Here is a 49,646-nt window from a genome sequence, read left to right on the forward strand (position 1 = left end):
CCTTGGCCTGGCCGTAGAGATTTTGCACCGCGCCGGCCGCTTCGCGCGCACGGCCCTCGGCTTGCGTCTTCGCGTCGCCGGCCATGTCGCCGACGGTGCTTTCGACCTTACCCGCAAAATCCTTGGCCGATCCGGCAATCCGATCCTTGTCCATCGCGGTTGCTCCTGTTTTTCCAGTTTTTCTTGGGAGCTAACCGGCGAGCCCCGTTCGGGTTCCTGCCGCTCGGAATGCCTCAGTCAATACGCTTGGCTCACAGGATAAGCCCGCCATCGACCACAATGGTCTGGCCGATAATGTAGGACGAAAGCGGCGAGGCCAGGAACAGCGCCGCGCCCGCCATGTCGGCGGGCGTGCCGAGCCGCTTCAACGGGATCCGCTCGAGCGCGCCCTCGAGCCGTTTCGGATTTGATGTCGTCGCCTTGGTCATCTTGGTGTCGACCAGGCCGGGCGCGATGCCGTTGCCGGCCCACGCCTCGCCGAGCGTGCGCGTCAGCCCGACCGCGCCGGTCTTCGAGGCGTTATAGGCCGGGTTGCCCATCGTGGAATGATAGGCGGCGGTCGAACTGACGATGATCAGCGAACCCTTGCTGGCGCTCAGCATCGCTTGAAATCTGGTGGCGCACGCCATCAGGCTCATCAGGTTGACTTCCACGACCTTGCGAAAGCCATCCATCTCGAATTCGCCGCGGCGGTAGATCACCGCGCCCTGCGCCAGCACCAGCACGTCGAGTTTTTCGAACGGCGGTTGCAGTGCCTCGATCGCCTCCGCCTTGCTGATGTCGAGCTGGAAATAGTCGAGCCCTTCGAGATGCGATCCTTCGTCAGGCGAATAGTCCGCGGCGCTGGCGCGGGTGCCACAGACCGCGACGCGCGCCCCTTTGGCGCGGAAAGCCTGCGCGATACCGTTGCCGATGCCACTGGAGCCGCCGACCACCAGCACCTGCTTGCCGCTAAAATCCAGTTCGTTCATCCCTGCGATCCCTCTTGTTGTTTCTAATTCAAGCCTTCGTCGAGGAATTTGACCATCAGAACCTCGTCGTAATATCGGCCGTCGTGCTTGAGCGCTCGCTTTTCATAGCCGTACGCGACAAAGCCCATGGTGTCGTAAAGCCGGCGCGCCGCTTCGTTCTCGCTCACCACGGACAACTGGACCATCTCCACGCGCCCGCGCGCATGATCGAGAACGGCCGCGACAAGCATTTTCCCAAGCCCCGATTTTCGCGCAGCGCTTCGAACATACATGGCCCAAAGCAATCCCTTATGGCCGTGCTTCGTACCTTCCTGTGCGGCAAATCCGGCTATTCCCGCGAGCGTCCCATCAAGGAATCCGCCGAAAATATCCGCGCGGGAAATGGCCGCTTCGAACCACGATAGCGGTTGCGCGTTTTCTCTCTCAAACGTGCTGCCGAAAGCCTCGGGATTTCTCTGCAGAGCTTCGAGCCGTATCTCTCGATACAGGGCAGCGTCAGCAGGCTCCAGGCGACGAATCCGCAGGCCGCTAATGTTGGTCACGGTTACACCTCGCTCGGCTTCGTTTGACCTGTCTGCGGATCGGTGCCAGCCTTGTCAATCCTGCAACGCGACAGCATTCCCGCCGGGATCCCGCCATGTCAGATTTCAAAGAGCTCAGCCGTTCGGTCAAAGGCCTGACCGTTCTCGTCACCGGCGCCGCCAGCGGCATGGGCCGCGCCACGGCGCTGGTGTTCGCGGCCGAGGGCGCCAATGTCGCGGTTACCGATCTGGATGCCAAGGTTACCCAAGCGGTTGCCGGCGAGATCGCAGCGAATGGCGGCGCGGCAAAAGCGTGGACGCTCGACGTTGCCAATCCTGACGACATCATCACGGTCGTCAACGACGTCGCCGCACATTTCGGCTCCCTCGATATCGTTATTAATAACGCCGGCATCTCCGTTCGCGTGGCGATCGACGATGACGGTTATGAAGCCGCCTGGGACAAGGCGCTAGCTGTGATGCTGACCGCGCATCCGCGCATCATCCGGGCTGCGCTGCCGCATTTGCGTCGGTCGAAGAGCCCGCGCATCGTCAATATCGCATCGACCGAGGCGCTCGGCGCGACCGCGTTGCACAGCCCCTATTCGGCAGCGAAAGCCGGCGTCATCGGCTTGACGCGTTCGCTCGCCGTCGAACTCGGCCGCGAGGGCATCACCGTGAACTGCATCTGCCCCGGCCCGATCCGCACCGCGATCACCGAGCGGATTTCCGAAGAGCACAAGACGATCTACGCCAAGCGTCGCACTGCACTCGGCCGCTACGGCTATCCCGAAGAGGTGGCGCACATGACGCTGAGCCTGTGCCTGCCGGCGGCCTCCTTCCTGACCGGCGCGGTGATCCCCGTCGACGGCGGCCTGATGGCGCGAAACGCGTAGCGGGCATGCGTCCGCAGCGTTGACTTGGAGACGTCGGGGAGTAATTTTTCTCGCAAAGAGAGCGGGACGAACCGCCCGCCGCATACTGGAGAGACGCCATGACGGTCACGATCCGGCAGCTTCATCCGCATTTTTTCGGCGAGGTTTCGGGCGTCGATCTGCGAAAGCCCCTGACGCCGCAGGAAGCGGCCGACATCGAAGCCGGCATGGACAAATATGCCGTGCTGCTGTTTCGCAACCAGGACATCACGGACGAACAGCAACTGGCCTTTGCGCTGAATTTCGGCGAGCGCGAGAAGGCGCGGGGCGGCACCATCACCAAGAAGGAAGACTACCGGCTGACCACCGGGCTGAACGACGTCTCCAATCTCGGCAAGGACGGCAAGCCGCTGCCGCGCGACAGCCGCACCCATCTGTTCAATCTCGGAAACTGCCTGTGGCATTCCGACAGCTCGTTCCGCCCGATCCCGGCAAAATTTTCGCTGCTGTCGGCGCGGGTGGTGAACCCCAAGGGTGGCAACACCGAGTTCGCCGACATGCGCGCGGCCTATGACGCGCTCGACGACGAGACCAAGGCCGAGATCGAGGACCTGATCTGCGAGCATTCGCTGATGTATTCGCGTGGCTCGCTCGGCTTCCTGGATTATACCGACGAAGAGAAGGCGATGTTCAAGCCGGTGCTGCAGCGGCTGGTGCGGACCCATCCGGTGCATCGCCGCAAGTCGCTGTACCTGTCATCGCATGCGGGCGCCATCAAAGGCATGAGCGTGCCCGAGGCGCGGCTGTTGCTTCGCGACCTCACCGAGCACGCCACGCAGCCGGAATTCGTCTACGTCCATAAATGGACCGTGCATGATCTCGTGATGTGGGACAACCGCCAGACCATGCATCGCGTGCGGCGTTATGACCAGTCGCAGCCCCGCGACATGCGCCGCGCCACGGTTGCCGGTACCGAGCCGACGGTGCAGCAGCAAGCGGCGGAGTAAGTTGCCACAAAATCGGTGTCGTCCCTGCGAACGCAGGGACCCATAACCACCGGCTTCGGTTGTTTGAGCTTCGGTTGTTTGAACGGTAGCTGCCCCATCGCTTCACGGATGGGCCGCGGCGTATGGGTCCCTGCGTTCGCAGGGACGACGCGGCGAACGTCCCGAAAACACTCCTACGCGTGCCCGGCCTCGTTCGACAGCATGCCGGGGTCGATACCGATCTTGCGCAGCGCGCGCTGGTACTTGTCGTCGACGTCGTCGCCGAAGATCAGGTCCGGGTCGGCGTCGCAATGCAGCCAGCCATTGTGCTGGATCTCGTCCTCGAGCTGGCCCGGCGCCCAGCCGGCATAGCCCAGCGCCAGGATCGCGTGCTTCGGTCCGGTGCCCTTGGCGATCGCCTTGAGGATGTCGACCGTGGCGGTCAGGCAGATGTCGTCGTCGATGTTCAGCGTCGCGTCCTGGATGAAGAAGTCGCTCGAATGCAGCACGAAGCCGCGGCCGGTATCGACCGGGCCACCCTTGAGCACCTGCATGGACTCGGCGTTTTCCGGCAGCTTGATCTGGTCGGCCTTCTCGATGATGTCGAGCTGCACCAGCAATCCCGGAAAGTCGATGCTGCCGGCCGGACGGTTGACGATGATGCCCATCGCCCCTTCCGAGGAATGCGCGCACATGTAGATGACGGAGCGCTCGAAGCGCGGATCGCCCATGACCGGCATGGCAATCAGCAGCCGGCCGTCCATGTAACCGCCGCCGGACGAATTATCGCCAAAGCCGGCGGCTTTGCGGCGAACGGGCTTCGGTGTCTTGCCTTCAGGGCTCATCCGCAAAGGCCTCTCTTGCTGGCTCATATCCTGATATCGGGTTCGGTTTCTGTCAATCAAGCTTCCGGCGTCATTCGGCGGCCGATCACACGCAATTCAATGGTTTGCTGCGAAACTTGGCTGTAAAGACGTTCCATGATTGCGATAGTTCCCCTGCGCGCCGCGGTCGGCGTCGCCGCCTTATGTGTAGCGTGTGCGACGTCGGAAGTTCGCGCCGAGGATGCGTCGCCGTGGCAACGTGACGCCCATTCCGCGGTCCGGTTGCTGGCGGGATCACGCAGCGGCACGGTGCTGCTCGGCGGCGTAGCCATCCAGTTGCAGCCGGGGTGGAAGACTTATTGGCGAACGCCCGGCGATTCCGGCGTCCCGCCACGCTTCGATTTCTCCAAGTCGGATAATGTCGAGGCCGTGACCGTGCTGTGGCCGGCGCCGATGAAATTTGACGATGGCGCGGGCGGCACCGCGCTGGGATACAAGCACCAAGTCGTGCTGCCGTTGCGGATCGTCGCCAAAAATGCCGACAAGCCGGTGACGTTGCGCGCTCACATCAATTACGCCGTCTGCGACAAGATCTGCATTCCCGTCGAAGCCGATGCCGAGCTCGCTTTTGCCAGCGTGGCCAGCACCGAGGACGGCAACCTGTCCGATGCGCTCAATGCGGTGCCGAAGCCCGCCAATGTGGGCGACCCCAATCCACTGACCATCCGCGACGTCAAGCGCGAGGGAAAGAACGTGCTGGTCGACGTGACCGCGCCTGAGGCCAGGGAGGTCAACCTGTTCGCCGAGGGGCCGACGCCCGACTGGGCGTTACCGGTTCCCAAGCTCGTGGAGCAAGGCCCGCCCGGCGTCAAACGCTTTGCCTTCGAACTCGACGGCCTGCCGCCCGGCGCCAGTCCCGAAGGCGCCGCACTGAAACTGACGCTGGTCGGCGGCGACCGGGCCTACGAGTTCAACGTCAGTTTGAATTGACTCGACCTGCCGTTCCTGCGGACGTGCTCAGCCGCGCCACGATGCCGCAAGGTGTTTCCACCGGTGCAGCGACGCTTCCAGTCAGAGGAGAGCCGCTTGGCAGCTCTCCTCTTCAGCAACGTGTATCCTCCCTAGCTCTTCTGGCCGCTCATCTGCTGAGCGCGCATATAGCTCTTGCAGGCGCTACGCATGTCGCCCTTTGACATGGCGGTATTCGCCGCGCCCATCTCTTTCATCATCGCAAATTTGCCGGGGGTATCAGGCATAGCGTTACCGGACGCGACGAGCTTGGCCATGTTTTCGCTTGTGCAACCCGTCTTCTGGGCAGAAGCCTTCTGGGCAGAAGCCTTCTGGGCAGAAGCCGGGCTGACAGCCAGCGCGGTGGTGATCGTTACAGCGGTGACGAGCAGTAGTTTCATATTTATCCTCCCCGGCCGCACCATGCGGCCAGGGCTAAAAGTTGGAAAAGGTCGGAAAAGTTCCAGCGCGCTGGGTTGCGTGGGCCTGCTTGGGTTCGCGGAAGCACAGTCGCAGAGTTCAGTTGCAGGGCGCCACCTGCCGTGATGGAGCTATCTCGCCCTGAAACGTGACGTTACGTCGCGGCCCAAAGCCGCCGGATACGCCGCGCGGGAACGGCGCGTCGCTAGCCCGCAATCCAACCTAATCTTAACGAATGGTTGATACATCCGACCATCGCCGCCGCCTCGCGGCGCGTTTCGGGGATGCACCCTTGTGGCCGTGATGGATACGCAATCCGCAACCGCCTCGCCCGCCGGCGTGATCGCGCGCCTGCGCGCGCTGCTTGGCGGCTCCAATGAAGCCTCCGTCACGAGGCGGCTGGCCGGCACGATCTTCATCATCCGCGTCTTCAGCGCAGCCCTCGCCTATTTCTCGCAGATCCTGCTGGCGCGCTGGATGGGCGGCTCGGATTACGGCGTCTATGTCTATGTCTGGACCTGGGTGCTGCTACTCGGCAGCATGATGGATTTCGGCATCTCGGCGTCGGCGCAGAAGATCATTCCTGAGTATCGAACCCGCGGCGAACATGCCCTGCTGCGCGGCTTCCTCTCCGGCAGCCGCTGGATCACCTTCGCCGTCTCCTCCATCGTCTCGCTGCTGCTGGCGGGCGTGGTGAAGGGATTGTCGCCGTGGATCGACGCCAACGCGATCGTTCCCCTCTATATCGGCTGCCTGACGCTGCCGGCGTTTGTCGTCGCCAACACCCAGGACGGCATCGCCCGCTCGCATGACTGGATGCAGCTCGGCCTGATGCCGCAATTCATTGTGCGGCAGTCGCTGATCATCGGCCTCACCGCCGGCGCCTTCGTGCTCGGCTTCAATCTCGGCGCTACCGCCGCGATGTGGGCGAGCGCCGCGGCGGTCTGGATCGCGATGATCGGCCAGATGATCGTGCTGAACCGTCGGCTCGGCGGCCATATCGAGCCCGGTCCGAAGGCCTATGATTTCCGCGGCTGGCTCGCGGTCTCACTGCCGATCCTGATGGTCGAAGGATTTTACCTGCTGCTGTCCTACACCGACGTGCTGGTGCTGCAGCAATTCCGCTCGTCGGAAGAAGTCGGCGTCTATTTCGCTGTCATAAAGACGTTGGCGCTGGTCTCATTCATTCACTACGCGATGGCGGCGACAACGGCGCACCGCTTTGCCGAGTATCATGCGCAGGGCGACAAGCCGCGGCTTTCAGCCTATGTGGCGCACGCGATCCAGTGGACGTTCTGGCCGTCGCTCGCGGCGACCGTCCTGCTGCTGGCGCTCGGCAAGCCGCTGTTGTGGCTGTTCGGACCGCAATTCGTGGTGGGCTACGACATCATGTTCATTGCCGCAGTTGGACTCGTGGTGCGTTCCGCCATCGGCCCGGTCGAGCGGCTGCTCAACATGCTCGGCCACCAGCACATCTGCGCGCTGGCCTATGCGCTCGCCTTCGTCATGAACCTCGTGCTGTGCGTGATGCTGGTGCCGCGCTTTGGCGGCCACGGCGCAGCGGCCGCGACCTCGATCTCGCTGGCGTTCGAGACGGTGCTTCTATTCTGGATCGTGCGCCGGCGGCTCGGCCTGCACGTGCTGGCGTTCGGCAAACGCTGATCCGGAAGATCAATGAGACAGCAAGTGCGGCTGATCTGTTCGCCCTGAATTAGTTAGCAATCGGCTTTTTCCGTTTCCCCCCGCTCGGCCTACGCCTTGTATCTGCCTCATTTGAACCTGCAGGACGCAGCTATCGTCGATTGCCGGCATAATGGGGAAAATATCCAACGAACTCCCCTGTTCGCATGAAACATTCTTATTTCCTTCGATCCTTTGCGATCGATGGAACGGCTGTACCGACGTTGATATATAGTTGAGCATTGGAACCGAGATCTGATCCTGGAAATGATTGATCCACTGTACGTCGCATCGGGATTCGGCGTCGGCCTGCTGGTCGGGATGACGGGTGTCGGTGGCGGCTCCCTGATGACGCCGTTGCTGATCCTGCTGTTCGGCATTCATCCAGCAACCGCCGTCGGCACTGATCTGCTATACGCTGCGGCTACCAAGGCCGGCGGCAGCGTGGTGCATGGCTGGGCCCGCAGCATTCACTGGCCGGCCGTAATGCGCCTCGCCAGCGGTAGCATCCCGGCGAGCATGGTGACGCTGCTCGTGCTGTGGCAGCTCGACCTCAACGGGGCATCCGCGCGCAGCCTGATCAATCTGGTGCTGTGCTTTGCGCTCATCCTCACCGCGACATCGTTGATCTTCCGCAAGGCGATCATGGATCGATACCGCCGGCGTATGGAACGGCTCGATGCCTCGACGACCGGCAGCGCGACCGTGATGGTCGGCGTAGCGCTGGGCGTGCTGGTCTCGATCTCGTCGGTGGGTGCCGGCGCAGTTGGGGTAACCGCGCTGCTGCTGCTTTATCCGCGCCTGCCGATGGCAAGCATCGTCGGCTCCGACATTGCGCACGCGGTACCGCTGACGCTGGTGGCGGGCATCGGCCACTGGGCACTGGGTTCGGTCGATTGGGCGCTCATGGGTGTGCTGCTGATAGGCTCATTGCCTGGCATCGTTATCGGCAGTTACTGTGCGGTTCGGGTGCCGGAGACCGTGTTGAGGCTGGTACTGGCCTCGGTTCTGGTTCTGGTCGCCGGCAAGCTTGTCGTCAACGAGCTGCATTTCTCGACGGAGAGCGTCGCAGCCGTTACCGGGAGCACCGCCCGTTAGGGCGTGCTCCCGGCATGCATCTTCCCTATGCCGCGGTCCAACCGCCGTCGATCGAGAGATTGGCGCCGGTGATCTGGGCGGCATCGTCGCTGCACAGGAAAAGCGCCAATGCTGCGACCTGCTCCGAGGTCACGAACTCCTTGGTCGGCTGCGCCTCCAGCAACACGTCGTTGATGACCTGCTCCTTGGTCAGGTTGCGCGCCTTCATGGTGTCGGGAATCTGCTTCTCGACCAGCGGCGTCCAGACATAGCCCGGGCTGATGCAGTTGCAGGTGATCTTGAAGGTCGCAAGCTCCAGCGCCACCGTCTTGGTGAGACCGGCAATGCCGTGCTTGGCCGAGACATAGGCCGACTTGAACGGCGAAGCCACCAGCGAGTGGGCGGAAGCCGTATTGATGATGCGGCCCCAGCCGCGCTTCTTCATGCCCGGCACTGCGGCGCGGATGCTGTAAAACGCCGACGACAGGTTGATGCCGATGATGGCTTCCCACTTCTCGGGCGGGAATTCCTCGATCGGCGATACGAACTGGATGCCGGCATTATTGACGAGGATATCGACCGCGCCAAAAGTCTTCTCGCCAAGCGCGATCATTTCGGCGATCTCGGCGGGCTTGGTCATGTCGGCGGGCGAATGCACGGCCCGGACCTTGAAATCGGTCTCGATGCCGGAGCGCTCGCGCTCGATATCGGCCGGCACGCCCATGCCGTTGAGGACGACATTGGCGCCGGCGGCTGCGAAAGCGCGCGCGTAAGCCAATCCGATGCCGCTGGTCGAGCCGGTAACGACAGCGGTCTTGCCTTTTAAGGTACCCATTCCATTCACTCCTGCTTGGCTCCGGGGGCCCTCGAAACATCCCCCGTCATATCGTAAGCCGCCATGGTCTCGCCTGGTTGCGGACGCTCCAGCACATCCTTGTGACGCATCGAAAGATGAACGTCGCGGACGCCCGCGTTCCAGTGCTCGACCATCGCGACACGCGAAAAGTCGTAATCCTTGGATGAGGTTTCGTAGTTCTTGCTCTTGTAGATCAGGTGCACCACGGTGACGGTGTTTTCCCTGGCCGCGCTGCAAAGGACTGCCACCGATGGATCGCTCTTGAGGTGATCGGGCAGTTTTCCAAGCAGCTCGCGCAGCGCCTTTCGCGCGTTGTGCACCTGCTTGTTCTTGTCGGTGGTCATGCGAGTGCGGCTGGAATAACGGATGTCCTTTTCGCGCTCGGCGGCTTCGAGCAGCGATGTCGGCACTTCGCCGCGCGCGCTGAACAGGTCGACCTGAAAGATCAGAAGATCGCGGTTGTTTTCTCCAGCCAGCACATAGTCGAGCGGCGTGTTGGAGGCGATGCCGCCGTCCCAATAGTGCTCGCCTTCGATGATGATGGATGGAAAGCCCGGCGGCAGCGCGCCGGAGGCCATGATGTGCTCCGGCTCAATCTTCTTGCCGAGTTTTCTGAATTCGAAATTGTCGAAATATCTGAGATTGCCCGAGGCCACGCCGACTGCGCCCACGCTGAGCCGCATCTTCAGATCGTTGATGCGATCGAAGTCGACCAGCCGTTCCAGCGTCTTCTTCAACGGCGCGGTGTCGTAATAGCTCTGCGACTGCGGGCTGCCCGGCGGCCACAACGGCGCCGGGGGAATCCGCGGCGTGAAAAAGCCGGGCACGCCAAAGGTGGCGATCAGGGCGGCGCTGGTTTCGTTGAACAGCGAGCGCGCCCGATCGCCCGACGCGACGGGATTCCACGGAACCGGAGATGACACCATCTCCCAGAATTCCTTGAGGCGATCGACGCGTGTTTCAGGGCCGTTGCCGGCAATGATCGCGGCGTTGACGGCGCCAATCGAAATGCCTGCGACCCATTCCGGTTCGAAGCCCGAGCGGCACAGCGCTTGAAAGGCACCCGCTTGATAGGAGCCGAGCGCGCCGCCACCTTGCAGCACCAGCACGCGCTGCGCCATGGCGGGTGTCGTGGCTGGCGCAGGGTCGGAAAGATCCATCGTGACCGTCGGCGAGTAGATAATGACAGCAGCACCGTGGCGGCAGTTCGCGACGGCGTCAATCAGCGAGATCGGAAGCAAGGATCACGCCGAGTTTATCGCCTCGTGAGGCGTCGAAGCCCGTGTCCGGATCTGCTTCAGGTTGATGCAAGGATGAGCGTCCAGAACACCTTGTATTTGGTGCCTGGAGCATAAGTCGCAGCGATGCCCAATTTTGTGACACCGTTCTTGAGCATATTGGCCTTGTGCGGCGGCGAGTCGCGCCAGCCGGAGAAGGCCTCCGCCAGGGTATGGTATCCGGCCGAGACATTTTCGACCGCGAGCGTCGCCGGATAGCCGGAAGCGCCGAGCCGCTTCTCCAGCGGGCCCTTCACATTGTGGTCCATCTTGTTGCGTGCCGCCATCGCCCGGGACTGCTGCTCGGCGAGCTTGATCAGCTCGGGATCGACCACCACGGCGCCGAGGCCGTTGTTCTGGCGGTATTGCGAGATCATGATCGCCGCGGCGGCCGGATCGAGCGTGGCACCGGGTTGCGCCATGTCGAGATACATGGCCGGCTGATCCGGGATTTTGACGTCTGCCGAGCAGCCGGCAAGCAGCAAGAGCCCGATAATCGCGGTGGTCGCCCGTTTCACTGAAAGAATCCCCCAAAGCTGGACGGCCGTTGTTGCATACCAACCGTGGCTGAATGGTGAACGGGGCGCTGATTTTGGCCACCTACCGCTGTCATCGTCCGCGAAGGCGGACGATCCAGTACCCCGCGCCGTCACGCCTACGACGGACAGCGGCGATTACTGGATATCCGCCTTCGCGGGTATGACGGCGGCGGTTGTGGGCGTCATCCGGCCAAAAAATTATTCCTGGACCGCAAAAATCCGGTAGCGGCGGGGCTGCAGGCTGATGATCTCGCCGGCCTGGAGTTCCCGGTCCCGCGGGGCGTCGATCTCGATCACAGTCTTGCCCTCACCGCCCGAGAGCGCGATCTCCGCCCGCTGGATCGGGCCGAACGAGCGGACATGGCGCACCGCGCCCTCCAGCGAGCCGGTTCCGGCCGGCCCAATCTGCATGTCATGGCGGCGAACGAACAGCTTTGAGGCGCCGGAGGCCGCGCCATCGGCGGCGATATTGAGCGGCCGGCCGCCGAGCCGCACCGAGCCGCCGGCAACCTCCACAGGCAGCACAATGGATTCACCGATAAAGCCGTGGACGAAGGCGGTGGCGGGATTGTCATAGACATCGCCGGGCGTGCCGATCTGCTCGATGCGGCCCTTGTCCATCACCACGACGCGGTTGGCGACTTCGAGCGCTTCTTCCTGGTCGTGGGTGACGAAGATCGAGGTGACGTGGATTTCGGAATGCAGCGAGCGCAGCCATTGCCGCAGCTCTTTGCGCACCTTGGCATCGAGCGCGCCAAAAGGCTCGTCGAGCAGCAGGATGCGCGGCTCGATCGCGAGCGCGCGCGCCAGCGCAATGCGCTGCCGCTGGCCGCCGGACAATTGGCTGGGATAGCGGTTGGCCAGCCAGTCGAGCTGCACCAGGTCCAACAGCTCTTTCACGCGTGCGCGGATCGTGGCTTCGTCCTTGCGCACGGCGCGCGGCTGCACGCGCAGGCCGAAGGCGACATTCTCGAACACCGTCATGTGGCGGAACAGCGCGTAGTGCTGGAACACGAATCCGACATGGCGCTCGCTCGCGCCATGGCCGAGCGCGTCCTCGCCGTCGATCGTGACCTCGCCGGCATCCGGCCAGTCGAGCCCGGCAATGATGCGGAGCAGCGTCGTCTTGCCGGAACCGGACGGGCCGAGCAGCGCCAGCAATTCGCCCTTGCCGACTTTCAGATCGACATTGTCGAGCGCGGCAAACGAGCCGAATTTCTTGACGATGTTTTTGACTTCAATTGTCACTCAGATCGTCCTTCTGGGGTTTGTCCTTCGTCCAGACGCTGTTCGAGAACGGTCTTCACGACCAGCGTGATCAGGGCCAGCATCGCCAGGAGCGAGGCAATCGCAAACGACGCCACGAATTGATACTCATTATAGAGGATTTCGACCAGCAGTGGCATGGTGTTGGTCTCGCCGCGGATATGGCCCGAGACGACCGACACCGCGCCGAACTCGCCCATGGCGCGCGCGTTGCACAGCAGTACGCCATATAGCAGGCCCCATTTGATATTGGGCAGAGTGACGCGGAAGAAGGTCTGCAGGCCTGACGCTCCGAGCGAAATCGCGGCCTCTTCCTCCTGCGTGCCCTGCTCCTGCATCAGCGGAATGAGCGAGCGGGCGACGAACGGGAACGTCACGAAGATCGTCGCCAGCGCAATGCCCGGCACGGCGAACAGGATGTGGATGTTGTTTGCCTGCAGCCATGTGCCCCAATAGCCCTGCGCGCCGAACAAGAGCACGAAGACGAGGCCCGAAATGACGGGACTGACGGAGAACGGCAGGTCGATCAGCGTGATCAGAAAGGTCTTGCCGGTGAAATCGAACTTCGCGATGGCCCAGGCTGCGATCACGCCGAACACCAGATTGAGGCTGACAGAGATCGCCGCCACCAGCAAAGTAAGCTTGATCGCCGACAGGGCCTCCGGCTCGGCAAGCGCCGCGAAATAGGCGTTGATGCCCTTGGAAAAGGCCGATGCGAACACCACCACCAGCGGCAGCACGACGAAAATCGTGAGAAAGGACAGCGCGAGCGCAATGATGATGAACCGGATCGGCCCGGGCTCGCTTCGCAGATCCCTGGAGGCAGCAGCCTGGCGGACGCGGTCGCTTGCCTTGCGGGCGGATGGTGGGGAAACGGCGAGATCCGCCGTAGAGGCGTAAGCCTGCAGCCGGGCCGCCGGAGTCACAAAGCTCGTTTGCGTCGACATCGACCGGCCCTCAGTGCGCGGGAATGCGGGTTTGCGCCCAGCGTTGCAGGCGATTGACGGCGAAGATGATCACGAACGAAGCCAGCAGCATGACGACGGCGATCGCCGTCGCATCGGCATAGCGAAATTCGGACAACCGGATCACGATCAGGAGCGGCGCGATCTCCGACACGTTCGGCAGATTGCCGGCGATGAAGATCACCGAACCGTATTCACCGACCGCGCGGGCAAACGCCAGCGCAAAGCCGGTCAATAGCGCCGGAATCAGGCTTGGCATGATCACCCGGAACACGGTGTGCCAGCGGTTGGCGCCAAGACTCGCGGCCGCTTCCTCGATTTCGGGATCGAGATCGATCAACACGGGCTGCACCGTGCGCACCACGAAGGGGATGCCGATGAAGACCATCGCAATGAAAATGCCGATCGGCGTGAACGCAACCTTGATGCCGAGCTCAGCCAGCGGCGCACCTAGCCAGCCCTTCTGCGCGAACAATTGCGTCAGCGCCACGCCGGCAACCGCAGTCGGCAGCGCAAAGGGAATATCGACGATGGCGTCGAACAGCCGCCGGCCGGGAAAGCGATACCGCACCAGCGCCCAAACGATAATCGTGCCCATCACCAAATTGACGCAGGCCGCCGCAAAGGAAAGGCCAAACGAAATCTTCAGTGCATTCAGGGTGCGGCGGCTGGTGAGAATTTCCCAGAATTGTATTGGCGAGAGCTCGAGCGTCTTGAGAAAGAGACCGGCGAGCGGAATGAGGATAATAACGGAAAGCCATGTCAGGGTCAGTCCCATGGTGAGACCAAACCCTGGCAGGCTGCTTCGCCGCGCGACCGCTGTGCTCACAAATCCCCCTTCGCTACGGCTGGCCGTTGGCCAGATCAATTCTTGTAAATCTGGTCGAAAATGCCGCCTTCGCCGAAGTGATCTTTCTGCGCCTTGGTCCAACCACCAAAAACGTCGTCGATCGTGAAAAGTTCGACCTTCGCGAAGGATTTTTCGTACTCCCTCGCGATTTCCGAATCACGCGGACGGTAGGAATTGCGTGCGGCAATTTCCTGACCCTCCTTGGTATACCAATGCTTCAGATAGGCCTCGGCTACGGCGCGGGTGCCTTTTTTGTCAGCAACCTTGTCGACGACAGCCACCGGCGGCTCGGCGAGAATCGACAGCGGCGGAGCCACAATCTCGAACTTGTCCTTGCCGAACTCGCGCTGCGCCAGGAACGCCTCGTTCTCCCACGCCAGCAGCACGTCGCCCACCCCGCGCTCGACAAACGTCACCGTCGAGCCGCGCGCGCCGGTATCGAGCACCGGGACGTTCTTGAAGAGATCGGCGACGAACTTCTTCGCCTTGTCGGCGGAGCCGAATTTCTTTTCAGCAAAGCCCCACGCCGCCAGGTAGTTCCAGCGCGCGCCGCCCGAGGTCTTCGGGTTCGGCGTAATCACCTGCACGCCGGGCTTGATCAGATCGTCCCAGTCCTTGATGGCCTTGGGGTTACCCTTGCGCACCAGGAACACGATCGTCGAGGTGTAGGGCGAGGCATTGAGCGACAAACGTTTCTGCCATTCGGGAGCCACCAGGCCCTTGGCGGCGATGGCGTCGATGTCATAGGCCAGCGCCAACGTGACGACATCCGCTTGCAGGCCGTCGATCACGGCACGCGCCTGCGAGCCCGAGCCGCCATGCGACTGCTTGATCTCGACGCTCTTGCCGGTCTCCTTGCTGTAGGCCGCCACAAACGCCTTGTTGAAATCGGCATAGAGCTCACGCGTCGGGTCGTAGGACACGTTGAGCAGGGTGTAATCGGCAGCGAAGGCCGAGCTCGCCCAGAGCAACCCAGCAACGAGCGGCAGAATGCGACGGATCATCGTTGATCTCCATTCGGCTTGATGAAGCATACCATCAAGGCACGCAGGCATAAGTCGCGACGAAAGGTCGCTTAGTCAACGAAACCGCATTTCATTGTTTGCGGTTCCGCAGCCTCGTTGTCCTATGAAGGCCGAATTCTAGGAAGTTTTCATCGTGTGGATGCCGCATTCCGTCTTGGCTCTGCCGCGCCAGCGGCCAGCGCGAGCCTCCTCGTCCGGCGAGGTCCGGCTGGAGCACGGCATGCACCCGACCGACAGGTAGCCCGAGGCGACCAGCGGATGCGGCGGCAATTTGGCAAGCTTGTAGATCGCCTCGATCTCTTCGCGCGACACGTTGGCGAAGGGATTGAATTTCAGCTTCGCGCCGTCTTCCTCGACGACGGGAATCCCGGCGCGCGCGCCGCCCTGAAAACGCTTGCGCCCGTTGATCCAGGCCGAGAACGGCTTCAGCGCCCGCGCCAGCGGCTCCACCTTGCGGATACGGCAACAGGCGTCGGGATCGGAAAACCACAATTCGCGATCGGGATCCTGGCGTGAAAGCGCTTCTTCCAGCGGCTTGATCGAGCGGACGTCGCGAAGGCCGAGTGTCGCGATCAGCGTGTCGCGATAGGCGAGCGTCTCCTCGAACAGCCATCCGGTATCGAGGAAGATCACGGGAATCGCAGGATCGACGTCCGCCATTACCTTGAGCAGCGCCGCCGATTCCGTACCGAACGACGACACCAGCGCGAGCTGTTCGCGGCCGACGGTCCGGAGCGCCGTTTCAATGACATGCGCCGGCGACGCGTCGCGCAAGGTATGGTCGAGCGTCTGCGCCGAATGCAGGATCGCCGCATCCGCGCTGAGGGCGTTCTGTAAGATCATGGTCACTGGCCGGCACTCTCCGAATGACGCAACTGCATCCGCCGATTGAGCGCGGTGACGCGGCCGTCGCCTGTCGGCTGGTAAAACACCGAATAGCGTTTCATGGTCTCGGCGAAGGCGTCGGCATCGGCGTCCTTCTTCACCTCGAAGGCGTCGAAGCCGGCGCGCGACATGAATACGAACTGGTCGCGCAGCACCTGGCCGGTGGCGCGCAGCTCGCCGTCATAGCCATGCCGTTCGCGCAGCAGGCGTGCCTGGCTGTAGGCGCGGCCGTCGCGGAAGGTCGGAAACACCAGCGCGACAGCGGCAAGGCGTTCAAGATGGGGCACGAGATCGTCGACGGCGCGATTGTTCGGCCAGACCACGCCGGTTTTGCCCGGACGGCGCGACAAGATATCGGGATCGGCGAGAAAGCGTTCCGCCGAAATCAGGATGTCGCCGTCGCCAGGCAATTCCGCGCCGTCGGCGACATGGACGAACAAATCGGTGGTGATTCTTCCGTTCTTAACGAGTGGCATAGACCCGCTCCTTGAAAGGCTCGACGCCCAGACGCTTCACCGTATCGACGAACAGTTCCTCGGGACGGTCGCGCAGCGCCAGATAGGCTTCGACAATGTCTTCGATCACGTCGGCAACTTCCGCATAGGGAACGGCCGGACCGATCAGCGCGCCCATCTGCGCGTTCTCGTCGGCACGGCCGCCGATCGTGATCTGATAGAATTCCTCGCCGTTCTTCTCGACGCCGAGAATACCGATATGGCCGACATGGTGATGCCCGCAGGCATTGATGCAGCCGGAGATGTTGATGTGCAGACGGCCGATCATTTCGGCGGTGTCGTGATTGGCGAAGCGCCGGGTCAATTCCTGCGCGATCGGAATCGAGCGCGCATTGGCCAGCGAGCAGTAATCCAGCCCCGGGCAGGCGATGATGTCGGTGACCAGATTGACATTCGGCGTGGCGAGCCCAATGCGGTCGAGCGCCTTCCACAACTGCGGCAAGTCGCGCTTGGCGACATGCGGCAGCGCCAGGTTCTGCTCATGGCCGACGCGGATTTCGCCGAACGAGTACCTGTCGGCGAGATCGGCGACCGCATCCATCTGGTCGGCGGTAGCGTCGCCGGGCGGACCGCCCACCGGCTTCAGCGACAGCGTCACGATCGAATAGCCCTGAACCTTGTGCGGAGCCACCGAGTTCTTGCGCCAGCGCTCGAACAGCGGATCATGCGCGGCCTGCTTAAGCTCGTCCGGCATGTGCGGCAGCTTTTCGTAAGGAGGATAGGAGAAGCGCGAGCGCACTTCCTCGATGACGGAATGATCGAGCGTCAGGGCGCCGTGGCCCATCTGCTTCCATTCCTCCTCGACTTCGCGGGCGAACTTCTCGATGCCGAGCTCATGGACCAGGATCTTGATGCGCGCCTTGTAGATGTTGTCGCGGCGGCCGTACTGGTTGTAGACGCGCAGGATCGCCTCGACATAGCTCAGGATATCGCGGCCGGCTACGTACGGCTTGATGGTCTTGGCGATGAACGGCGTGCGGCCCAAGCCGCCGCCGACCAGCACCTCAAAGCCGGTCTCGCCGTCTGCGTTCTTGTGCAGGCGCAGGCCGATGTCGTGGACCTTGATCGCGGCGCGGTCATGCTCGGACGCGGTGATCGCGATCTTGAACTTGCGCGGCAGGAACGAGAATTCCGGATGCAGCGTGGTGTGCTGGCGCAGGATTTCCGACCAGATGCGAGGATCCTCGACCTCGCCGGGCGCGACACCGGCCCACTGGTCCGAGGTGACGTTGCGCATGTTGTTGCCGGACGTCTGCATCGCGTGGATGCCGACCTCGGCGAGTTCGGCGAGCGCATCCGGCAATTCGGAGAGCTTGATCCAGTTGAACTGGATGTTCTGGCGCGTGGTGAAATGGCCGTAGCCGCGGTCGTAGCGCCGCGCCACATGGGCGAGCCGCCGCAACTGCTTCGACGACAGCGTGCCGTAGGGAATGGCGACGCGGAACATGTAGGCGTGCAGTTGCAGGTAGACGCCGTTCTGCAGCCGCAGCATCTTGAATTCGTCCTCGGTAAGCTCGCCGGAGAGGCGGCGCTTCACCTGATCGCGAAATTCAGACACGCGTTCGTTGATCAGCGTGCGATCGAGTTCGTCATATGCATACATGATGGATCAGCCTTAGGCCGGAAGCAGGTCGATGGTGAGGCCCTTCGAGCGAATGCGTTCGCGAAGGTTGCCGGGCTTGATCTCGCCGCCGTCCTTGAGCTCGACCGGCGCGATATAGGCGCCGACCGCGCCGACGTCGTCGGCATTGGCTTCCGCCAGCAGCGCCCGCGCCTCATCGGAGGTGCGGACGATCGCGGCGTCCGACAGGCTCGCCGACCAGCCTTGCTTGGCGGTGCGGTAGATCACGATGCCATCCGACGTACGGTTGGCGGTAACCATCGACGGGCCCGTGATCTTGATTTTTTGTTGAAGCGGAGAGGTCATTCAGCAGCATCCAGCAGTTTGGAGATGACTTGGTTGAGGTTGGACTGGCGCCACGGCGCGGAATGCGCGACGACGTCGCCGATGACGAGGATGGCGGGACCGCCATCGATTTTCTCGACCAGCGCGGGAAGGTTTTCGAGCGTACCGACCACGGCCTGCGCGTCCGGCCGCGTCACCCGCGCAAACACACCGACGGGCGTTTGCGGCAACCGGCCAGCGGCCAGGAGCCCCGCGCGCACCGATGGCGCAGCCGTTATGCCCATATAGACCACGATGGTCATCTTCTTGTCGGTCAGCACCGACCAGTCGACGGTTTCAGCGTCCTTTGCCTTGTGCGCGGTCAAGAAGGTGATGCGCAGCGCCTCGTGACGGTAGGTCAGCGGCGCCTCGAATTGCGCGGCGGCGCCGAGCCCTGCGGTAATGCCGGGCACCACCGAATAGGCGACGCCGGCCGCGCGCAGCACTTCGATCTCCTCGCCGCCGCGGCCAAAGATGAAGGGATCGCCGCCCTTCAGCCGCACCACGCGCTGTCCTGCCTTGGCGGCCTCGATCAGCAACTTGTTGATTGCATCCTGCCCGATACCGGGCTTGCCGACGCGGCGGCCGACCGGAATGCGTGAAGCGTCGCGGCGCACACGATCGAGAACTTCCGGCGAGACCAGTTCGTCGTAGAAGACGACGTCGGCATCCTGCAGCGCGCGCAGCGCCTTGATGGTGAGCAGATCCGGGTCGCCCGGCCCGGCGCCGACCAGCGTCACCCTGCCCTCGGCCTTGCCGTCCTTGCCCGCGCCGGCGAAGGCGGAAGGATCGGCGATTTCGTTCAGCGCTTTTTCAGCCTCGTGCTTGCGACCGGCGAGAACCAGCGCGCCGATCGGGCCGTCGATCACGCGCTCCCAGAAACGGCGGCGCAACGAGAATTCGGGAATGCGCGCATGCATCGATTTACGAAAGCCGCCGATAAAGGCGGCGAGATCGCCGATGCGCGCCGGCAGCACCGCTTCGATGCGCTCGCGTACGCGGCGCGCGACCACCGGCGACGCGCCGCCGGTGCCGACGGCAACGACGACGTCGCCGCGATCGACGATCGCGGGAAAGATGAAAGTGGAATGCGCGAGGTCGTCCATCACATTGACGGGCAGGCCGACCGCTTTCGCGCGCGCCGACATCGCAACCCCGAGGTCGCCGGCGCCGGCGCAGAGCACCGCGATAACGCCCGAGAGATCGGCCGTGAGCGGATCGCCGGTTGCGCGTTCGATCCTGGCGGCAGCAGCCGCATCGAGCCCCGAAACGTCATGACTGCCATCGGTCGCAAACCAGCGAATGTTGGCCCCGGCCGATGCCAAGAGGCGCAGCTTCGCGCGCACGAGATCACCGGCTCCGACGAGCAGCACCACGCCGCTTTGCAGATCGAGAAACACGGGCAGGAATCGCATGCGAAACTCGCTTCCCCCACTTCGGGGTTGACTGGAATTATTTTCTATATATGTCTCATTCAGCGGTCGCAAAGAGAAAATTATTTCTTCTCGTTTGCACCGCAACTATAGAATTTTCGCCCCCCAAGGCCAAGGCCCAGAGATGCATCTTCTCAACCCCGACTCCGCCAAAGACCGGTTGCGTGGCGCCGACCTCAAAAACGGCTCCGCCGTCCCACAAATTTTTGCCGGCGGACGGCTGCCGCCACCCTCGATGGATCATCTCGACGAGCTCGAGGCGCAGAGCATCTACATTCTGCGCGAGGCGTTCGCACGGTTGAAAAAACTCGCGCTGCTGTGGTCGCTGGGCAAGGATTCCAACGTGATGATCTGGCTGGCACGCAAGGCCTTCTTCGGCCGTGTGCCGTTTCCGGCATTGCATGTCGATACCGGCAAGAAGTTTCCGGAGATGTACGCGTTCCGCGATCGCTTCGGCAAAGAGTGGGATCTCGATCTCAAGATTGAGCCCTGCCCGCCGATCGACGCGGTTGATCCGACCTTGCCGCCGGCCGCGCGCTCTGCCGCCCGCAAGACCGAGGGACTGAAGTGGGCGCTGACCAAATATGGCTTTGACGGATTGATCGCCGGCATCCGCCGCGATGAAGAGGCGACGCGCGCCAAGGAGCGGGTGTTCTCGCCGCGCGGCCTCGAGGGCGGCTGGGACGTGCGCGATCAGCCCCCGGAGTTCTGGGACCAGTTCAATGCTTCGCCGCCTCCCGGTGCGCATCTGCGCATCCATCCGATCCTGCATTGGACCGAGGCCGACATCTGGGCCTACACCAAGCGCGAAAACATTCCGATCATCCCGCTTTATCTCTCGAAGGACGGCAAGCGCTATCGCTCGCTGGGCGACCAGGACATCACCAATCCGGTGGCTTCGACCGCCTCGAGCATCGATGAGATCCTGACCGAACTCGACGGCACCAAGGTGCCGGAGCGCGCCGGCCGCGCGCTGGATCACGAGACCGAAGACGCTTTCGAGCGGCTGCGTGTCGCCGGCTATCTCTGACGGACATTTGGTGTGAGCGCTCTGATGAACATGATCCTCCCCACGGCCGTCTCGGCCACGCCCAACGGCACCACGCGCCCGCAGGTCCGCATCGTTATCGTCGGCCATGTCGATCACGGCAAATCCACTTTGGTCGGCCGCCTGCTGCACGAGACCGGCAGCCTGCCCGAAGGCAAGCTGGAGATGCTGAAAGCGGTCAGCGCGCGGCGCGGCATGCCGTTCGAATGGTCGTTCCTGCTCGATGCGCTGCAGACCGAGCGCGACCAGGGCATCACCATCGACACCACGCAAATCCGCTTTCGCACGCGCTCGCGCGACGTCGTGCTGATCGACGCGCCCGGCCATGCCGAATTCCTGCGCAACATGATCACCGGCGCCTCGCAGGCCGATGGTGCGGTGCTGATCATCGACGCGCTGGAAGGTGTGCGCGACCAGACCCGGCGCCACGGCTATCTGCTGCATCTGCTCGGCATCAAGCAGGTCGCCATCGTCGTCAACAAGATGGACCGCGTTGATTTCAGCGCCGATCGCTTCAAGGAGATCAGCGACGAGATTTCAGCGCATCTGACCGGCCTCGGCGTGACACCGTCGGCCGTGATTCCGATTTCGGCGCGCGACGGCGACGGCGTTGCCGAACACACGGCGCGCATCCGCTGGTACCGGGGACCGACTGTGGTCGAGGCGCTCGATGCGCTCGAACCGGCCCGGCCGCTGGAGCAGCTCGCGCTGCGGCTGCCGGTGCAGGCGATCTACAAGTTCGATGACCGCCGCATCGTTGCGGGCCGCATCGAGTCCGGACATTTGAGCGCGGGCGACGAAATCGTCATCATGCCCGCCGGCAAGATCGCGAAGATCAAGACCGTCGAGAGTTGGCCGGTGACGCCGCTCAAGGGCAGCCATGGCGCCGGCCGCTCGGTCGGCATCACGCTCGATCGTGAACTGTTCATCGAACGCGGCGATATCATCGCGCATGCCGGCGCGACCCCGCGCGACACGCGGCGGATTCGCGCGCGGATCTTCTGGCTGCACGACAAGCCGCTGTCGAAAGGCGACCAGATCCTGATCCGCCTCGGCACGCGCGAAAGCCGCGCCAGCGTGGTCGCGATCGAAAAGGCGGTCGATCCCGGCGAGCTCTCCAACGAGGAGACCAAGGCGATCGCGCGCAATCATGTCGGCGAAATCGACATCTCGCTGGCGCAGCCGATCGCGGCCGACCCCTATCAGGACAATCCGCGCACTGGACGGCTGGTGATCGAGGTCAACGGCCGCATCGCCGGCGGCGGCCTCGTGCTGTCGGTCGATGCCGGGCAGCGCGCCGTTCCGATCGACATCGTGCCGGTCGAATCCGCATTGCGTCCCGAAGAACGCTCGGCGCGCTATCGCCACAACGGCGCGGTGGTCTGGCTGACCGGCCTTCCGGGCTCCGGAAAATCCACGCTCGCGCGCGCACTGGAGCGCCGGCTGTTTTCGCGCGGCGGCTCGCCGATCCTGCTCGACGGCGACACCTTGCGCGCGGGCCTCAACGGCGATCTCGGCTTCTCGGCGCAGGACCGCACTGAAAATATCCGCAGGCTGGCGGAAGTCGCGACCCATCTGGCGCGCAACGGGCACATCGCCGTCGTCGCCGCGGTCTCGCCGTCGGCGGATGATCGTGCCGCGGCACGCCGCATCGCCGACAATTCGTTCCGCGAGATCTATGTCGCGACGCCGGCCGAAGTCTGTGAGAGCCGCGACCCCAAGGGTCACTACGCCAAGGCGCGCGCCGGCACGCTGCAGGCGTTCACCGGTATCGGCAATGACTATCAGCCGCCGGCTCGGGCTGAGCTGAGCATCGACACCTCGGCCAGGACGGTTTCGGATGCGACCGACGAGATCGAGCGGATGCTGGCCGAAACCGGCATCCTGTTCGACGAACTGGTGGACCTCGCGGCTAACATCTAGGCCTTTTGGGGCCTTCTCATCGACCCGGCTTTAGGGCTAAAAGGGCGGCCAATGCCGCCCCTTTGGCGCGTTTTTTGCTGCTTTTCGCCTGAAAACAGCGTGTAAACGCCATTTCTTTTGAGAAAGCCCATCATGAATCGTGTCGATGCCCACGGATTGAAGATCGCCCCTGTCCTGTTCGATTTCATCGCCAAGGAGGCGACCCCCAAGACCGGGATTTCCCCCGACGCGTTCTGGGCCGGTGTCGCTGCCATCATCAAAAAGCTGGGACCGAAAAACCGCGAGCTGCTCGCCTTTCGCGACGCGCTGCAGGCCAAGATCGACGGCTGGCATCGCGCCAACAAGGGCAAGCCGTTCGACATGAACGCCTATACTGCCTTCCTCAAGGAGATCGGCTATCTCCTGCCCGAGCCGGCGACGCAGACGGTCGAGACATCAAATGTCGACGAGGAAATCGGCAAGATCTGCGGACCACAGCTCGTCGTTCCCCTCACCAATGCGCGCTACGCGCTGAACGCGGCGAATGCGCGCTGGGGCAGCCTGTACGACGCCTTCTACGGCACCGACGCGATCCCGCATGATCCCAGCGAGAGCGGCAAGGGTTACAACAAGGCGCGCGGCGACAAGGTGATCGCGAAGGCAAAAGCCTTCCTCGATGCTGCCGTGCCGCTGGCGACCGGCAGCCACACCGACGTGACGTCCTATAGCATCATCGCCGGCCAGCTCGCGGTGAAGCTCAAGAGCGGCAACGCCACCGCGCTGAAGACAGCTTCGCAGTTCGCAGGCTTCCAGGGCGACGCCGCCCAGCCTTCCGCGATCCTGCTCGTCAACAACGGCATGCATATCGAGGTCAAGATCGACCGCAACCATGCGATCGGCAAGGACGATCCGGCAGGCGTCGCCGACATGATCCTGGAATCGGCTGTCTCGACCATTCTCGACATGGAAGACTCGGTCGCCGCCGTCGACGCCGAAGACAAGGTGCTGGTCTATCGCAACACGCTCGGCCTGATGAACGGGACGCTCTCGGCCGATTTCGAGAAGGGCGGCAAGACGCTCAAGCGCGCGCTCAACCCCGACCGCGTCTACAAGACGCCCGACGGCAAGGATATCACGCTGCATGGCCGCAGCCTGCTTCTGATGCGCAATGTCGGTCATCACATGTTCACCGATGCCGTGCTCGACGAGAAGGGCGAGGAGATTCCGGAAGGCCTGCTCGACGCGGCCGTCGCCGGCCTGCTCGCAATCCACGACCTCAAGGGCAATTCCAAAACGAAGAACAGTCGCACCGGCTCGGTCTACATCGTCAAGCCGAAGATGCACGGCCCCGACGAAGTCGCGCTGACCTGCGAACTGTTCGGCGAAGTCGAGAAGCTGCTGTCGCTGCCCGAGAACACCATGAAGGTCGGCATCATGGACGAGGAGCGCCGCACCACGGTCAACCTCAAGGCCTGCATCCAGAACGCCTCGAAGCGCATCTGCTTCATCAATACCGGCTTCCTCGACCGCACCGGCGACGAGATCCATACGTCGATGGAAGCGGGTCCGATGATCCGCAAGAACGACATGAAGGCGCAGCCCTGGATCAAGGCCTACGAAGACTGGAATGTTGACATGGGCCTGATCGACGGCCTGCCCGGCCATGCCCAGATCGGCAAGGGCATGTGGGCAGCGCCCGACAAGATGGCCGACATGCTGACCCAGAAGCTCGGCCATCCGCAGGCCGGCGCGACCACGGCATGGGTGCCCTCGCCGACCGCGGCCACGCTGCACGCGCTGCATTATCACCAGGTCAACGTGATCGCTCGCCAGCAGGAACTCGCCAAGGGCGGACAGCGCGCCAAGCTTTCCGACATCCTCACCATCCCGGTGTCGCAGTCGAACTGGGCGCCCGACGACGTCAAGCAGGAGATCGACAACAACTGCCAGGGCATCCTCGGCTATGTCGTGCGCTGGATCGACCAGGGCGTCGGCTGCTCCAAGGTGCCCGACATCCATGACGTCGGCCTGATGGAAGATCGCGCCACCTTGCGCATCTCCAGCCAGCATCTGGCGAACTGGCTCGCGCATGGCGTCGTCACCAAGGATCAGGTGATGGAATCGCTGAAGCGCATGGCGGTCGTGGTCGACAAGCAGAACGCCAGCGATCCGCTCTACAAGCCGATGGCGCCCGCTTTCGACGGCGTCGCCTTCGAGGCCGCGTGCGACCTCATCTTCAAGGGCCGCGAGCAGCCGAACGGCTACACCGAATACATTCTCACCGCGCGCCGCCGCGAGGCGAAGGCGGCAGGCTGAATCATGGCATGATGCCGCGGTTCCGATAGGAACGTCCGGCGCGGATTGCCGTTGATCGTCATCTCAGTTTCGAGGAGGAGATGATGATGGATTGGAACAGGGTCGAAGGAAACTGGAAGCAGTTCAAGGGTTCCGCCAAGGAGAAGTGGGGCAAGCTCACCGATGACGATCTCAACGTGATCGAGGGCCGCCGCGAGCAACTCGAAGGCAAGCTGCAGCAGCGCTACGGCTTTGCCAAGGACCAGATCCACAAGGACGTGGACGACTGGTTCAAGAGCTTGAAGTAAGGTGGCGCTTCCCGAACATCAAAAGCCCCGGCATCGGCCGGGGCTTTCGTTTGGGTCGCCGCCCTAGACCGTGATGTATCTCAACAGCGAGATCACGCCCAGAATGATCACGACGACACGGGCGATCTGCTTGGCGCGGCCGTCGAGCGGCAGGAGATTGATGAGATAGAGAACGAGGATAACGACCAGGAACGTGATGAGAATACTGACAAGCATGTGAGTCCCCCTCCGGCGCTCGCCGAAAATGCGCTGTTAGTGGTTTGTTAACGTGAACCGGCGCCGCGGGTTCCGGGCGGGGAACTGCAAATCTCATGGGCAAAATCGCAAGCGTTTCAATGCCCCCGTAGTACTACCCGGTTCCAAACTGCCTAAGTCTTTACCGTTCTCCCTCCAAATGGCCGGGCACCTGGGGGAGCATCATGTTGAACCGTCTGACCGTATCCGCGCTGCTGAAGACCGTCATCCTCGTCACCTCTTTCTGCGTGGTGGTTGGATTTTCGCTCAACGCCTGGGATTCCTGGGGCCGCCTGCAGGTGGCGAGCCGCATCGCAGTGATCGCAGATGCCTCCGCGAACATGTTCAAGGCGATGCACAATCTGCGCACCGACCGCTCCACGACCAACCGGCTGCTGAATTCCGATGCGCCGATGGAAGCCGATATCGAGAAATATCTGCGCAACATCCGCGACACCGAAATGCCCGCAATGGCCAACGCGCTCGGCCTGCTCAGCGGACTGCAATTCGCGCAGCAGCAGACGCTGGTGCCCGAGTTCGACCGTCTGCTCAAGTCGATGACCTCGCTGCAGAAGGAATTCTGGGAAGCGATGGGCAAGCCGAAGGCCTCGCGCCGCCCGACGCTGGCCAAAGAGTATATGGACACGACGACGACGATGCTGGAAACGCTCGACAAGCTGTCCGGGTCGGTTGCCGCCGCCATCAATCACCAGGACGCGACCATCGACCAGTTGCTGGCGATCAAGCAGATCGCCTGGCTGTTGCGCAACACCGCCGGCGAAGCCTCGCTGATCGTCGCGATCGGGCTCAACAGCGGCAAGATCACGTCGGAGGCGAAGCTCGCCTATACGAAATATGCCGGCGGCATCGACGCCGCATGGAGCGCCCTGGAGTTGACGGCCGCGGGGATGCAGTTGCCCCCGGCGATTTCCGCCGCCATGGCCGCGACCAAGACCGGCTATTTCGAGCCGTCATATCTCGCGTTGCGCGATCGGCTGTTGACGCAGATCGCGGCCGGCGAGAAGGCGGAATTGACCCCGAACCAATGGACTCCGATCACGGTCGGACGTCTCGCTACCGCCGTCGGCGTGGCGGAAGCCGCCCTCGACGCCGCCAGGGACCAAGCCGCGCTGCTGCGCTCCACGGCCCAGCGCTCGCTGATCATGCAACTCTCCCTGCTGGCAGGCGCGCTCGCATTGGCGTTCGGCGCCATGGCGATCGTCACCCGCCGAGTCATCAAGCCGCTGCACAACATGCGCGACGCCATGCTGAAGGTCGCGGCCGGCGACGTTCACGTCGATACGGGCTACGCCGCGCGCCACGACGAGATCGGCGCGCTGGCCGGCGCGCTGGAGACTTTCAAGCAGCAGGCCGCCGACAAGGCCCGCATCGAGGTGCAGGAGCGCGAGCGCAACGCCGGCGCCACGGCGCGGCAGCAGGCGATCGAGAGCTATGTCGGCGAGTTCGAGAGCATGGTGCGCCAGACGCTCAGCCAGCTCGGCGATGCTTCCGGCCAGATGCGGACCACCTCGGCCAGCCTGTCGACGATTTCGCGCCAGACCAACGAGCGCGTCCAGGTCGCCGAGAAGGCTTCCGGCGAGGCCTCGATGAGCGTCGAAACCGTGGCCGCGGCTTCCGAAGAGCTCAGCGCCTCGATCAACGACATCAGTCAACAGGCGGCGCACGCGGCTGATATCGCCAGCCGCGCGGTCGGCCAGGCGCGCAACACCGACGGCACCGTCCAGGGGCTCGCCCAATCGGCCGGGCGGATCGGCGAAGTCGTCGGCCTGATCAACACCATCGCCGCCCAGACCAACCTGCTGGCGCTCAATGCGACGATCGAAGCCGCGCGCGCCGGCGAGGCCGGCCGCGGCTTTGCGGTGGTCGCCTCCGAAGTCAAATCGCTGGCGAGCCAGACGGCGAAGGCGACGGAGGAAATCTCCGAGCAGATCTCCGACATCCAGCGCGTCGCGGGCGAGGCGATCGACGCCATCAAGGGTATCGGCAGCATCATCGGCGAGGTCAACGAGGTCGCGACCACGATTGCCGCCGCCGTGCAGCAGCAGGGCGCCGCGACGCAGGAGATCACGCGCTCGACGCAATTCGCGGCGCAGGGCACCAAGAACGTGTCCGACAACATCACCGGCGTGAAGGCCGATGCCGACGCGGCAGCAGCCGCCGCCGAGGATGTGAAGCAGGCTTCCCAGACGCTGGAAACGCAGAGCCAGCAACTGGGCAGTCAGGTCACCGCGTTCCTCGGCAAGATCCGCGCGGCGTAGCCGGATGGCTATAGCGGCATCCTCATTGTATCGCCGTCACCCTGAGGAGGCCGCAACGCGGCCGTCTCGAAGGGCGACGGCCACTGGCGGGGCCGTTCATCCTTCGAGGCTCGCTTCGCTCGCACCTCAGGATGACGGGTTAAGATGATGGCCCGGTCAGGCCCGGGCCATGACAGCCCGTAATTACTCCCGCGCCACGACAGGCACGCGCCCATACTTGGCGCGGACCTTCTCGGATGCGGGCGAGAAATTCAGCTCCGCGCCGCGCTTGTCGCCACCGCGGCCTGCGACCAAGAGACCGTTCTCGCCGGCGACGATGTCGCCTTTGCGTAGCGTCGGATCCTCCTCGATCTTGACCGGCGCGAGCCCGACCTGGTCCTTGCCGTTGCAGGTGCAGCCTGCCACGAGTTCGTTGCGATAGCGGAAGGCGTTCGGCAATTCCGAGTAGGACTGGCCGTTGTCGGCGGCGGCGTTGTCGATGCCGCTGCCGTAGAACAATTTGGTCTCGCTCGCAGGACACAGTTTGTTGCAGGAGGCCGCCCGGCTCGCATTATCAGATGCAGGCACCGGGAAATAACGTCCGTCGCAGGTCCGCACGCAGTACGCCTGGCCGCCGCCGTAGCGGCCACGCCCCTCGCCTCGCGGCGCGTAAATCTGCCCGTCGTCATTGCCGAAGGGCATCTGGATATGGGGCTGATGGCGCGGGCGGCCGAACCCGCCGAACAGTTGCGAGAAAAAGTCCTGGGCCTGCGCGGCCGGCGCCAGCACCGAGGCACACATCAGCGCGGCCGCCCCCCATGCTGAGAGTTTTCCCGATCGCACCAAGCTTCTCCTGTCGCGCAACACGACGCGTCCGTTCAGTTTACTTGCGGCGCAATAAGGTTCATCGCCTGGCGGCCCGCGGGCGTAGTCGCGACCGGGCGCGGATGCGCGCCGACCGGACGAGCTGTGATGCCGGTCCTGGTATCCCCACCTCGCGCCATGACCGGCGCGCGCTTCGGCAGCACCACGACCTTGGTGCCGACATCGACCCGGCTGAACAGATCTGTGACATCCTCATTGGTCAGGCGGATGCAGCCCGACGAGACGAACTTTCCGATCGTCGAGGGATCGTTGGTGCCGTGAATGCGGTACTGGCTGGTGCCGAGATACATCGCCCGCGCGCCGAGCGGGTTACCGGGACCACCGGCCATGAAGCGCGGCAGATAGGGCTGGCGCGCGATCATCTGGGCCGGCGGATGCCAGTCCGGCCATTCCGCCTTGCGGCTGATGGTCTGCACCCCGGACCAGGTAAAGCCTTCGCGGCCGACGCCGACGCCGTACCTGATGGCACGGCCCTGGCCGAGCACGTAATAGAGCGTGGTGTTGCCGGTATCGATGATGATGGTGCCCGGCCCCTCCGTCGTGCCATAGGCGACGACGGCGCGGCGAAGCCGTTCGGGCGTCGCGCCCTCGTCGGCGCCGATCACCTCGTCGGCGGGATACCCATTCGGCTGGCTCGAAGCGTAGCCGAGCATCTGCGCGTTCGCGCTCGAGATCACTAACGGCATCAGCAAGACGGCGCTGACGAGGACGAGCGCGCTTGCCACGCGCGACGAAAGCCGGCGATCGGAGGACTGTGTCATGGGCCTGCCCCGCTGGATGTGTGCATCGTTGGATGCTCTGCACCAACAAACGCGGCTGCGGGCCGGCGGTTCCGTGCGCCCGACACCGCGCCACCGCGCGCCTAATGCGACACCGCTCACGCCGGCGCGATTGGAACCCGCGCGCTCGCGTCACGTTATGATCGCTGTCCGGTTTGCGACGTCGCCGTTGCCATGTCATCGCCGCTTCGGGCGAGGGAAAACCATTGTGAGCGTCATTCCCACAAAGCCTTCGCCCGCCAAGCCCTTGGCCGTCAAATCCCCTCCGACAAAGCCGTTGCCCCATGAACGCCAGCTCCCCCACGAGCTGGAAGGCACGCCGGTCCCTGACAGCAAGACCGAATTGCCGCCGCTCATCCGCCGCACGGAAGTGGTGGCCATCTGCCTCGTTGGTCTGCTGATCATCTGCATCATCGCCGGCCTTTATCTTGCCAAGGCGTTCTTTCTGCCGATCACGATGGCCTTCATCGTCGGCACCATGCTCTCGCCCGCCGCGAATTTCCTGGAGCGATATCGCATCCCGCGCCCGGTCGCGGCCGTACTGATCGTGGCGGTCGTCAGTGCCGCCTCGGCCTTCATGGTCAGCCTGATCGCATCGCCCGCGGTCGAATGGAGCGGCAAGCTTCCTGAGCTGGGGTCGCTTTTGAGGGAGAAGCTGCACGTGTTCGACCGGCCGCTCGCACTCTGGCAGGAGTTGCAGAGCACGCTCGGCGGCCCCGACACGCTCACGACATTGCATCTGCCGAAGATCGACTGGGTGCAGCCAACCTTGGAGTTCCTGTCGCCGACCTTTGCCGAATTCCTGCTGTTCATCGCGACGCTGATCCTGTTCATCGCGAGCTGGCGGGACCTGCGCCGGGCCTTGATCATGAATTTCGGCGAGCGCGAGTGGCGGTTGCGGGCGCTGCGGATCCTCAACGAGATCGAGGACCGTCTCGGTGGCTACCTCCTGATGGTGACTATGATCAATGCCGGTGTCGGCATCGCCACAGGCCTGATCTGCGCGGTTACGGGCATGCCCAATCCGGCCAGTCTCGGCGCGCTGGCCGCGATCCTGAATTTCATCCCGATCATCGGCCCGGTGGCGATGTTCGCCGTCCTGGTCGTGGTCGGCCTTGTCTCGTTCCCGACCTTGAGCGCCGGGCTGCTGGCCCCGGCCATGTTTGCGGTGATGACCTTCCTGGAGGGCCACTTCCTGACGCCGACGATCGTCGGGCGGCGGCTGGCGCTGAACGCGCTCGCCGTGTTCTTAACCCTTGCGTTCTGGACCTGGCTGTGGGGGCCGATGGGCGCGTTCCTGTCGTCGCCGCTTCTGATCGTCGCGCTGATCGTGAAGGAGCATCTGACGCCGTCGGCTTCGCCGCAACTGCCGGAGGACTAGGCCCGGCATCAGACCTGGGAACTTCCCATCCGACGGGGCGTTTGTTCCGCAAATGAATTCGGTATCCGGGAGCTTTCGATGTCGACGACGAACGAAGCCACCAAAAATCTGACGGACAAAGCGACCTACGAACGCCTGCAAAAGGATGTCACCGCCGTGAAAAACGATATTGCAGCTCTGACCGAGCAGATCACCGATGCACTGAACAATTTTGCCGGCACCGCCGGCAAGCAGGCACGGCACGGTTACAACCAGGCCCGCGCCAATGCGGAAGCGGCGGTCGACGACATGTCGGAGCGCGGCAGCGCCATGATGGATGCGGCGCAGAACGCGGCCTCTTCGATCGAGGAGACGCTGGAAGACGTCATCACGCAGCGTCCGCTGGCAACCGTCGGCCTTGCGCTTGGCATCGGCTTTCTGATCGGCGTGACCTGGCGCAGGTAGTTTTGGCGCAGGCAGCTTTGGCGCCGATTGTCTTCGATGGCGCGCACCGGCGATCCAAACGTCGCGGCGGCGTTGTGCGTTGCGGCTTGTTTCGTTGACGTCGTTTTCAGATCGAGGCTTTCGGATCGAGGCTTGGCCATGTTTCAGCGATTGATCGATGATTTCAAGGAGTCGACCGGCACCGCGCTGCGGTTGACCTCGCTGGCGGCAGCGGCGGCCTTGGCGTTGCTGGTCACGACCGGCTTTCTGTGCGCGGCGGCCTTCGTGTTCGTGCTTCAGAATTACGGTCCGGTGCAGGCCTGCCTCACCGGAGCCGCCATCTTCTTCGTGGTCACCTTGATCGCGGCCGGCTGCTATATGATGCGCAAGAAGCAGATCGAGGCGCGCGCCGAACAGGCGGCGAAGGCGGCAAAGTCCACCGCACAGACCGTGCTGTCCGATCCGATGCTGGTCGCGGCCGGCATCCAGGTGATCCGCGCCATCGGCGTCAAGAAGCTGATCCCGATCCTCGCAGTCGGCGGCCTGGCTCTGGGATTTCTCGCCACCCGCGCTAACAACAGCAGCAGCGAAGCGCCGGCGGAGTAGGACGAAGTCAATCCACTCGTCGTCCCTGCGAACGCAGGGGCCCATAACCACCGTCGCCAATTGTTGAAGGAAAGTCGTCGACCATCGCAGCAAGGCAACACACGCCGCGGCGTATGGGTCCCGGATCGCGCTCGCTACGCTCGCTTGTCCGGGACGACGGAGATGGGAGTAGCCGCGATACAGTTAAGCGGAATATTTTTGCAACGAGGGCTGGACAGGTTTTGACTGATTTGCCCGTCGTGCCAGCCTGTCGCAGGCCGCTGCATGAAGTTGCGCTTGCGCGAAAAGCAAATCAGTCCGGAGAAGTTCGTAGGGTGGGCAAAGCGACAGCGTGCCCACCATCAAGAAGCGCGCTCGACGATCGATGGTGGGCACGTCGCTCGCGCTCCTTTGCCCACCCTACGGATCCAGCGCGATCAGGTCACGCAGCGGCCGGGCTGAAGCAGTTTTGCGACTTCGGTCAGCACACTGACCGGCGGTTCGCAGGCGATCGCCGTCTTCGATTGGGTAGGCTTGGCAGGCGATGGCACCGGCGGCGCGGGGCGGTTCCGCGCCTCGTCCTTGACGACGGGAACTCGAACGACCACCGACGTATCGTCGAGGCCGACGCCCTTGATGGTAATCGTCTCGGTCTGGCCTGGCGCGGCTCTGAGCGCCGCGCGGTCGGCCTTGCCGGTGCGGTTGATGTCCGCTGCAGGTGCAGTCGAGGCGAGTTGCCTAAGGCTGGCGAGATCATGACCCGATGCGAACTGGACGGCGCCAAATGTCGCGGAGATGGCGAGAGCGGCTAAAAATGCTTTGAAAATCTGTGACATGACGGTTTATCCCTCGCCCCGTGGCGATCACGGACACAACCGAACCGAGCCGCCGGGGGTCCGGCGCTTCTCAATCACTTAACCGTGTATGAAAAATATTTGGAGGGCGCGGGAACGAATCCGGGGGGCTCGGAGTCATCCCGGCAGCCGGTTATTCCCCCTGCCCCATTGACCGGCGACGTAGGGTGCGACCGTGGTGATGCCGGTCGCACCCTGCTTTTTTTGACTAGACCACTTCTTCAAGATGCCAGCTTCTTCAAGGTGCGTTCCAGCAGGTCGAGCCGGTCCTGACCCCAGAAGATCTCGCCCGAAGGCAACACGTAGCTCGGCGCACCGAAGACGCCCGCCGTCAGCGCCTCCTGCGTAAACGTCTCATGCAGCTCATCGAGTTCGGTGTCCGAAGCGCCGCCCGCGCGCAGCTCCGCAGCGTCGAGACCGGCGCGCTGGGCAGCCAACGAGATCGCTACGGAATCGGCGAGCGTTTCTTCCCGTTCCCACACCGCGCGCCCAAGCTCCAGCGACAGCCTGTGGGCATTCTTGCCTTGCAGCTTGGCCGCAATCACCAGACGGGTCGCCATGGCGTCGTCGCAGGGAAAATGCTTCGGCTCAAGATTGATCGGAATGCCGCGCACCTCGCGCCAGCGCTTCAACTCCATCATCCGGTAGGCGCGCCGCTGCGGCGAGCGCTTCGGCAGCGGCAGCCCGCCGGTCTGCTCGAAGATCGGCCCGAACTTGCAGGGCTTGATGTTGACGGTCGCGTTATTTCGCTCGGCGATCTCCGCGAACAGCGCGCTGCCGAGGTAAGTAAACGGCGAGGTGAGCGTCATGTAGTAGTCGATGGTGACGGGCATAACCCGGAATTTTCCCAAGCAGACTGGTGTCAAGCACGCTAACCTTGCGAGCTTATGCCAGCAACCTCATTGCAGACCGCCTTCAATGCAAGGCGTTCGTGATCTTGTGATCCAGATGACCGGTCTTGTAGTCGCGGCGGAGCTGGCTCAGCGATGTTTCGTTGAGGTTAGCCAGGATATCGCTCAGCTTCTCGGTTGCCGGATAGCCGGCGGCAAAGCCTTGCCCGTAGATCTTGCGCAACGTGCCGATCAGGACGGCTCCGTGCTTCTGGCTGATTTCGCCATCCTGGTTGCGGTGGCGATTGTCGAGACCAGGCTTGCTCATGCCGCTCTCCCTTGTGCCTACGTCGAAGCATCCTCCCACTGGGGCAATATGGCAATCCCCGGAACAGACATTCAAAGGCTCGTGCGTCGAATCTCGGTCGACGCCTCAGGCACGCGGAACACCCGCGATCTCAAGCCCATGGCACAGCCGGTCCATGAAATCCGGTCTGAATGGCCATGCCCGTCTCGCGACTGAAATCGTCAGATTACGATCTTGACGCAGAAGCGTCCGAGTGCGCCGACGCGCCTCCGCCAGCGCTCCTGAGGATGCGGCAGCAGCAATGACCACGCGCTCGGCCCAGAACGATTGAGGAAACGCCTCGACGCCGGTTTTGGCCCATGCCGCTGCGCGCTCGTAGCGGCCGGCAGCGAAGTGAGCGCAGCCAATGCCGATGAGTGCGAGATGCCGGATGGGCTCAAAGGGTGCGAGATGGAGCGTCGTTCTGAGTTCGCGCAGCGCGCTTTCGCTGTCTCCGAGATAGGCAGACGACCATCCACGGCGAACCCACGCGACGGCGGAAGTCGGTTCAATCGCCACCGCCCGCTCAATCAGCCGGTCCGCCTCCGTGACACGGTGGGCCAAGGTCAGCGCACCGGCCGAAAGCGAGAGCACCATGGCATCGTTCGGCGACAGGGCGAGCGCGCGATCGGCCAGCCGCCGCGCGCGGTCGATGTCCTCGGCTGGGTCCGATCCGAAGTGTTGGGCTGAACGCTGCGCCCAGCACCAGGCCGCCAAGGCCCTCGCAAGCGCAAACTCCGGTGCACGCTGCTGGGCCTGCTCAAGGAGCTCCAACGCAATGCAGTTCGAATCCGGCGCTACGGCGAAGGCCTCTGGAATTGCGCGCCAGGTTAGGCGCAGGGCTTCATCGTCGATCTCGGCAGCACTGGCTGCGACGCGTCGTCCCGCGCGCAGCGTCTGCGACGGCAGTTCTCCGAACCGGCACCGATATGCGTTGGCGAAACGGCCGAGCTGGCTGAAGCCGGCATCGAGGGCCACACCTGTCACCGTCGTGCGATCATTCGCATCCAGCAGCTCGCGCCTCGCCCTGGCGAGACGAGCATTGCGAACCCAGGCCAGCGGCGTCGTCCCCAGGAATTCCTTGAAGTGCGCTTCGAGCGTTCGTGGCCGTATGCCCGCAACGGCGGACAATGCACCGAGGGACACATCGCCATCCGGATTGCGGCGCAGCCAATCGAGAGCGCACATCAAGTCCGCGGGAAGCAGCCGGTCCGGCGGGTCGGGCCGGTCGATCGGCGCTTCACGGGATGCTTCTCGTTTCGCCATGTTCGATGGTGCTTCGCTGCGCCGCGCAAGGCGAGCCTAACAAATTCTGCGATTTCTGAACAGGTCGGCGAGAAGTGGATAGCCTAAACCGGCAACGTGGGCCACGTCTTCCCCGATGTATTGGATCTCTTCTATCGGAGTTTGACGATGCAGAAACTGATGGTCGCTGCGTTCGCCGCAACGGCGGCGCTCCTCCTCTCACAACCGGCTCGCTCCGCCGCTACGGTTGCGCATCTGGTACCTCGCGCCGAAGGGTGGCTCGTGAAGTCATATGGTGAGATTGACGTGCCCGCCCCGCCGAAAAATGTGGCGGCCGAGCTCAGGGAACTCGAAGTGATCGTGGCGAAGCGTACGCCCGAGGATGTTGCCCGCTTTCACTGGTGGGCGGCCGGGGGCCCGGTCTATCGCTGGAACGAGATCATCCTCGACGAGTTGCTCGACAACTTCGTTACCCTTCCTCTGGCAGCGCGTCATCTCGCGCTCTTCCACGCCGCCGTGGACGACGCCGTGGCGGTTTCTTGGTACCGTAGGAAATCCGCAAGCCGGCCTCCCCTGGTCGCGGCCGATCCATCAGTCAAGACACCCATCAGGGCTGCGGCTGGATCATCGTTCCCTTCCGACTACGCGGCCGCTGCGACGGCTGCAGCCGAGGTGCTTGGGTACATCTTCCCAGCTCGCGCCAGTGTTTTTGCCGCGATGGCCGAGGAGGCGATGCAGGCGCGCCTGCTGGCTGGAGTCGAGTACCCCAGCGATGTGGTCGCCGGACGCGCGATCGGACAGAGCATCGCGGCCTTAGCCATCGCCCGGGGCAAATCCGATCAATCCGAGGCCAAGTGGACAGGCAGCGTGCCCGAAGGACCAGGCCGCTGGAAAGCTGCAAATCCGATCGCACCGCTCGCCGGGACGTGGAAACCCTGGGTCCTGGCGCGTGCCGACGAGTTCCGTCCATCGCCGCCGCCGGCATTCGACTCGGATCAGGTGAAGGCCGCCTTGGCCGAGTTGAAGGCGTTCCAGCGAACGCCGAAATCGAACCATCGCGCGATCTACTGGGAGGTCTATGGCGGCGGAACGAAACGGCCCGCCTGAAACTGCTCGAATATGGCGAGGCCCTGTCACCACAAGCGGCCGCGCGTGCTCTTGCAGCGCTCAACATCGCCTTCCTCGATGCCGCCATCGCCTGCTGGGATGCCAAGTACGCCTACTGGTACATCCGGCCATCCCAGCTTGACCCTGACTTCAAGCCGCTCTTTCCGTCTCCCAATCATCCGAGCTACCCGGCCGCGCACGGCTGCCTGTCAACCGCGGCCGCGACCGTGCTGGCCGGCATTTTCCCCCACGACCGCGGCCGGCTGCTGGCTCACGGGAAAGAAGCGGCTGAGGCGCGCATATGGGCCGGCATCCACTATCGGTTCGACATCGATGCGGGCCAGACGATTGGCCGGAAGGTCGCAGAGAAGACTTTGGAGCGGGCGTTTGCCGATCGAGCACCATGAGCAGGCCCCAGCTCCCAAGGGAATGGACCTGACCAGAAGGCGCAGAACATGATCGACGGTCTCTCCGCCGGCGCGTCACGTCAGTCGAGTTGACCGCCCTCAAGGCCCGATCACCGTCGAGATCCGCCCCTGGCACTTTGCAGTCGTGATCGCCGTCTCGAACAATATCCGCTAAGAGCGAGGAAACCCATCATTCAGAAATCACTCCGCGAGGCCATTTCCATTGATCGTCCCGCGCGCGGCGAATTGCGGTGATTGCTGGCGCAGGCCCGGCCGCTCCAACGGATCGCGGCCGATGGTTGGCCTCAATTCGGCAAGATCGATGAAGGCGTCGGCCTGACGTCGCAAATCGTCGGCCACCATCGGCGGCTGGCTGGTCAGGGTGGAAACGACGGTAGTGTGCACGCCGCGGCGCTGCACCGCTTCCAGCAGCGAGCGGAACTCGCCATCGCCCGAGAACAGAAACATGCGGTCGATATGACCGGCGAGCTCCATCGCGTGAACGGCTAGCTCGACATTCATGCTGCCCTTGACCTTGCGACGGCCGCCGGCATCGACGAACTCCTTGGTGGGCTTGGTGACGACGGTGTAGCCGTTGTAATCGAGCCAATCGATCAGCGGCCGGATCGATGTGTATTCCTGATCCTCGATGATGGTCGTGTAATAAAACGCCCGCAACAGCGTGCCACGGCTCTGGAATTCCTTGAGCAGGCGCCTGTAATCGATGTCGAAGCCCAGCGCCTTGGCGGTGGCATAGAGATTGGCGCCGTCGATAAAGAGCGCGATCCTGTCAGACGGTAACATCAGGCACGGACCTCCCGTTCAAGCTGCGCAAGGCCCGCGAGAGCATCCGCTTCAGGCTTTGCCTGCAGGCGGGCAGATACCGATGCTGGCCGAAGTGACGAGGCAGGAGGCGCCGGCGACCGGAGCGGGAGGAGACATCGATGCGCCGGCAATTCGATCACGTCCATCCTGCCTCGACGCGCCAACGTTAAGATCCGCGCACGCCATGCTCAATTGTACTGAAGTAAATGACCAGCATCGAAACGGATGCACCGGCTATACAAAGGTTTGTGAGCCGGCCCGCGGTGACGGCCATGTGATTGCGGTCACGCTGTCGCGACGCATCGATCATGCCGATCTACCGGGTCTTTTCAGGGTCCCTCCAGTGGAGACCCTTGAGAGCGGCCATATGGGCCTCCAGGAAAGCAAGATAGTTTCGGTGGAAAACGAGCAGACCGAGATCGAATAGTTCGAGCGCGGCTTCCCAGCCAGGCTCGCCCGGCACCGACGCCGCGCCCCCGTTGATAACCAGGGGCCGGAAGCTGCGGCTATTCTGCGGCCGCTTTGCTCGCAGCGGGGTGCCGTTCGAACAGTGGATCAATTGCAGGTTCGGCTTTGACATATCAATAGCTCCGCTGCTTGACGGCTAACCAGCGAGCGTAATCGCTGATATGGCCCGGGCCATTGAACGGAGGTTGACGCGTACATTACATTCGGTTGAGAGCAACATACCCAAGTTTAGGATCGACTGCCTTTGCCGGATGTACAAGATACCTGCCGCAGCAACCTGGCGATGTCGGGCGAGGCCATTGCTCACCAGGGCGCGTTGCGCAATGTCCAGCACTGCGCTTGCCGCACGACTATCGGCCGACGCAAACGCTGCGATATCGCGACGCACAATACCCTCCGAACCTGCTAAGATGCCGTCCGTTGAAAGGGCCGCGTTGTCGCCGCCGATCATCGACAACGCAGCGCGGTCCCTGATGGCCGGATGTGTGCCGCCATGCGCAACCAGACACTGAAATCCTGGCCCTCGGCCGAGCTGTCGCTGCTCGGCGGCATGGCGCTGGCTTCGCTGGCCGCAGCCTGCATCTGGCTGGTGCTCGGCCCCGCGCCTGATGTCGCCGACCATTTGACTGCCATCGCGCTGCTGATCGCCTTGTCTTTCGCCGCGCTGGTCGTGCTTCACCTGGTAAGGAAAACCCGCCGGCAAATGGAAGCCGCGCTCGAGAGCCGCATTGGGGCCGAACGGCGGGCGACAGATGCACTCCGCCAGAGCGAGGCGCAGTGGAAGGAAGTCTTCGAGCATAACCCCGTCATGTACTTCATGGTCGACGCGGAAGGCACCGTGCTGTCGGTAAACACCTTTGGCGCCGCGCAGCTCGGCTATCCCGTCAGCGAATTGCGCGGGCAATCGGTGCTGAAGGTTTTCTTTGCGGAAGACCGGGACCTGGTCCGGAAAAGCGTTGAGGTTTGCCTGAGAGATATCGGCAAGACGCATAGTTGGGAGATCCGAAAGGTTCGCAAGGACGGTTCTGCGATTTGGGTTCGTGAAAACGCCAAGGCCGTGCGGCGGCTGGATGGCCGGTTGATCGTCCTGATCGCATGCGAGGACATCACCGCGCGCAAGCAGGCCGAAGAGAAGCTGCATGAAGCGCAGGCGGAACTTGCGCATGTTGCACGCATGACGGCGCTGGGGGAGCTGGCCGCCTCGATCGCCCATGAGGTGAACCAGCCGCTGACCGCCGTCGTCGCCAACGCCGCGGCCTGCCAGCGCTGGCTCGACCGCGATCCTCCCAACCTGGAGGAAGTGCGCCGCACGGTGCAGTCCATCGTCAAGGACGGCAACCGGGCCGGCGAAGTGATCCAGCACGTCCGTGCGCTGGTCAACAAGACAGCCGATGAGAAAGCGCCGCTCGACATCAATGAAGTCGTCCACGAGGTGATCACCCTGCTGCATTACGAACTGGCCAGCCGCCGGATATCGGTTCAGACGAAGCTCGCCCCTGCCCTGGGCCTGGTGCTCGGCGACCGCGTCCAGTTGCGGCAGGTCATCCTCAATCTCGTCATCAACGGCATGGAAGCGATGCAACCGGTCACGGACCGGCCGCGCGAGCTGGTGATCCGGACGCTCCGGGATGAGGCCGACCAAATTCTGGTCGAGGTACGCGATTGCGGAATAGGTTTGGCCGCCGCAAATGCGGACCGGCTGTTCGAGGCATTCTTCACCACCAAATCGGACGGCATGGGCATGGGCCTGTCGATCTGCCGATCGATCGTCGAGTCCCACGGCGGGCGGCTGTCGGCCTCCAGCCATGCCGGGCCCGGCGCCACGTTCCAGTTCATCTTGCCGCGGCATCAGGAGGGCAACACGCCGTGACCGACCGCTCGACACCGCCTCGCAACGTTGCCGGCGCAGAGGAGCCAATCGTCTACGTGGTCGACGATGACGCCTCGGTGCGGGAGGCGCTTGGAAATCTTCTCCGCTCGGTGGGCTTGCGGGTCCAAATGTTCGGTTCGGCGCCCGAATTTCTGCAGAGCAAGCTTGCCGACGTCGCCAGTTGCCTGGTCCTCGACATCAGACTGCCTCGAGTGAGCGGCCTCGACTTTCAGGCGGACCTTGCCGAGGCGGGAATCCATATCCCGATCATCTTCATGACGGGTCATGGCGATATTCCGATGACGGTCAGGGCGATGAAAGCCGGCGCCGTCGACTTTCTGACCAAGCCGTTTCGCGATCAGGACATGCTGGATGCCGTGACGGCGGCCATCGAACGCGACCGAAAGAGCCGCCATGAAGCAAAGATCCTCTCGGAGCTGAAAGCACGCTTCGCGACGCTGAGCGCCCGGGAGCAGGAGGTCATGGCGCTGGTCACGGCCGGCCTCATGAACAAACAGGTCGCGGCCGAGATTGGAATTGCCGAAATCACCGTGAAGATACACCGTGGGCACATCATGCGAAAAATGGGGGCGAAATCGCTCGCAGAGCTGGTGAAGATGGCCCAGGCGCTCGGAGTAAGGCGCACCGCGCCGCAGCCGTGAACTGGCGGATATTTGAGCCGTCCGCGTGAGTGCTGCAAACCTAAGTATGATTTTCCGCTTCCGGTCTGCGGTGCACTCTGCCGTTGAGCGGCATGCCGTTGGCGCTCCAGGAAGGACCACTTTGTCCAGCCCATCCGTAGTTTCAATCATCGACGACGACAGCTCCGTTCGCGTCGCCACCGACAATCTCGTAAGGTCGCTTGGGTATTCCGTTCATACGTTCGCGTCGGCCGAGGAATTCCTGGCGTCGCCTTACTTGAACGACACCTCCTGCGTGATCGCGGATGTTCAGATGCCGACGATGAGCGGTCTCGATCTGCAGGCCAGCTTGCTTGCCCAGGGATACCGCGTGCCGTTTATTTTCATCACGGCTTTCGCCGTCGATGACGCACGCGCGCGGGCGCTGAAGGCCGGAGCAATCTGTTTCCTGGCCAAGCCCTTCGCAGGAGAAGCCTTGATCGACTGCCTCGAAATAGCCTTGCAGGGCTGCGGAACGGGGAAATGACCTGATCGGGCTGGTACACGGCGCGTCCGGTTCGACGGCTCATACGCAGGGATGAGTAAACCAAACATCTGGACAAGTTGAACTCGAAGGCGGACGGGACGACACTGGGGCATCGTCGCCCTCCGGTATTTCGACGGCGAGATAACGCAGCACACCATGATCAGTGAATGGCAATTCCTCAGAAGGAGGCCGCCATGCGTACAGACCCACGTTGTTCTGAATGCGATTGTGAAGATCCAAGGATCATATCTTTACGAAGTCCTGCACGAGAACGTTACTGCGGACGCTCCTGTCTCGCCCAAGGTCAGGAACAGTTCACTCGCTGGGTACGGCGAACCAATGCAGAGGCCGCGTCATGACAAATTGTTGCGGGAATCCAGATTGCAAACGTCCGTTCGGGCTGGTCCGCTTCAGCCTATACTTCGAGCAATTTTGCTCGACCAGGTGCCGCGAGGTCTACAAGCGTCAGCGGGCGCGCAACAAGGCCTATTGGAAATGGCTCTACAAATGTCCTGAGCCGTCTGTCGCCGAGCAAAGATAATCCAGCAATGCTGCTCGAACTGCCGGGAGTCGATAATTGTCGATAGAGTGCGTGGGCATCAAGGAGCTGTCATGACAACGGCAACTGCGATGATCGTCGGAGCCTTGCTGGCGTGGGCGCCTCGCTTCTTGTGTTCGCCTGGATCGTGCGGGACATTCGAAACACCCGCGCCAAATAGCCCGATTGGCCTGAACTCGAGCCGGACCGCCGATTGTCTGACGAGGTCGGTTTCGCAGCGGCCTCAAGCGGAGTTACGCCCCGCCGCCCGCATTTCATCACTCGGCTTCACATCCTGCGAGCGGCTGTAGACCGCGAGCGCAACAATCAGCACCAGCGTCAGCGTGCCGAACAGCGCACGGTAAGCGTCCTCGGTGCGGGCGCCGTTCGCGAGCGGCTCGAAAGCGCCGACGATGACACCCGACAGCGTCTGCATGCAGGCGACGCCGAGCATAACTGATGTGTTCATGGTCGAGATGCCGCGCCCGATCAGCCGGTCGGGGAAGATGCCGCGGCCGTGCGTCATCACCATGGTGCTGGAGGCTGAGAAGAAGCCCATGGCAATGATGATGGCGACCGGCAGCCAGACCGGCGGGTGAGGAAACAGCGCCAGGATCGCGAGCAGAAAAATGATCACCAGCGTGCCGCCGATCGCTATGCCCTTGCGGGTGTCGAGCCGGCGATCGAGCGGGCCGAAGGCAAGCATGCCGGCCTGGTAGGCGATCACGGCGAACAACAGGACGTTGCCGGCCGCGATCGGACTTAGGCCATGCACCTCGCGCAGGAATGGACCGCCCCACAGACCCTGCACGGTGAAGGTGCAGGCATAGTTGCAGAAATTCAGCGCGAGGATCGGCTTCAGGTGCGGGTTGCGCAACACCTCCACCAGCCCCTTGAGCATCTCGGCGGGCGGCTCGACCTGGCGGCTCAGGAAGGGATGGCCGGGCGGCGCGTCGCGCACCACCAGCCAGATCGCGACGGTGGCGAGCGCCGTGAAGACGACGACGGCGCCGAACACCGGGCGCCAGCCGACCGCCTGCGACGCCCAGGCGAGCGGCGTGGTGGCGGCGAGATTGCCGAGCAGGCCGATGGACAACACCATGGCTGTAAGCGTCGAGAAGCGGTCCGGCGGAAACCAGCGCGAGATCACCACCATGCTGCCGATCAGCATCACGCCGCAGCCGGCGCCCATCAGCACCCGGCCGGTCAGCAGTACCGGCCAGCTCGGCGCCAGCGTAAACAGGGCGCCGCCGAAGCTGGCGACGATGAGCATGCCGACCACGGTGTAGCGCGGCCCGAACCGATCGAAGAAGAAGCCGCAGGGAATCTGCATCGCCGCGAAGCCGAAGAAGAACGCGCCCGTCAGTGCCCCCAGCGCTTCCGGCCCAATGGCCAGATCGCGCATCAGGTCGAGACCGATGGTGACGTTGGAAGCGCGGAAAAAATGGCTGGCGACATAAGCGGTGGCCAATGTCGCAACGATGATCAGGCCCCGGCGGTGGGGGAAAGGCCGCTCGGCGGACTGCATCGGTGAGGAACGTTTCCGTTTCTTTTCTTGTGGCTGCGGCGAGCCTATGCGGGCGTGGGGCGCAGTTCAACAAGCAATCCACCGATCGCCTTCTGCAAAGCCAGCGTCACGCCGAAGGTCAGCACCATTCGCAGCAAAAAAATCCGGCGCGCAGGTGGGGCACGCCGGATCAGTCCGACCAGCTTTGAAATCGAAGCTGGTGGCCCGAGCCAAGGGGAGAGATGCCTGGCCGCGAACTTGGTATCGCCCGTCCTAAGACGTCGTCTCCGTGTCACGCGAATGATAACTCCGACCTTGCCAAGCCGAGGTGAACTGGTTCACAGGGCACGGCATAAAAAATCCGGCACGCAGTCGGGAGCGCGCCGGAACTCTGCGCTACGACGCTTCGATCAGCCCGTGGCGCGGCTGCGAGCAGAAGCGGTTCTTCAGCCTCGCAGAAGACGCTTCAACCCTGTCCATGCAGGCGCAAGGGCAAACCCAGCGATCGGAATTGATGCTGCGCCAACCAACAGCCCAACAACACCGGATATGGCCGCCTCGACTATCCATTCAAGGACACCGGCCGCGGGCGGGACCGCGTGAGCTGCGGCCTCCTCCATGGCCTTGACGGCTGAGCCTATGGCCGGAGGCCCGTAGACTTCGAGGCCATGCAGTATGATACCGCCGCCAACCCAGATCATGGCGGCTGTGCCGACCACGCTGAGGAATTTCAAAAGCACGGGCATGCCACGAACGATGCCGCGGCCGACCGCCCGGCCGGCCGCCGAGGCGCCGTCGCTCCGTACCAGCGCTACACCGACATCGTCGGCCTTCACGATCAGCGCCACCACGCCATACACGGCGACAGTGATTCCGATTGCCACGACCGCCAGCACAAGCGCCTGCTTCCAGATGCTCCCTGCGGGGAGGGCCGCCAGCGTGATCGCCATGATCTCGGCCGAGAGGATGAAGTCGGTCTTGATCGCGCTTGCGATTTTTTCGTCTTCGACCGACTGCGCGTTCAATGCGACCGTGCCGAGCTGGGATTCGTGCTGGTGCGCCTGATGGGGCATAACCGCTTCCAGCACTTTCTCGACCCCTTCATAACAGAGGTACGCGCCGCCCAGCATCAAGAGCGGCGTGATCGTCCAGGGAAGGAAGTAGCTGAGCACCAGGGCCGCGGGGAGCAGGACCAGGAGCTTGTTACGCAGCGATCCTGCCGCAATCCGGCCTACAATCGGCAGCTCGCGCGCGGGCGTAAATCCGATCACGTAGCCCGGAGTGACGGCGGTGTCATCGATGACGACACCCGCGGCCTTTGCGCCCGCTTTGGCGGCCTGGCTCGCCACATCATCGAGGGAAGCTGCAGCCACCTTGGCAATCGCTGCGATATCGTCGAGAAGGCCGATCAGCCCGACACTCATCGATCCCTATCCCACATCATCAAGAGGTTCGTCGCCAGGAAGACCGTGGCAGGTTGCCCCAACAAAAATCCGGCGCGCACTGGGGCGCGCCGGATTTTTTCAACTCTACGCTACAACGCTTCGATCAGCCAGTGGCCGCCCGCGGCGCGCGGTTGCGCGAGTTGCGCTGGAAGAACAGCGCCTGGCTGGCGACCGCGGAGACCATCGCGGGCTGGAACGGCTTTGAGATCAGGAACGCGGGCTCGGGGCGTTCACCGGTCAGGAAGCGCTCGGGATAGGCGGTGATGAATACCACCGGCACCTCGAACACCTTCAACAGCTCGTTGACCGCATCCAGGCCCGACGAGCCGTCGGCAAGCTGGATGTCGGCGAGGATAAGGCCGGGCTTCTTGTTCTTGGCCAGCGCCACCGCATCGGCATGGGTGCGGGCGACGCCGATCACGTTGTGACCGAGGTTCTTCACCAGGCTCTCGAGATCCATCGCGATGAAGGTCTCGTCCTCGATGATCAGGACGTCGGTGGCGATTTCCGCCGCCATCTCGCGGCCTGCGGCATCCGTCAGCGCGCGCGTCTCGGCGATGTCGGTGTTGAGAATGAACGCCACCTCCTCCTCGGAGAAGCCTTCGAGCGACAGCAGCAGGAAAGCCTGCCGCGGCAGCGGCGTGATATTGGACAGCCTTCGCTCCGGCGGCAGCGCCAACGTCGCCACGTCGGGGTTGTCGTTGAGCGCGACCGAGTTCCAGATCTGGGTGAACAGCTTGAACAGCCCGGCGCGCGGGCCGAACCGTTCGTCCAGCAGGGAGCCGTCCTGCAGCAGGGCCTCCAGCATGGCGGCCACATAGGCATCGCCCGAGGCCTGGTTTCCGGTCAGTGCACGGGCATAGCGCCGCAACAGCGGCAGATGTTCAGCAACGAGCTGTGATCGGGACATCCCCATTCCATCCTTATCTTGGGCCGTATTCATGGCCGTACACTTAGGGTCTCAGCCGGGCGGACGTAACCTTAAGCGCCGCGTCGGGGCGTCAAATTTAGTTTCGGCGGGGGGACCCCGGTTCCCCAGTCACCCCGATTACTCGCGGAGGGCAAAAAAGTTCCAGAAAAAGTTCCCAGATTTCGGAACCTTCCGCACATATTCGCATTAGCCTTCGACCTATAACGCGGCGGCCTAGGCCCAATTTCGAGGTAACCTCTTGAAACCACAGAGACTTAACTCTCGGGGAAGCGTGGATGAGACCATGAAAGAAGTAAAAAAGCAGGGCGGGCTAAACGCCGAGATTCAATCTAGGATCGGCCATCAGCTCCGCGCCATGTACGACGACGTGGTCCGACAAGGCGTGCCGGACCGCTTTGCGGAGCTGATCCGTAAGCTCGATGGGCCGGAAGCGGCGGCCGCCCAGATCGACGAAACAGCAAAAACTGACGGGAGGGACTAATGCCTCTCACCGACTCTCTTCGCGACGACATTTTGGCGTCGGTACCCAGCCTGCGCGCGTTCGCGATCTCGCTCTCAGGCAATGGCGACCGTGCGGACGACCTGGTTCAGGAGACGTTGCTGCGCGCCATTGCCAACATCGACTCGTTCCAACCCGGCTCGAACCTGCCAGCCTGGTTGTTCACCATCCTGCGCAACCTGTTTCGCTCCGACTACAGGAAGCGGCGGCGCGAGGTGGAGGACGCCGAGGGTAATTACGCGAAAACCCTGAAAACCCAGCCGGCGCAGAATGCGCATCTGGAGTTCGAGGAATTTCGCAACGCGCTCGACAAGCTGCCGCAGGATCAGCGTGAAGCGTTGATCCTGGTCGGCGCCTCCGGGTTTTCCTACGAGGACGCCGCCGCCATATGCGGCTGCGCGGTCGGCACCATCAAGAGCCGCGTCAACCGCGCGCGCTCGAAACTGTCAGCGCTGCTCTATGTCGATGGCGCCGAGGATTTCGGACCCGACGAGACCGTGCGCGCCGTGATCGGCGGCAATGGCGGGTGATGACGCTATCGAAATGACATGGAAAAGGCGGCCCGCGTGGCCGCCTTTTTTGTTGGTGGTTTTGTAGTTGCTGTAGCGCGGATGAGCAAAGCGGAGTCGTCCCTGCGCACGCAGGGACCCATACGCCGTGGCCCGCGTAAGTGGCACGCGGACAGAGACAGCTTGCCTCACAATTTGCAGCGGTGGTTATGGGTCCCTGCGTGCGCAGGGACGACGTGCGGAGAGAGTGCGCCCTACTTTACCGGCCGCACGGGTGCGGAAATCTGCTCGGTGCGGTCGCGCTCGGTCATGTCGACGACGGTGACCATCGGCGCGGTGAGTTCGTAGACATAGCTCACCTCGGTGAAGTAGCGCTTCGCGGTGCCGCCCATCGCTTCCGGCGCGACGCGGTCGAGCAGGATGAGACCGAAATCCGAGTCTTCCCGCCGCGTCGCCGCGCTGGTGTTGAACTCCTCCCAGCGGAAATGAAAAATCTCGTCCGGCGCCTCGCCGGTGACTTCCCAGTTGGCAACGATGTGCGGGTGCTTGCCGACCAGCGACAGCCCCTCGTCGGAATGCGAGGCCAGTTCGAAGAACAACAGCGACAGCGACTGCGCGGCGCGCGCGCTGACGGCGATGTCCGGGCCGTTGACCACGATCCGGTCGGCATGCGGAATGGCGCGCGACTCGAACAGTCCCCTGAGCTTGACACCTTGCCACTGGCTTTCGCTGAGCAGCGTCACCACGTTCGACATCGCGTGGATGCGGCCGATTAGCAGTTCGCGCGACACATCCATGTCCGAGCCGTGGCGCAGCGTGCGTGTCACGATCGACTGGATCACGGCCAGGATGTTCTTGACCCGGTGGTTGAGCTCGTCGATGACGGCGGTCAATCGTCGCTCGAAACCGATACGGACCTGGATCTCGCGGCTGAGCCGCAGATTGTTGTAGGCGACATATCCGAACAGGCCGCAGACGATGCCGGTGAGCGCCAGGCCAATGGCCGCCACGATGACCGCTGTCTGCTGCGCGCGCTGTGCGGCATTGTTCTTGGCATAATAGCCGAGCGACCAGTCGCGGCCGCCGAACGTCACCGTCCGCACCACCGACGGCAACGGATCGCCCTGCTTCACCGGCCGCAGGCTGATGGCGCCCTGGTCGTTGGCGACATATTCGTCGCTGGCGTCATCGGGGTCCTTCAGCACCACCGCAAACAGCGAGCGGTCGTCATTGGTCAGCATCAACGGCGCCAGCTCGTAGGAAAAGGTGACGAAGCCCACGGGGTCCGCCGTGCCATCCTTCAGAATGGCGGAGGCAAGCACGATGCCGATCGGCCCGTCCCGCCGCTGCAGTGGAATTGGGTCCGACGCCACCGGCTTGCCGGAGGCCGCCGCCTGCGCCAGCATCGGCCCGATCACCGAATGGCGGTCGTAGGCGCGACCGGGAAAGCCCAGCGTATCCGCGCTGCGCGGCTCCTGGTCCATCAGGACGTCGAGCGGCCTGTCGACGGTCTTGATGTCGAGCGGCCGGTCGTCGAAATCGCGGATCGTCGGGTTGGTGAAGCCGGCGGTCTTCAGCTCCGCCTGCGCCGTGGCCAGATCGCCCGGCTTGAGACGAGCGATCCAGGACGCGATCACGAAATCGGTCTTGAAGGCATAGATCGCCGACCGCAGCGGCTGCAGCATGTTGGACTTCACTGCCGAGGGCGTGCGAAACAATCCGGATGCAACGCGGGCGAGCAATTCGCGCTCTGTCAACCGGTCCTGCACCAGGCTGGCATGAACGTCGATGGCGCGGGCGAGCGCGATACCGTCAAGCGCCAGTTCCTGCTCATGGACGCGATAGGCTGCGAGACCGGAGAGCAAAACTCCGATCAGCGCGATGAAGCCGATAATGAAGCCCAGCCGAACCACTCGCTTACTCAGGAATGACGTGTTGGCGAAGACGTATTGAAAGCATCTTTGGGTCTGCCGGGGCAGAAGCACATGGCAATAGCGCAAAGGCCAACCGCGGCGAATATGACGGAGCGATCATCAGCACGCAACAGGTTGGCAGCGGGCAACAACACGGGCCGCCGTTAACGCTGATTTGGCGGGGCCAGAAGTTGATAATCGGACGGAGCCGATTTGGTTCCGGCGAGAACGGACAATTCCGCGAAGCCGGCGCTGGGACCGGATATTAATCTTAACGCGGGACTCACCTGGGCGCTGGGCCTGGCCCCTTATCCGCCCCGCCCGGCTGGACCGTTCATCTAGCTTACATGGCCTACTTGGCCTTTGCCGCCGGGCGCAGGCCCCCCTTGGCCTCGATGAAGCCAATGATGCGATCGAGCCCCTCGCTCTTCTTCAGGTTGGTCATCACGAATGGCCGCTCGCCGCGCATCCTTTTCGCGTCGGTCTCCATCTTCTCCAGTGAGGCGCCGACGTAAGGCGCAAGGTCGATCTTGTTGATCACCAGCAGGTCCGACCTGACGATACCGGGCCCGCCCTTCGAGGGGATCTTGTCGCCGGCAGCGACGTCGATCACGTAGATCGTGAGATCGGCCAGTTCAGGCGAGAATGTCGCGGCGAGATTGTCGCCGCCGGATTCGATCAGCACCAGATCGAGATCGGGAAACTTCGCGCGCATGTCGGCGACCGCCGCCAGATTCATCGAGGCATCCTCGCGGATCGCGGTGTGCGGACAGCCGCCGGTCTCGACGCCGGCGATGCGGTCCGGCGTCAGCGAGCCCGAACGCACCAGGAACTCCGCATCCCATTTGGTGTAGATGTCGTTGGTAATCGCCGCGATGTCGTAGCGCTCCCGCATCGACTTGCACAGCAGGTCCATCAGTGCGGTCTTGCCCGAGCCGACGGGGCCGCCGACGCCGATGCGGAGGGGGCCGTGAGATTTAGACATTTGAGATGCTCTCTCGATTGTCGTCGTCCCTGCGAACGCAGGGACCCATACCGCGTGATCTATCAATAAAGCAGAACGGCCGACGTCGTTTGTAACAACCGGGGCCGGTGGCTATGGGTCCCCGCGTTCGCGCTAGTAGATGCACAGATCTTGACTGCGACGGAATGACTCGGCCGTTTGATTT

The 49,646-nt window shown here is 63.2% G+C and carries 51 protein-coding genes; 21 read left to right on the plus strand and 30 right to left on the minus strand.

What is annotated here, in order from left to right:
- The 3 genes from CP49_RS48215 to CP49_RS34230 form a co-directional block, all read right to left on the minus strand.
- Positions 1–154, minus strand: a 154-nt coding sequence (locus tag CP49_RS48215) for a CsbD family protein (RefSeq protein WP_245311020.1), incomplete at its 3' end; no start/stop codon positions are given.
- Positions 155–251: 97 nt separating this feature from the next.
- Positions 252–971 (minus strand): SDR family NAD(P)-dependent oxidoreductase, encoded by a 720-nt coding sequence (locus CP49_RS34225; protein ID WP_057854525.1) that lies wholly within the window; start codon positions 969–971, stop codon positions 252–254.
- Between the two features lie 23 nt (positions 972–994).
- Complete coding sequence (locus tag CP49_RS34230; protein WP_245311019.1) at positions 995–1,513, minus strand: GNAT family N-acetyltransferase; 519 nt, start codon at positions 1,511–1,513, stop codon at positions 995–997.
- A 95-nt stretch (positions 1,514–1,608) separates the two neighbouring features.
- Here CP49_RS34230 and CP49_RS34235 point away from each other — a divergent pair, with 95 nt between their 5' ends.
- Both CP49_RS34235 and CP49_RS34240 read left to right on the plus strand, forming a co-directional pair.
- Positions 1,609–2,388 (plus strand): SDR family NAD(P)-dependent oxidoreductase, encoded by a 780-nt coding sequence (locus tag CP49_RS34235; RefSeq protein WP_057854526.1) that lies wholly within the window; start codon positions 1,609–1,611, stop codon positions 2,386–2,388.
- 98 nt (positions 2,389–2,486) lie between these two features.
- Positions 2,487–3,374 (plus strand): TauD/TfdA dioxygenase family protein, encoded by an 888-nt coding sequence (locus tag CP49_RS34240; protein WP_057854527.1) that lies wholly within the window; start codon positions 2,487–2,489, stop codon positions 3,372–3,374.
- Between the two features lie 173 nt (positions 3,375–3,547).
- Here CP49_RS34240 and CP49_RS34245 read toward each other — a convergent pair whose 3' ends face one another.
- On the minus strand, positions 3,548–4,198 hold the full coding sequence (locus CP49_RS34245; RefSeq protein WP_057854528.1) for a YqgE/AlgH family protein: 651 nt from the start codon (positions 4,196–4,198) through the stop codon (positions 3,548–3,550).
- Between the two features lie 135 nt (positions 4,199–4,333).
- On the opposite strand from CP49_RS34245, the gene CP49_RS34250 reads away from it, so the two are divergent.
- On the plus strand, positions 4,334–5,167 hold the full coding sequence (locus CP49_RS34250) for a protein-disulfide reductase DsbD domain-containing protein (RefSeq protein ID WP_057854529.1): 834 nt from the start codon (positions 4,334–4,336) through the stop codon (positions 5,165–5,167).
- A gap of 131 nt (positions 5,168–5,298) precedes the next feature.
- On the opposite strand, the gene CP49_RS34255 is transcribed toward CP49_RS34250, so the two are convergent.
- Positions 5,299–5,586 carry a hypothetical protein gene (locus CP49_RS34255; protein WP_057854567.1) on the minus strand — a complete coding sequence of 96 codons (288 nt, stop codon included), beginning with the start codon at positions 5,584–5,586 and terminating at the stop codon, positions 5,299–5,301.
- A gap of 322 nt (positions 5,587–5,908) precedes the next feature.
- Here CP49_RS34255 and CP49_RS34260 point away from each other — a divergent pair, with 322 nt between their 5' ends.
- Together CP49_RS34260 and CP49_RS34265 are read left to right on the plus strand one after the other, a co-directional pair.
- Entirely contained in the window at positions 5,909–7,267 is a 1,359-nt protein-coding gene (locus CP49_RS34260) for an oligosaccharide flippase family protein (protein ID WP_156438823.1), read from the plus strand.
- Positions 7,268–7,552: 285 nt separating this feature from the next.
- Positions 7,553–8,383: a sulfite exporter TauE/SafE family protein gene (locus CP49_RS34265; RefSeq protein ID WP_057854531.1), complete on the plus strand. Its 831-nt coding sequence runs from the start codon at positions 7,553–7,555 to the stop codon at positions 8,381–8,383.
- 25 nt (positions 8,384–8,408) lie between these two features.
- Here the strand turns inward: CP49_RS34265 and CP49_RS34270 are convergent, their stop codons facing one another.
- From CP49_RS34270 to cysG, 12 genes are all read right to left on the minus strand, one after another.
- The gene (locus tag CP49_RS34270; RefSeq protein WP_057854532.1) at positions 8,409–9,197 is read right to left on the minus strand and encodes a 3-hydroxybutyrate dehydrogenase; all 789 of its coding nucleotides are present in this window, start codon (positions 9,195–9,197) and stop codon (positions 8,409–8,411) included.
- A gap of 5 nt (positions 9,198–9,202) precedes the next feature.
- On the minus strand, positions 9,203–10,378 hold the full coding sequence (locus tag CP49_RS34275) for a DUF3734 domain-containing protein (protein ID WP_057854568.1): 1,176 nt from the start codon (positions 10,376–10,378) through the stop codon (positions 9,203–9,205).
- Positions 10,379–10,515: 137 nt separating this feature from the next.
- A complete protein-coding gene (locus CP49_RS34280) occupies positions 10,516–11,013 on the minus strand; it encodes a CAP domain-containing protein (protein ID WP_057854533.1) in 498 nt (165 codons plus the stop codon).
- Positions 11,014–11,232: 219 nt separating this feature from the next.
- Positions 11,233–12,282, minus strand: a complete 1,050-nt coding sequence (locus tag CP49_RS34285) for a sulfate/molybdate ABC transporter ATP-binding protein (protein WP_057854534.1) — start codon at positions 12,280–12,282, stop codon at positions 11,233–11,235.
- The gene (gene cysW, locus CP49_RS34290; RefSeq protein ID WP_082646399.1) at positions 12,279–13,247 is read right to left on the minus strand and encodes a sulfate ABC transporter permease subunit CysW; all 969 of its coding nucleotides are present in this window, start codon (positions 13,245–13,247) and stop codon (positions 12,279–12,281) included. The genes CP49_RS34285 and cysW overlap by 4 nt, the downstream gene beginning before the upstream one ends.
- 10 nt (positions 13,248–13,257) lie before the next feature.
- A complete protein-coding gene (gene cysT, locus CP49_RS34295) occupies positions 13,258–14,064 on the minus strand; it encodes a sulfate ABC transporter permease subunit CysT (protein WP_082646402.1) in 807 nt (268 codons plus the stop codon).
- A gap of 65 nt (positions 14,065–14,129) precedes the next feature.
- Positions 14,130–15,119 (minus strand): sulfate ABC transporter substrate-binding protein, encoded by a 990-nt coding sequence (locus tag CP49_RS34300; protein WP_057854536.1) that lies wholly within the window; start codon positions 15,117–15,119, stop codon positions 14,130–14,132.
- Positions 15,120–15,257: 138 nt separating this feature from the next.
- Positions 15,258–15,983, minus strand: a complete 726-nt coding sequence (locus CP49_RS34305) for a phosphoadenylyl-sulfate reductase (protein WP_057854537.1) — start codon at positions 15,981–15,983, stop codon at positions 15,258–15,260.
- A gap of 2 nt (positions 15,984–15,985) precedes the next feature.
- On the minus strand, positions 15,986–16,501 hold the full coding sequence (locus CP49_RS34310; RefSeq protein ID WP_057854538.1) for a DUF934 domain-containing protein: 516 nt from the start codon (positions 16,499–16,501) through the stop codon (positions 15,986–15,988).
- On the minus strand, positions 16,488–18,143 hold the full coding sequence (locus CP49_RS34315) for a nitrite/sulfite reductase (protein ID WP_057854539.1): 1,656 nt from the start codon (positions 18,141–18,143) through the stop codon (positions 16,488–16,490). Before CP49_RS34315 ends, CP49_RS34310 begins: the two co-directional genes overlap by 14 nt.
- 12 nt (positions 18,144–18,155) lie before the next feature.
- Positions 18,156–18,467 (minus strand): DUF2849 domain-containing protein, encoded by a 312-nt coding sequence (locus CP49_RS34320; protein WP_057854540.1) that lies wholly within the window; start codon positions 18,465–18,467, stop codon positions 18,156–18,158.
- A complete protein-coding gene (gene cysG, locus CP49_RS34325; RefSeq protein ID WP_057854541.1) occupies positions 18,464–19,900 on the minus strand; it encodes a siroheme synthase CysG in 1,437 nt (478 codons plus the stop codon). The genes CP49_RS34320 and cysG overlap by 4 nt, the downstream gene beginning before the upstream one ends.
- 253 nt (positions 19,901–20,153) lie before the next feature.
- Here cysG and cysD point away from each other — a divergent pair, with 253 nt between their 5' ends.
- From cysD to CP49_RS34345, 4 genes are all read left to right on the plus strand, one after another.
- A complete protein-coding gene (cysD, locus tag CP49_RS34330) occupies positions 20,154–20,948 on the plus strand; it encodes a sulfate adenylyltransferase subunit CysD (RefSeq protein WP_057854570.1) in 795 nt (264 codons plus the stop codon).
- Between the two features lie 24 nt (positions 20,949–20,972).
- Entirely contained in the window at positions 20,973–22,889 is a 1,917-nt protein-coding gene (cysC, locus tag CP49_RS34335) for an adenylyl-sulfate kinase (protein WP_057854542.1), read from the plus strand.
- A 132-nt stretch (positions 22,890–23,021) separates the two neighbouring features.
- Positions 23,022–25,184, plus strand: a complete 2,163-nt coding sequence (locus tag CP49_RS34340; RefSeq protein WP_057854543.1) for a malate synthase G — start codon at positions 23,022–23,024, stop codon at positions 25,182–25,184.
- A gap of 86 nt (positions 25,185–25,270) precedes the next feature.
- Entirely contained in the window at positions 25,271–25,471 is a 201-nt protein-coding gene (locus tag CP49_RS34345; RefSeq protein ID WP_057854544.1) for a CsbD family protein, read from the plus strand.
- Between the two features lie 63 nt (positions 25,472–25,534).
- On the opposite strand, the gene CP49_RS45505 is transcribed toward CP49_RS34345, so the two are convergent.
- The gene (locus CP49_RS45505) at positions 25,535–25,687 is read right to left on the minus strand and encodes a Thivi_2564 family membrane protein (RefSeq protein ID WP_156438825.1); all 153 of its coding nucleotides are present in this window, start codon (positions 25,685–25,687) and stop codon (positions 25,535–25,537) included.
- A 203-nt stretch (positions 25,688–25,890) separates the two neighbouring features.
- Here CP49_RS45505 and CP49_RS34350 point away from each other — a divergent pair, with 203 nt between their 5' ends.
- The gene (locus CP49_RS34350) at positions 25,891–27,984 is read left to right on the plus strand and encodes a methyl-accepting chemotaxis protein (RefSeq protein WP_057854545.1); all 2,094 of its coding nucleotides are present in this window, start codon (positions 25,891–25,893) and stop codon (positions 27,982–27,984) included.
- A 183-nt stretch (positions 27,985–28,167) separates the two neighbouring features.
- On the opposite strand, the gene CP49_RS34355 is transcribed toward CP49_RS34350, so the two are convergent.
- Together CP49_RS34355 and CP49_RS34360 are read right to left on the minus strand one after the other, a co-directional pair.
- Complete coding sequence (locus tag CP49_RS34355) at positions 28,168–28,764, minus strand: DUF2865 domain-containing protein (protein ID WP_057854546.1); 597 nt, start codon at positions 28,762–28,764, stop codon at positions 28,168–28,170.
- 77 nt (positions 28,765–28,841) lie between these two features.
- Entirely contained in the window at positions 28,842–29,609 is a 768-nt protein-coding gene (locus CP49_RS34360) for a L,D-transpeptidase (RefSeq protein WP_057854547.1), read from the minus strand.
- 295 nt (positions 29,610–29,904) lie between these two features.
- Between CP49_RS34360 and CP49_RS34365 the strand changes: the two genes are divergently transcribed.
- The 3 genes from CP49_RS34365 (at position 29,905) to CP49_RS34375 (ending at position 32,037) form a co-directional block, all read left to right on the plus strand.
- On the plus strand, positions 29,905–31,008 hold the full coding sequence (locus tag CP49_RS34365; RefSeq protein ID WP_245311021.1) for an AI-2E family transporter: 1,104 nt from the start codon (positions 29,905–29,907) through the stop codon (positions 31,006–31,008).
- Positions 31,009–31,086: 78 nt separating this feature from the next.
- A complete protein-coding gene (locus CP49_RS34370) occupies positions 31,087–31,452 on the plus strand; it encodes an ElaB/YgaM/YqjD family protein (RefSeq protein ID WP_057854548.1) in 366 nt (121 codons plus the stop codon).
- Between the two features lie 138 nt (positions 31,453–31,590).
- A complete protein-coding gene (locus tag CP49_RS34375; RefSeq protein WP_057854572.1) occupies positions 31,591–32,037 on the plus strand; it encodes a hypothetical protein in 447 nt (148 codons plus the stop codon).
- A gap of 416 nt (positions 32,038–32,453) precedes the next feature.
- On the opposite strand, the gene CP49_RS34380 is transcribed toward CP49_RS34375, so the two are convergent.
- The 4 genes from CP49_RS34380 to CP49_RS34395 form a co-directional block, all read right to left on the minus strand.
- Entirely contained in the window at positions 32,454–32,852 is a 399-nt protein-coding gene (locus tag CP49_RS34380; protein WP_057854549.1) for a hypothetical protein, read from the minus strand.
- Positions 32,853–33,091: 239 nt separating this feature from the next.
- Positions 33,092–33,703: a 2-hydroxychromene-2-carboxylate isomerase gene (locus CP49_RS34385; protein WP_057854550.1), complete on the minus strand. Its 612-nt coding sequence runs from the start codon at positions 33,701–33,703 to the stop codon at positions 33,092–33,094.
- An 82-nt stretch (positions 33,704–33,785) separates the two neighbouring features.
- Positions 33,786–34,028, minus strand: a complete 243-nt coding sequence (locus tag CP49_RS34390) for a hypothetical protein (protein WP_057854551.1) — start codon at positions 34,026–34,028, stop codon at positions 33,786–33,788.
- A gap of 105 nt (positions 34,029–34,133) precedes the next feature.
- Positions 34,134–35,312: a helix-turn-helix domain-containing protein gene (locus tag CP49_RS34395; protein ID WP_057854552.1), complete on the minus strand. Its 1,179-nt coding sequence runs from the start codon at positions 35,310–35,312 to the stop codon at positions 34,134–34,136.
- Positions 35,313–35,408: 96 nt separating this feature from the next.
- Between CP49_RS34395 and CP49_RS43845 the strand changes: the two genes are divergently transcribed.
- Both CP49_RS43845 and CP49_RS48220 read left to right on the plus strand, forming a co-directional pair.
- A complete protein-coding gene (locus tag CP49_RS43845) occupies positions 35,409–36,398 on the plus strand; it encodes a phosphatase PAP2 family protein (RefSeq protein ID WP_082656376.1) in 990 nt (329 codons plus the stop codon).
- A 65-nt stretch (positions 36,399–36,463) separates the two neighbouring features.
- Complete coding sequence (locus CP49_RS48220; RefSeq protein WP_276326871.1) at positions 36,464–36,805, plus strand: phosphatase PAP2 family protein; 342 nt, start codon at positions 36,464–36,466, stop codon at positions 36,803–36,805.
- A 201-nt stretch (positions 36,806–37,006) separates the two neighbouring features.
- On the opposite strand, the gene CP49_RS34410 is transcribed toward CP49_RS48220, so the two are convergent.
- Complete coding sequence (locus tag CP49_RS34410; protein ID WP_057854555.1) at positions 37,007–37,609, minus strand: LabA-like NYN domain-containing protein; 603 nt, start codon at positions 37,607–37,609, stop codon at positions 37,007–37,009.
- Positions 37,610–37,691: 82 nt separating this feature from the next.
- On the opposite strand from CP49_RS34410, the gene CP49_RS45510 reads away from it, so the two are divergent.
- From CP49_RS45510 to CP49_RS34435, 4 genes are all read left to right on the plus strand, one after another.
- Entirely contained in the window at positions 37,692–38,057 is a 366-nt protein-coding gene (locus tag CP49_RS45510) for a hypothetical protein (protein ID WP_156438826.1), read from the plus strand.
- Between the two features lie 534 nt (positions 38,058–38,591).
- Complete coding sequence (locus tag CP49_RS34425) at positions 38,592–39,968, plus strand: sensor histidine kinase (RefSeq protein ID WP_197423328.1); 1,377 nt, start codon at positions 38,592–38,594, stop codon at positions 39,966–39,968.
- Positions 39,965–40,630 carry a response regulator transcription factor gene (locus tag CP49_RS34430; protein ID WP_057854559.1) on the plus strand — a complete coding sequence of 222 codons (666 nt, stop codon included), beginning with the start codon at positions 39,965–39,967 and terminating at the stop codon, positions 40,628–40,630. Before CP49_RS34425 ends, CP49_RS34430 begins: the two co-directional genes overlap by 4 nt.
- A gap of 121 nt (positions 40,631–40,751) precedes the next feature.
- Positions 40,752–41,135 carry a response regulator transcription factor gene (locus CP49_RS34435; protein WP_057854573.1) on the plus strand — a complete coding sequence of 128 codons (384 nt, stop codon included), beginning with the start codon at positions 40,752–40,754 and terminating at the stop codon, positions 41,133–41,135.
- Positions 41,136–41,917: 782 nt separating this feature from the next.
- Here CP49_RS34435 and CP49_RS34440 read toward each other — a convergent pair.
- The 3 genes from CP49_RS34440 to CP49_RS34450 form a co-directional block, all read right to left on the minus strand.
- On the minus strand, positions 41,918–43,201 hold the full coding sequence (locus CP49_RS34440) for an MFS transporter (protein ID WP_057854560.1): 1,284 nt from the start codon (positions 43,199–43,201) through the stop codon (positions 41,918–41,920).
- A gap of 425 nt (positions 43,202–43,626) precedes the next feature.
- Complete coding sequence (locus tag CP49_RS34445) at positions 43,627–44,604, minus strand: DUF808 domain-containing protein (RefSeq protein WP_057854561.1); 978 nt, start codon at positions 44,602–44,604, stop codon at positions 43,627–43,629.
- Between the two features lie 124 nt (positions 44,605–44,728).
- Positions 44,729–45,535, minus strand: coding sequence for a response regulator (locus CP49_RS34450; RefSeq protein ID WP_057854562.1), 807 nt, complete (start codon positions 45,533–45,535; stop codon positions 44,729–44,731).
- A gap of 304 nt (positions 45,536–45,839) precedes the next feature.
- Between CP49_RS34450 and CP49_RS34455 the strand changes: the two genes are divergently transcribed.
- Positions 45,840–46,037, plus strand: coding sequence for a NepR family anti-sigma factor (locus CP49_RS34455; RefSeq protein ID WP_025588264.1), 198 nt, complete (start codon positions 45,840–45,842; stop codon positions 46,035–46,037).
- Positions 46,037–46,585, plus strand: coding sequence for a sigma-70 family RNA polymerase sigma factor (locus CP49_RS34460; RefSeq protein WP_057854563.1), 549 nt, complete (start codon positions 46,037–46,039; stop codon positions 46,583–46,585). The genes CP49_RS34455 and CP49_RS34460 overlap by 1 nt, the downstream gene beginning before the upstream one ends.
- A 233-nt stretch (positions 46,586–46,818) precedes the next feature.
- Here CP49_RS34460 and CP49_RS34465 read toward each other — a convergent pair whose 3' ends face one another.
- Together CP49_RS34465 and ureG are read right to left on the minus strand one after the other, a co-directional pair.
- On the minus strand, positions 46,819–48,477 hold the full coding sequence (locus CP49_RS34465; RefSeq protein ID WP_057854564.1) for a CHASE domain-containing protein: 1,659 nt from the start codon (positions 48,475–48,477) through the stop codon (positions 46,819–46,821).
- A gap of 352 nt (positions 48,478–48,829) precedes the next feature.
- Complete coding sequence (gene ureG / locus CP49_RS34470) at positions 48,830–49,462, minus strand: urease accessory protein UreG (RefSeq protein ID WP_057854565.1); 633 nt, start codon at positions 49,460–49,462, stop codon at positions 48,830–48,832.
- Positions 49,463–49,646: the final 184 nt, after the last annotated feature.

It is taken from the genome of Bradyrhizobium valentinum (assembly GCF_001440405.1).
Lineage (GTDB): Bacteria > Pseudomonadota > Alphaproteobacteria > Rhizobiales > Xanthobacteraceae > Bradyrhizobium > Bradyrhizobium valentinum.

What these genes read in the sequence shown, in the direction of transcription:
- CP49_RS34225 (WP_057854525.1), bottom strand. Translation starts at nt 971, where the DNA reads ATGAACGAACTGGATTTTAGCGGCAAGCAGGTGCTGGTGGTCGGCGGC.
- CP49_RS34235 (WP_057854526.1), top strand. Translation starts at nt 1,609, where the DNA reads ATGTCAGATTTCAAAGAGCTCAGCCGTTCGGTCAAAGGCCTGACCGTT.
- CP49_RS34240 (WP_057854527.1), top strand. Translation starts at nt 2,487, where the DNA reads ATGACGGTCACGATCCGGCAGCTTCATCCGCATTTTTTCGGCGAGGTT.
- CP49_RS34245 (WP_057854528.1), bottom strand. Translation starts at nt 4,198, where the DNA reads ATGAGCCCTGAAGGCAAGACACCGAAGCCCGTTCGCCGCAAAGCCGCC.
- CP49_RS34250 (WP_057854529.1), top strand. Translation starts at nt 4,334, where the DNA reads ATGATTGCGATAGTTCCCCTGCGCGCCGCGGTCGGCGTCGCCGCCTTA.
- CP49_RS34255 (WP_057854567.1), bottom strand. Translation starts at nt 5,586, where the DNA reads ATGAAACTACTGCTCGTCACCGCTGTAACGATCACCACCGCGCTGGCT.
- CP49_RS34260 (WP_156438823.1), top strand. Translation starts at nt 5,909, where the DNA reads ATGGATACGCAATCCGCAACCGCCTCGCCCGCCGGCGTGATCGCGCGC.
- CP49_RS34265 (WP_057854531.1), top strand. Translation starts at nt 7,553, where the DNA reads ATGATTGATCCACTGTACGTCGCATCGGGATTCGGCGTCGGCCTGCTG.
- CP49_RS34270 (WP_057854532.1), bottom strand. Translation starts at nt 9,197, where the DNA reads ATGGGTACCTTAAAAGGCAAGACCGCTGTCGTTACCGGCTCGACCAGC.
- CP49_RS34275 (WP_057854568.1), bottom strand. Translation starts at nt 10,378, where the DNA reads ATGGATCTTTCCGACCCTGCGCCAGCCACGACACCCGCCATGGCGCAG.
- cysW (WP_082646399.1), bottom strand. Translation starts at nt 13,247, where the DNA reads ATGTCGACGCAAACGAGCTTTGTGACTCCGGCGGCCCGGCTGCAGGCT.
- CP49_RS34300 (WP_057854536.1), bottom strand. Translation starts at nt 15,119, where the DNA reads ATGATCCGTCGCATTCTGCCGCTCGTTGCTGGGTTGCTCTGGGCGAGC.
- CP49_RS34305 (WP_057854537.1), bottom strand. Translation starts at nt 15,983, where the DNA reads ATGATCTTACAGAACGCCCTCAGCGCGGATGCGGCGATCCTGCATTCG.
- CP49_RS34310 (WP_057854538.1), bottom strand. Translation starts at nt 16,501, where the DNA reads ATGCCACTCGTTAAGAACGGAAGAATCACCACCGATTTGTTCGTCCAT.
- CP49_RS34315 (WP_057854539.1), bottom strand. Translation starts at nt 18,143, where the DNA reads ATGTATGCATATGACGAACTCGATCGCACGCTGATCAACGAACGCGTG.
- CP49_RS34320 (WP_057854540.1), bottom strand. Translation starts at nt 18,467, where the DNA reads ATGACCTCTCCGCTTCAACAAAAAATCAAGATCACGGGCCCGTCGATG.
- cysG (WP_057854541.1), bottom strand. Translation starts at nt 19,900, where the DNA reads ATGCGATTCCTGCCCGTGTTTCTCGATCTGCAAAGCGGCGTGGTGCTG.
- cysD (WP_057854570.1), top strand. Translation starts at nt 20,154, where the DNA reads ATGGATCATCTCGACGAGCTCGAGGCGCAGAGCATCTACATTCTGCGC.
- cysC (WP_057854542.1), top strand. Translation starts at nt 20,973, where the DNA reads ATGAACATGATCCTCCCCACGGCCGTCTCGGCCACGCCCAACGGCACC.
- CP49_RS34340 (WP_057854543.1), top strand. Translation starts at nt 23,022, where the DNA reads ATGAATCGTGTCGATGCCCACGGATTGAAGATCGCCCCTGTCCTGTTC.
- CP49_RS34345 (WP_057854544.1), top strand. Translation starts at nt 25,271, where the DNA reads ATGGATTGGAACAGGGTCGAAGGAAACTGGAAGCAGTTCAAGGGTTCC.
- CP49_RS45505 (WP_156438825.1), bottom strand. Translation starts at nt 25,687, where the DNA reads ATGCTTGTCAGTATTCTCATCACGTTCCTGGTCGTTATCCTCGTTCTC.
- CP49_RS34350 (WP_057854545.1), top strand. Translation starts at nt 25,891, where the DNA reads ATGTTGAACCGTCTGACCGTATCCGCGCTGCTGAAGACCGTCATCCTC.
- CP49_RS34355 (WP_057854546.1), bottom strand. Translation starts at nt 28,764, where the DNA reads ATGTGTGCCTCGGTGCTGGCGCCGGCCGCGCAGGCCCAGGACTTTTTC.
- CP49_RS34360 (WP_057854547.1), bottom strand. Translation starts at nt 29,609, where the DNA reads ATGACACAGTCCTCCGATCGCCGGCTTTCGTCGCGCGTGGCAAGCGCG.
- CP49_RS34370 (WP_057854548.1), top strand. Translation starts at nt 31,087, where the DNA reads ATGTCGACGACGAACGAAGCCACCAAAAATCTGACGGACAAAGCGACC.
- CP49_RS34375 (WP_057854572.1), top strand. Translation starts at nt 31,591, where the DNA reads ATGTTTCAGCGATTGATCGATGATTTCAAGGAGTCGACCGGCACCGCG.
- CP49_RS34380 (WP_057854549.1), bottom strand. Translation starts at nt 32,852, where the DNA reads ATGTCACAGATTTTCAAAGCATTTTTAGCCGCTCTCGCCATCTCCGCG.
- CP49_RS34385 (WP_057854550.1), bottom strand. Translation starts at nt 33,703, where the DNA reads ATGCCCGTCACCATCGACTACTACATGACGCTCACCTCGCCGTTTACT.
- CP49_RS34390 (WP_057854551.1), bottom strand. Translation starts at nt 34,028, where the DNA reads ATGAGCAAGCCTGGTCTCGACAATCGCCACCGCAACCAGGATGGCGAA.
- CP49_RS34395 (WP_057854552.1), bottom strand. Translation starts at nt 35,312, where the DNA reads ATGGCGAAACGAGAAGCATCCCGTGAAGCGCCGATCGACCGGCCCGAC.
- CP49_RS34410 (WP_057854555.1), bottom strand. Translation starts at nt 37,609, where the DNA reads ATGTTACCGTCTGACAGGATCGCGCTCTTTATCGACGGCGCCAATCTC.
- CP49_RS45510 (WP_156438826.1), top strand. Translation starts at nt 37,692, where the DNA reads ATGCTGGCCGAAGTGACGAGGCAGGAGGCGCCGGCGACCGGAGCGGGA.
- CP49_RS34425 (WP_197423328.1), top strand. Translation starts at nt 38,592, where the DNA reads ATGCGCAACCAGACACTGAAATCCTGGCCCTCGGCCGAGCTGTCGCTG.
- CP49_RS34440 (WP_057854560.1), bottom strand. Translation starts at nt 43,201, where the DNA reads ATGCAGTCCGCCGAGCGGCCTTTCCCCCACCGCCGGGGCCTGATCATC.
- CP49_RS34445 (WP_057854561.1), bottom strand. Translation starts at nt 44,604, where the DNA reads ATGAGTGTCGGGCTGATCGGCCTTCTCGACGATATCGCAGCGATTGCC.
- CP49_RS34450 (WP_057854562.1), bottom strand. Translation starts at nt 45,535, where the DNA reads ATGTCCCGATCACAGCTCGTTGCTGAACATCTGCCGCTGTTGCGGCGC.
- CP49_RS34455 (WP_025588264.1), top strand. Translation starts at nt 45,840, where the DNA reads ATGAAAGAAGTAAAAAAGCAGGGCGGGCTAAACGCCGAGATTCAATCT.
- CP49_RS34460 (WP_057854563.1), top strand. Translation starts at nt 46,037, where the DNA reads ATGCCTCTCACCGACTCTCTTCGCGACGACATTTTGGCGTCGGTACCC.
- ureG (WP_057854565.1), bottom strand. Translation starts at nt 49,462, where the DNA reads ATGTCTAAATCTCACGGCCCCCTCCGCATCGGCGTCGGCGGCCCCGTC.